We start from the raw sequence: 57,671 nt of genomic DNA on the forward strand, positions 1-57,671 counted from the left end.
GTCCTTCGGGGCGTTGTTCCGCGATCTCACCACGGCCTACACAGCCCGCAGGGAGGGAAGGGCCCCGGCTTGGGAGCCGCTTCCGGTGCAGTACGCGGACTACGCGCTGTGGCAACGGGACCTGCTCGGTGACGAGTCCGACCCGGACAGCCTGTCGGCCAGGCAAGTGGAGTACTGGCGGCGGACCTTGGCCGATCTGTCGCAGCCGCTGGCCTTGCCCACTGATCGCCCGCGCCCGAAGGTCGTGAGCCACCGCGGCGATATGGTCCCGTTCTCCCTCGACCCGGACCTGCTCCGGTCAGTGGAGAAGCTGGCCGTGCAAGCGGACACCACGATCTCGATGGTCATGCATTCCGCGCTGGCGGTCCTCCTGTACCACCTCGGCTGCGGTGACGACGTGCCCATCGGCGCACCGATCGCCGGTCGCACCGATGAGCAGCTTCGGGACCTCGTCGGATTCTTCGTCAACACCTGGGTGCTGCGCGTCGACCTGTCCGGGAACCCCACGTTCCGCCGGCTGCTCCAGCGGGTGCGTGACCGGGCCATTGCCGCGTACGACAACCAGGACGTGCCGTTCGAGCGTCTGGTGGAGCTGCTGAACCCGGACCGGTCCACCGCCTACAACCCCTTCTTCCAGGTGATGCTCTCCTGGCAGCCGCCCGTGCCGGAGGTGGAGCTCCCGCGCCTCGAGACCCTGGCCGAGCGGATCGAGACCGGAACGGCCAAATTCGACCTGTTCTTCGACCTGCTCCCGAACGGATCGGGCGGGGCGAAATGCCGTCTGGAATACGCCACCGACCTGTTCGACCGGGACACGGCTGAACACCTCGCCCAACGGTTCGTCCGCGTGCTGAGCCGGCTCGTGGCCGACTGGGAGCGCGAGATCGACGGCATCGACGTGCTCGACGCGGCCGAGCGGGACCGCATGCTCACCCAGTTCAACGACAGCGCCAGGACCAGCGCCACGACCAGGGGTACGACCAACGCCGCTCTCGTGTCCGGGCCGACGATCCCGGAACTGTTCCAGAGTCAGGTGGCCAGAACGCCGGACGCCCCGGCGATCGTGTGCGATGACCGGACGCTGACCTATCGGGAGCTCGACGACCGGGCCAACAGCGTCGCGTGGGAGCTGATCCGGCGTGGTGCCGGGCCGGAGGACCTGGTGGTGCTGGCGTTGCCGCGTACGGAGGATCTGGTGGCAGGTCTGCTCGGAATCCTCCAGTCCGGTGCCGGGTACGTGCCGATGGACCCGCGGTATCTCAGCGGGCGAGCGGAGAGTGTGCTGTCCGAATCGGCTCCGCGGTTCGTGGTCACCGACACCGAAACGTGGAAGGACTTGCCGCGGAACGACATCTCGACCGTCAACATCGACCACCGAGCGGAATGGGACCCGCCCGACGGGGCGCCGGGCGACGCGGATCGGTCCTTGCCCTTGGGACCGGACAACCTGGCGTACGTGTTGTACACCTCCGGCTCCACGGGCAAGCCGAAGGGCGCGGCGATCACCCAACGCGGCGTCGTCGACGGGGTGCGGGAGCTGGTGCGCGTGCTGGACGCACCGCCGGGATGGCGGATGCTGTCCGGTACCTCCGTGAACTTCGACGTCTCGGTCATCGAGCTGCTGACCACCCTGTCCACCGGCGGCACGGTCGACCTCGTGCCGGACCTGACGGCGCTCGGCGAACGGGACGGCTGGGACGGCCACGTGATCATCGGGGTCCCCTCGGTGCTCGGGGAACTGGCCGGCCCGCTGGCGAGGACGACGAGTGTGCGCACGGTCTTCTTCGGGGGTGACATGCTCCCCGCCCGGCTGGTGCGGCAGGTGCGGAAGTCGCTGCCCGGCGTGCAGGTCGTGAACGGTTACGGCCAGAGCGAGAGTTTCTGCGCCACCGCGTTCTCCCTCGCGGCGTCCGAGGAATGGGTGGACGGCGAGGTCGCACCGATCGGAACCCCACTGGGGAACATGTGCGTCTACGTGCTGGGCCCTGGACTCGCCCCGGTGCCGCAGGGCGTGATCGGTGAGCTGTACGTGGCGGGGACCTGCCTCGGCCGCGGCTATCACGGCCGCCCGGACCTGACCGCCGAGCGGTTCGTGGCGAACCCGTTCGGCTCCCCGGGCGAGAGGATGTACCGCACGGGCGACCTGGGCCGCTGGAACGCGCGTGGCCGGCTGGAGTGCGTCGGCAGGAGCGACGGCCAGGTCAAGGTGCGCGGCTACCGCATCGAAACCGCCGAGGTCGAGGCGGCGTGCGCGCTGCACCCCGGGATCAGCGAGGCGGTGGTGGTCAGCCGAGAGATTCCGCCGGGCGGACGTCGGCTCGTCGCGTACGTGGTGCACACCGGCGAGGGTTCCGTCGGCGCCGATGGAGCCGGCGGTATCGGCGATGTGGACCTGCAGTCCGGTGTCTCGGCCGCCGAACTGCGCAGGTTCGTCGCGGCGCGGTTGCCCGACTACATGGTGCCGTCGGCCTTCGTGGTCCTCGGCCGGGTACCGCTCGGGCCGACCGGAAAGCTGGACCGCTCGGCGCTGCCCGAACCGGATTTCGTGGGCGAGGCCTACCGGGAACCGCGAACCGAGGCCGAGGCGATCATCACCGCGGCCTACGCGGACGTACTCGGTGTGGATCGGGTCGGTGTCGACGACGATTTCTTCGCGGTGGGCGGGGACAGCCTGCGGTCGATCCAGGTGGTGGCGCGAGCCCGGGCCCGGGGCCTCGACCTGACCACACGGGAGATCTTCGAGTGCCGGACCGCGGCCCGGCTGGCCGAGGTGGCCTCCGCCCGCCGGGATCGGGTGCTCACGCTCGCGGAGTACGAGGGCGGTGGCGTCGGCCCGATGCCCTTGCCGCCGGCGGCGCGGCTGGTGCTCGAGCACGGCGGCAGGATGAACAGGTTCGCCATGGCGATGACGCTCGAACTGCCCACGGGTATCGACGCGGACGGGCTTGCCGCGACGCTGGACGCCGTGCTCGACCGCCATGACCTCCTGCGGGCGCGGCTGGTGCACGGCGACGAACTCTCCCTCGTCGCGCGTCCGGTGGGCTCCGTGCGAGCGGCGGACCTGATCCGCCGGGTTCCCTGCGACGGCCGGTGGGACACGCCGTCCTTGCTGGAGACGGCGAAGGCGGAGCTGGACGAAGCGGTCGGGCGACTCGACCCGGCAGCCGGGAGCATGGCCGGCTTCGTCTGGTTCGCCGCGGAGCCGGGTGCGGGCAGGCTGCTCGTGGTGTTGCACCACCTGGTGGTGGACGGTGTCTCCTGGCGGATCCTCATGTCGGACTTCGCCGAGGCGTGGCAGCAGGTCCGGTCCGGCCGGACACCCGAGCTGCCCGCGGTCGGGACGTCGGCGCGGCGCTGGTTGTCGGCGCTGCGGGCCGAGGCCCTCGCCCCGGAGCGGGAGGCGGAACTGGCGTACTGGCGCGACGTGCTCGCCGCTCCGAACCCCCCGTTGGGCACGCGGGCGTTCGACCCCGCCGTGGATCTGATGTCCACGGTCGACAGCGTGCGGGTGCGGTTGCCTGCCGAGGTCACCGAGGCGGTGCTGACCACGCTTCCCGCGGCGTTCAAGGCCACCGGGACCGACGTGCTGCTCGCCGCGCTCGCCCTGGCCGTCAACCGGTGGCGCGATGCGGACCGCTCGATGCTGGTCCGGTTGGAGGGGCACGGCAGGGAAGAAGATGTCGTCCCCGGGGCCGACCTCTCCCGGACCGTCGGGTGGTTCAGCAGCCTGTATCCGGCCCGGGTCGACCTGCGGGGGGTGGACCTGTCCGACGTGCTGGCCGGCGGGCCGGCGGCCGGGAAGGCGATCAAGCTGGTCAAGGAGCAGTTGCGCAGGATTCCGGACAAGGGCATGGGGTACGGACCGCTGCGCTATCTGAACCCGGACACCGCGGCGCGCCTCGCCGAGTTCCCGTTGCGCCAGCTCGGGTTCAACTACCTCGGCCGGATCTCCGACGCCGACCTGCCCGAACACCTACGCGGGGACGGGTGGGGACCGGTCTCCTGGTCCGCCGAGCTGATCCCGGCGCCCGACCCGGACCTGCCGGCGCTGTCGGCGCTGGAGGTCAATGCGGTCGCGACGGACACCGCCGACGGCACCCGGCTGCAGGCGGCCTTCCTGTTCCCCACCGGGGTGCTGTCCCGCGAGCGGACCACCGAGCTGACCGAGCTGTGGGTCGAGGTGCTGCGGGGCATGGCCGCGCACGCCGCACGCCCGGACGTCGGCGGGCTCACGCCCTCGGATGCCCGGCTGGTCCCGGTGCGGCAGGACGAGATCGAGGCATGGGAGGCACGCTACGGCCGGTTGGCCGAGGTGTGGCCGCAGACCCCCGGGCAGGCCGGCATCCAGTTCCAGGCCGCGTTCGCCGACGGCTCGTTCGACGTGTACCACATGCAGTTCGTGCTGCACCTGTCCGGACACGTGGACCCGGCGCGCATGCGGTCGGCAGGCGAGGCGCTGCTCGACCGGTATCCGAACCTGCGCGCCGCGTTCGTCACCGGAGCCGGCGGCGATCCGGTGCAGGTCGTACCGGAAAGCGTGGCCCTGCCATGGCGGTACCTCGATCTGACCGGTCACGGCGAAGCCGAACAGGACGCGGTCCTCGACGAGTTCCTTGCCGAGGACCGGGCCGATCGGCTTGATCCCATCCGGCCGCCGCTGATCCGCCTGGGGCTGCTCACCTGCGGGCCGCAGCAGGCGAAACTCGTCCTCACGGCACATCACACCCTGCTCGACGGCTGGTCGTCGTCCTTTGTGTTCAGGGATCTGATCCGGCTCTACGGGACCAGGGAGCTTCCCCCGGTCCGAAGCTACGGCGACTACCTGGCCTGGCTGTCCACACGGGACCGGGACGCGTCGGCCGCCCGGTGGGCCGCCGAGCTCGCCGGATTCGACCAGCCGACCCTCGTGGCCCCGGACGTTCGCCGCCAGGAGACGGCGTCCGCCATCGGGAAGGTCGAGGTACCGCTGTCGATCGAGAAGGGGCGTGAACTAGCCCGCCGCGCCGCGGAACTCGGGGTCACGCTGAACACGCTTCTGCAGGGCGCGTGGGCGGTAGTGCTGTCGAAGCTGACCGGGCAGCGGGACGTGGTTTTCGGTGCCTCCGTCAACGGCCGCCCGACGGAGTTGCCCGGTTCCGACGAGATGGTCGGCCTGTTCATCAGCACGCTGCCGATCAGGGTGTTCTGCCGGCCGGAGCAAAGCATGGCCGGCGTCATCACCGAACTGCAGGACCGGCAGATCGCGCTGCTCGACCACCACTACTACGGGCTTTCCGACATCCAGCGCGGCACCGGGCTGCCCGCCCTGTTCGACACGTTCGTCGGGTTCGAGAACTACCCGATCGACCGCGCGGGCATCGTCGAAGCGAACGCCTCGGCCGGGCTCACGATCGACGCCATCCGGCCGATCGCGGGCGCGCACTACGCGCTCGCCCTCGGCTCGGTCGACCCCTATCTGCGGCTCTGGCTCGACTATCAGAACAACCTCTACGACCGCGCCGCGGCCGAGGTGATCGCCGCCCGGGTGGTGCGGGTGCTGGAGCAGGTGGCGGCCGATCCGCTCGTGCCGGTCGGCGCGATCGAGGTGCTGTCGGCAGGGGAGCGGGAATGGTTGCTGCGAAAGGTCAATGACACCGCGCGTCCGGTGTCGGAGGGCACGCTGCCGGAGGCGATCGAGGCCCAGGTGGAGCGGGACCCTGATCGTGTCGCGGTGATCGGTGAGCAGGAGACGCTGAGCTACGGGGAGTTGAACCGGCGGGCCAACCGGCTGGCGCACTGGCTGATCGAGCGCGGCGCGGGCGGCGAACAGGTCGTCGCGGTCCGCGTTCCCCGTTCCGTGGAGCTGGTCGTGGCGGCGTGCGCGGTGGTCAAGGCGGGGGCGGTGTACCTGCCGGTGGACACCGACCTGCCCGAGGACCGGGTGCGGCAGGTACTCGAAAGCGCGAAGCCGCTGCTGGTGCTCGACGACGGGCTTCCGGAGGTGTCCGGCTACCCGGAGGTGAACCCGCAGCCTTTGCTATCGCCGGAGAACGCGGCGTACGTCATCTTCACCTCCGGTTCCACCGGCGGTCCCAAGGGTGTGCTGGTGTCGCACCGGTCGGTCATGAACCGGATCGAGTGGGGCCGGCCGTACTTCGGCATCATGGCTGACGACCGGATGCTGTTCAGCACGTCGCCGAGCTTCGACGCGTCGGTGCCGGAGATCTTCGCCCCGTTGCACGCGGGCGCGGCCATCGTGGTGGCGCGCCCGGACGGGCGCCGGGATCCGGCGTACCTGGCCGAGTTGATCGCGCGGGAGCGGGTGACCGGCGCGGCCTTCGTCTCCTCCCAGCTCGGGGCGTTCGTCGCCGAGCCCGCGGCGCGGAACTGCACCAGCCTGCGCTGGGTCGAGGTCGGCGCGGAGCCGTTCCCGGCGCCGCTGGCGAACCGGTTCGCCGAGCTGCTGCCGGGCTGTGTGGCGTACAACCTCTACGGCCCCACGGAAGCGGCGGTGCAGGTCACGGCGTGGCGGCACGTGCCCGGTGCGGACCGGTTGCCGATCGGTACGCCGATCAGCAACACCCAGGTGTACGTGCTGGACGAGGTGTTGCGCCCGGTACCGCCCGGCGTCACCGGCGAGTTGTACCTCGCCGGCACCGCACTGGCCAGGGGCTATGTCGGCCAGCCCTCGTTGACCGCGACCCGGTTCCTCGCTTGTCCCTACGGTGAGCCCGGCGCTCGGATGTACCGCACCGGCGACGAGGTGCGCTGGACCGACCAGGGCGCACTGGAGTACGTCGGCCGGAGCGACTTCCAGGTCAAACTCCGCGGCCTGCGCATCGAACTGGGCGAGATCGAGCACGTCCTGACCGGACACCCCGAGGTCGGCAACGCGGTGGCCGTCGTGCGGGAGGACCGCGCAGGCGACCAGCGGTTGCTCGCGTACGTGACGCCGGCAGGTGAGGCGGATCCGGCAGGCCTGGACACCAGCGCCTTGACGGACCTGCTCCGGAAGCGACTGCCGGAGTACATGGTCCCCTCGGCCATCGTGCCGCTGGCCGAGTTCCCCACGACACAGAGCGGGAAGCTCGACCGGGCCGCGCTCCCCGCCCCCGACCACTCCGGCGCCGCGGCCGGACGGGGGCCGCGCAACCACCGGGAGGAAGTGCTCTGCCGGCTGTTCGCGGAGCTGCTCGACGTGGGCGAGGTCGGCATCGACGCCGGCTTCTTCGACCTCGGCGGGCATTCGCTGCTGGCCACCCGGCTGATCGGCCGGATACGCAACGAGCTCGATGTCGAGGTGAAGGTGACGACCGTCTTCGCCAATCCGACCGTCGCCCAGCTGGTGCTCACGCTCGAGGAATCGGCCACGTCGAAGCGCCCCCAGCTGCGCCGGATGACCATTCAGGAGCCTCGATGATCCCATTGTCCTTCGCCCAGAGCCGGCTGTGGTTCCTCCACCGGCTGGACGGCCCGTCGGCCACCTACAACGGCCCGCTCGTGCTGCGCCTCGAAGGGCACCTGGACACCGGGGCCCTGGCCGCGGCGGTGCGGGACGTCGCCGCCCGGCACGAGAGCCTGCGCACGCTGATCGTGGAGGACGCGGAGGGCACACCGGAGCAGCGGATCCTGCCGCCGGAGGAGGCGTTCCTCCGGTTCCGGGTGGTCGAAGTGGCCGAGGACGCCGTGGACGCCGCGGTGGCGGAGGCCGCGGGTGAGGCCTTCGACCTGGACACGGAGCTTCCCCTGCGGACGACCGTGCTCCGGGTCGCGCCGAGGGAGCACGTGCTGATTTTCGTTTTCCACCACATCGCCGCCGACGGGGCCTCGATGACGCCGTTCCTGCGCGATCTGGTGTCGGCGTACTCGGCTCGCCGCGGGGGGAGCGCGCCGCGGTGGACGCCGCTTCCGGTGCAGTACAAGGACTACACGCTGTGGCAGCGCGAGTTGCTCGGCGACGAGGAGGATCCGGACAGCCTCGCCGGAGCACAACTGGACTTCTGGCGAGCGGAACTGGCCGGGGTGCCGCAGCCGGTGCAGCTGCCGCTGGACCGGCCGCGGCCGACGACGGCGGGCCACCACGGCGGCCACGTCGCGTTCGAGCTGGAGCCCGAGCTGCTCACCGGGCTCGGGAAGCTCGCCACGGACCGCGGTGCCACGGCGCCGATGGTCGCCCAGGCCGCGCTCGCGGTGCTGCTGCACCACCTCGGCGCGGGCAACGACCTGACGATCGGCAGCCCGATCGAGGGGCGCGCCGACGAACAGCTCGACGAGCTGGTCGGGTTCTTCGTCAACACGTGGGTGCTGCGCATCGATCTGTCGGGGAATCCGTCGTTCACCGAGCTGCTCGATCGGGTGCGGGCCAGGGCCCTTGCCGCCTACGACAACCAGGACATGCCGTTCGAGCGCCTGGTGGGGCTGCTCAACCCGGACCGGTCCACGTCGTACTCGCCGCTGTTCCAGGTGATGCTGGCGTGGCAGTTCACCTGGCAGGGGCTCGAGATGCCCGGACTGCGTGTCACGCCCGTCCCGGTCGACACCGACACCTCGGAATTCGATCTGTTCTTCAACATCATCCCGCACACGTCCGGGCGTGCGTACGGACGGCTGGAGTACGCGACGGAGCTGTTCGACCACGCCACCGCCGCGAGCTTCGCCGACCGTTACGTGCGTGTGCTGCGGCAGGTGGTCGCCGATCCCGCGGTGCGGCTCGGTGGCGTGGACGTGCGGAGCGACGCCGAACGGGACTGGCTGGCACGGCTGAACGAGACCGCGGAACCGGTTCGCGGAGCGACGGTGCCGGAACTCGTCGCCGCCCAGGCGGTCCGGACACCGGACGCGACAGCCGTGGTGGCCGGGTCGGCCGCACTGTCCTATCGGGAGCTGGACGCCCGCGCCGGCCGGCTGGCCACCCTGTTGCGGGGGCGTGGGATCGGGCCCGACGTGGTGGTGGCCGTGGCGTTGCCGCGGACGGCCGACCTGGCGGTCGCGCTGCTGGGCGTGCTCAAGGCCGGAGGTGCCTACCTGCCGATCGATCCCGATCATCCGGCCGCGCGGGTCGACCTCCTCCTCGACACCGCCGATCCGGCCCTGGTACTGACCAGTCGTGACACGGCGGCGGCTCTACCGGAGTGTCAGCCGCCGGTACTCGACCTCGACAGCCTGAACCTCGACGACCCAGGCGCCCCCATCGTCGAAGGTCCGGACAGGCTTCTGCGGCCGGACAATCTGGCGTACGTGATGTACACGTCCGGCTCCACGGGAAAGCCCAAGGGCGTCGCCATCACCCACGCCACCGTGGTCAACGCCGTGCGGCAGGTGCGGCGGACGGCACGGATGAGGCCGGGATCGCGCATGCTCGCCGCGACTTCGGCGAGTTTCGACGTCTCCGTGTTCGAGATCTTCGCCGCGCTCGCTTCCGGTGCGAGTGTCGAGATCGTCCGTGACGTACTCGAACTCGCCGAACGCGAAAGGTGGTCGGGTACGACCGTCAACGCGGTGCCGAGGGTGTTCACCGCACTGATCGATACCGTCACCAAGGACCCGGGTGCCCTCGAACTCGACATGCAGACCGTGATCCTTGGCGGCGAAGCACTCTCGGCCGACCTGGTCCACAAGATTCGTCAGGCCTTCCCCGATGTCCGGATCGTCCACGGTTACGGCCAAACCGAAAGCTTCTACTTCTCTACCTTCGCGCTCCCGCCGCGGTCGACGGAGACCGGCGTGATCCCGGTCGGGAGACCGATCCCCAATATGGGCGCCTACGTCCTGGGGCCGGAACTGACACCGGTACCTCCCGGCGTGATCGGCGAACTGTACGCGGCCGGTCTGATCGCGCGCGGTTATCACCGAAGCGCTTGCGCGACCGCCGAGCGGTTCGTCGCCTGCCCCTCCGGAGCCGCCGGTGAACGGATGTACCGCACCGGTGACCTGGCCCTGTGGGACGAGAACGGTCAGTTGAAGATCGTGGGAAGGGCCGACTCCCAGGTCAAGGTGAACGGCATCCGGGTCGAGCCGACCGAGATCGAAACCGTCCTCGCCCAGCATCCCGCGGTCAGGCAGGCGGTGATCACGGCGTACGAGGACCACACCGGTAGCACGCGACTCGTCGGCTACGTGGCGATGGTTGGCGGTGCCGGAGACGACGATTTCGACGTCCTGCAAGCCAATGTTTCCATGTCGGATCTGCGGCGGTTCGTGGCCAAGCGGATGCCCGGATATATGGTGCCCGCCTTGATCATGGTGCTGGACCGGTTGCCGTTGACCGCGACGGGAAAGCTGGACCGGGCCGCCTTGCCCGAGCCGACGTTCGTCGGCGTCGAGTACCGAGCTCCGCGCAGCGAGGCCGAGCGGATCCTGGCCGAGGTGTACGCCGACGTGCTGAACGCCCCGCAGGTGGGCATCGACGACGACTTCTTCGCCAGTGGGGGAGACAGCATTCGTTCCCTCCAGGTCGTCGCGCGAGCCAGGACGCGCGGCATCGCGGTCAGCACCCGGGAAGTCTTCGAGCACCGCACGGTCGCTCAGCTCGCGGAACTGGTCGACGGCCGTGGTGAAGAGGAACACCTGACCCTGGCCGAGCTGCCTGGGGGTGGTGTCGGGTGGGCTCCGCTGCTGCCGACGGCAGCGCACGTTCTCGCGCTCGCCGATGGCATCGGCCGGTTCTGCATGTCCACGATGTTGCTGTTGCCTGAGGACGTCGACCGCGCGGGACTGGTCGCGACCTTGCAGGCCGTCCTGGACCGGCACGACGTACTGCGCTCCCGGCTCGAGAGGGAAGGGCCCGGCTTGTGGATCGAGCCGACCGGCAGCGTGGACGCCGGCGCGCTGATGCGGGAAGTGCCGTACCGCGGCGCCGACGTGGACGCCGAGCTGGACGCGGCCGCGGGTCGGCTGGACCCGGACGCGGGTGTCATGGCGCAGTTCGTGTGGTTCACCTGCGACACGGGCGCGGACCGGTTGCTGATCGTGGTGCACCACCTGGCCATGGACGGCGTGTCGTGGCGGATCCTGGTCCCGGACCTGCTGTCCGCCTGGCAGCAGGCACGGGACGGCCGCATCCCGGCGCTGGAAGGGGTGGGGACCTCGTGGCGGCGATGGGCGCACGCCCTCGCCGAAGAGGCGGCCACCCCGCGGCGGTCGGCGGAACTGCCCGTGTGGCAGGAGATCTCGCGCGGGGACGAGCCCACGCTGGGAGCGCGGGAGCTGGACCGCACGCGCGATGTCGCGGCCACCGTGGAGACGGTGCGCGTCCAGGTGCCGTCAGACGTCACCGCAACCCTGCTGAACACGGTTCCCGCGGTGTTCCGCGGCGGTGTCGATGACGGGCTGCTGGCCGGGTTGGCGCTGGCACTGGCGCGCTGGCGTCAGCTGCGGGGCGTGTCCGGTACCTCGACCCTGGTCCGGCTGGAAGCGCATGGCCGGGAAGAGCACCTGGCGCCCGGCGCGGACCTTTCCGGCACGGTCGGGTGGTTCTCCGCGATGTTCCCGGTGCGCCTCGACCTGCCCGGCATCGACGTGGCGGACGCCTTCGCCGGTGGTCCGGCCGCCGGCCGGGCGATCAAGGCCGTCAAGGACCGGCTGCGGGCGGTGCCGGACAACGGCTTGGGCTACGGCCTGCTGCGACACCTCAACACCGTGACCGCGTCCGCGCTGGCCGGACAGCGGGAGCCGCAGATCGGCTTCAACTACCTCGGCAGGTCCTCCGGTGCGCACGTCCCCGAGGCGGTGCGTGGCCGGGGCTGGGCCCCGGACGGCACACATCGGGACCTGATCGCCGCGCCGGACGGGGACATGCCGGTGCTGTCGGCACTGGAGATCAACGCGGTGGCGGTCGCCGTCCCCGGCGGAGAAGAGCTGATCGCCTACTTCGGATTCCCCACCGGTGTCCTGTCCGGCGACGAGGTGACCCGGCTGGCCGGGTTGTGGGTCGAGGCGCTGACCGCCCTGGCCCGGCACACCACGACACCCGATGCCGGCGGGCTGACGTCGACGGACGCACCCCTGGTCGACGTGAGCCAGGAGGAGATCGACCTCTGGGAGACCCGCATCGGCAAGCTGGCCACGGTGTGGCCGGCGACTCCGGCGCAGTCAGGGATCCTCTTCCACGCGATGATGGCCGCGGCGTCGGTCGACCCCTACCACGGGCAGGTGGTCTTCCGCCTGTCCGGCGAGATCGACCCGGAGCGTCTGCGCCGGGCCGGGCAGGCGCTGCTGGAGCGTTACCTCACCCTCCGCGCCGCGTTCTTCACCCGGACGAACGGCGATGTCGTGCAGGTGGTGCCCGAGGTGGTGACGCTGCCGTGGCAGCACCTCGACCTGACCGCGGCCGGCGAGGCGCAGCGAACCGAGACGTTCGAGCGGTTCCTCGCCCGGGACCGGGCCGCTCGCTTCGACTGGGGCGTTCCACCGCTGTTCCGGCTCGCGCTCGCCGTCCTCGAGCCCGATCGGCCCGCGCTCGTGATGACCGCTCACCACCTGCTGTTCGACGGGTGGTCCGCGACCATTCTGCTGCGCGACTTGCTGCTGCTCTACGCCTCCGACGGTGACCCGGCCGGTCTGCCAGTGATCGGGGACTACGGTGGCTTCCTCTCCTGGCTCGCCCGGCAGGACCGGGACGAGGCGGCTCGGGCGTGGGCGGCCGAACTCGAAGGCATCGAGTGGCCGACCCTGCTCGCCCCCGACTCCGCGGGCGCGGACGACGGCAGCCGCGACCTGGTCGACGTCGCGCTCACGCTCGACGAGGCGCGCGCGGTGAGCAGGCGGGCCGCCGAGCTGGGCATCACCCTCAACAGCTTCATCCAGGGCGCCTGGGCGCTGTTGCTCGGCCAGCTCACCGGCCACCAGGACGTGATGTTCGGCGCCACCGTCTCCGGGCGTCCACCTGCGGTGCCGGACATCGAATCGATGGTCGGGATGTTCATCAACACCGTTCCGGTACGCGTCAGATTCTCGCCCGCCGACACCGTCGCCGAGGTGCTCACCCGGCTGCAGAGCCGCCAGGCCGGCCTCGTGGAGCACCACCACCACGGGCTCACGGAGATCCAGAAGTCCGCCGGCCTGCAGTCCCTCTTCGACACGCTGGTCGTCTTCGAGTCTTTCCCCGTCGACCGGGAGGGCCTGCGCGCCGCCACCGACGCCGCCAACGGCATCGCCTTCACCGGCTTCAGCCCGTCCGCGGGCAACAACTACGCCTTGTGCCTGGCGGCGGCGCCCGACCCGCACCTCCAGCTCCTCATCCAGTACGCGCAAGGTGTCTTCGACCGTGACACGGTGGAGCTGTACGCGGCCCGCCTCGTCCACATCCTGCGTCAGCTGGCGGCCACCCCCGACCTGCGGGTCGCGCAGATCGACACCCTCCTGCCGGGCGAACGCGACCGGTTGCTGGCCGGGTTCGACCACGCGGCCTCGGACGTCACGATCACCGGGCTCGTCGAGGCACAGACGGCGCGGACCCCTGACGCGGTCGCCGTGGTCGCCGAGGGCGAGTCGCTCACCTACGCAGAGCTGGACGCCCGCGCCGAGCGGCTCGCGGCCGGGTTGATCGAGCACGGGGTGGGCCCTGAGACCGTGGTGGGCATCGTCCTGCCGCGCACCACGACCACGGCGGTGGCGCTCCTGGGTGTGCTCAAGGCGGGTGGGGCCTATCTGCCGGTCGACCCCGCCTACGCGAGTAGCCGCCTGCCGCACGTCCTCACCGGCGCCCGGCCCGCGCTGGTGCTGGCCGACAGCGACACCCGCGACCTCGTTCCCGACACGGACATCCCCGTCCTCGTCCTCGACGACCTCGAGGCCACGGACCGGGACGTGGTGGCATTACCCCGCGTCCGCCCCGGCAACCTGGCCTACGTCGTCTACACGTCCGGCTCCACCGGTGTGCCCAAGGGCGTGGGCGTCACCCACGCCACCGTCGTCAACGCCGTGCACACGATGGCCACCCAGGCCGGGATGGCGTCCGGGCGGCGGGTGCTGCTCGCCGCCTCGTTCGGCTTCGACGTCGCCACGTTCGAGCTGTTCTCCGCGCTCACCACGGGTGGCAGTGCCGAGATCGTGCGCGATGTGCTGGAGCTGACCGAACGCGACGCCTGGGACATCGACGTCATCTGCTCGGTGCCGTCGGCCTTCGCCGAGCTCGCCGGCCAGCTCGGCGACCGCGTCCGGCCGACGGCGCTGAACATATCCGGAGAGGTGCTGACCCCGGCTCTGGTCGAGCGGGTGCGCGAGCTCTGGCCGCAGGCCGACGTCATCAACAGCTACGGCCCCAGCGAGACCTTCTACGCCACCGCCCACCTTCTGCGCCCTGACCGGTCGTATGCCACCAGCGTGCCCATCGGCCGCCCTTTCCCCGGCGTGCGTGCCTACGTCCTCGGCCCCGCCCTGAATTTGCTGCCCACCGGCACGCCGGGGGAGCTGTATCTGGCCGGGGCCGGACGCGGCTACCAAGGCCAGCCCGCCCTGACCGCCGACCGCTTCGTCCCCGACCCGTACGGGCCGCCCGGCTCCCGCATGTACCGCACGGGCGACCTCGCCCGCCTCTCCCCGGACGGCGAGCTGCACCATCTGGGCCGCATCGACACCCAGGTCAAGATCCGGGGCTACCGCGTGGAACCCGGCGAGGTCGAGGCCGCGCTGACGGCCCATCCGCACATCGCCCAGGCCGCCGTGGTGGCCCGGCAGGCAGGCGACCTCCGCTATCTGGTCGCTTACCTCGTCCCTGCCGACGGCAAGACCGCTCCGGACGTGGCCGAACTGCGCCACCATCTGGCCGATCGGCTGCCCGACTACATGGTCCCCACCGCCTGCGTACCGCTCGCCCGGCTGCCGCTCTCGCCGAACGGCAAGCTCGATCACCAGGCCCTGCCCGCCCCCGACCTCACCGCCACCACGCCCTTCCGGGCGCCACGCACCGCCCGCGAGAAGGCTCTGGCCGAGCTGTTCGCTGAGGTGCTCGGCGTGGACCGGGTCGGCATCGACGACGGTTTCTTCGCGCTCGGCGGGCACTCCCTGCTCGCCACCCGGCTGGTCAGCCGTGCTCGCGCCGAGCTGGGCACCGAGATCCCGATCCGCAAGATCTTCGACCTGCCGACCGTGTCCGCGCTCGCCGCGTGGTCGGAGGAGTCGGCCGTTCCCCTTCGCCCCAGTCTGTGCAAGTTGACCGTAAAGGAGTGAACCAGTGATTCCGCTGTCGTATGCGCAACGGCGTATGTGGGTGACCCACCAACTGGAGCGTGGGGCGCAGACCTACAACATCTCGCCCACGTTCCGGCTGACCGGGCCACTGGACCTGGACGCACTCGCCGCGGCGATCCGCGACGTGGTCGATCGGCACGAGATCCTGCGGACCACCTACGTGCGGAACGACGATGACGAGCCCTGCCAGCGGATCCTGCCGTCGTCGGCCGCGCAGGTGCCGGTGCCGGTGATCGACGTGGCCCCCGGGGACCTGGGCGGCGCGGTCGACGAGGTCATCGCGCACCGGTTCGACCTGGCGGCCGAGATCCCGTTCCGGCCGGCTCTGTTCCGCTGCTCTGCCGAGGATCACCTGCTGGTCCTGGTCATCCACCACATCGCTTCGGACGGCGTCTCGGCCGCACCGCTGGCACGGGACCTGACCGCCGCCTATGCCGCGCGCCGGGACGGCCGGGCGCCGGGGTGGGAACCGCTTGCCGTGCAGTACAAGGATTACGCGCGGTGGCAGTACGAGCTGCTCGGCGACCCGGGGGAGCCGGGCACCCTGGCCGCGAAGCAGGTCGAGTACTGGCGAGCGGAGCTCGCCGGGGTGCCGCAGCCGCTGAGCCTGCCGCTGGACCGTCCGCGGCCTCCGGAAAGGGATCGTCCGCACGGCGACAAGGTCGACATCGTCGTGGAACCGGGGGTGGCGGCCAGGCTGCGGAAGGTGGCCGACGAGCGTGGGATGACCATGTCGATGGTCCTGCAGACCGCGCTGGCGGTGCTGCTGAACAAGCTCGGCGGCGGGGAGGACGTGACGATCGGCGCCCCCATCGCCGGGCGGACCGACGAAGCGCTGGCCGATCTGGTCGGGTTCTTCGTCAACACCCAGGTGTTGCGGGTGGATCTCTCCGGTGACCCGACCTTCGCCGACCTGCTCGCGCGGGTCCGGGACAAGGCGCTGGCGGCCTACGAGCACCAGGACGTGCCGTTCGACATGCTGGTCGAGCTGATCAACCCCGACCGTTCCGCGGCGTACCAGCCGCTGTTCCAGGTGATGTTCGCCTGGCAGAACTGGGCGAAGCCGGACATGGGACTCCCCGGGCTCGAGGTGGAGTTCGAACAGCACGTCGTGTCGACCGCCATGTTCGACCTGTTCTTCGGCATGGCCCAGCAGGAGTCGGGGGCGCTGTGGGGCGAGCTCATGTACTCGACCCAGCTGTTCGACCGGGGCACCGTCGAGGCCATCGCCGCGCGGCTGGTGCGGGTGCTGGAGCAGGTGGCGGCCGATCCGTTCGTGCCGGTCGGTGCGATCGAGGTGTTGTCGGCGGGGGAGCGGGAGTGGTTGCTGCGAAAGGTCAATGACACGGCGCGCCCGGTGTCGGTGGGCACGTTGCCGGAGGCGGTCGAGGTCCAGGTGGAGCGGGACCCGGACCGGGTTGCGGTGATCGGTGAGCGGGAGACGCTGTCCTATGGGGAGTTGAACCGGCGTGCCAACCGGTTGGCGCACTGGCTGATCGAGCGCGGCGCGGGCCCGGAGCGGGTCGTCGCGGTGCGCCTTCCTCATTCCGTGGAGCTGGTGGTGGCGGCGTGCGCGGTGGTCAAGGCGGGTGCGGTGTACCTGCCGGTGGACGTGGACCTGGGCGGGAAGCGGGTGGGGCAGCTGCAGGAGGGCGCGCAGTCGATGCTGCTGCTCAATGACGGGCTTCCGGAGGTTTCGGGATATCCGGAAGTGAACCCGCGGCGGGTACTGTCGCCGGAGAACGCCGCGTACGTCATCTTCACCTCCGGTTCCACCGGCGGTCCCAAGGGTGTGCTGGTGTCGCACCGGTCGATCATGAACCGGATCGAGTGGGGCCGGCCGTACTTCGGCATCATGGCTGACGACCGGATGCTGTTCAGCACGTCGCCGGGCTTCGACGCGTCGGTGTCGGAGATCTTCGCCCCGTTGCACGCCGGTGCGGCCGTGGTCGTCGCGCACCCGGAGGGTCGCCGGGATCCGGCGTACCTGGCCGAGCTGATCGCGCGGGAACAGGTGACCGGCGCGTTCTTCGTGCCCTCCCTGCTGGAGGCGTTCGTCGCCGAGCCCGCGGCGCATAAGTGCACCAGCCTGCGCTGGGTCGAGGTCGGTGGCGAGCCGTTCCCGGCGCCGCTGGCCAACCGGTTTGTCGAGTTGCTGCCCGGCTGTGTGGCCTACAACCTCTACGGCCCCACCGAAGCGACCGTCGAGATGACGGCGTGGCGGCACGTGCCGGGTGCGGACCGGTTGCCGATCGGCGCGCCGATCTGGAACGCCCAGGTGTATGTGCTGGACGAGTCGCTGCGCCCGGTACCGCCCGGCGTCACCGGGGAGTTGTACCTCGCCGGTGACACATTGGCCAGGGGTTATCTCGGGCAGCCCGCGCTGACCGCGAACCGGTTCGTCGCCTGCCCCTACGGTGAGCCCGGCACCCGGATGTACCGCACCGGCGACCTGGCGCGGTGGACCGGCGACGGAGTGCTGGAGTGCCTCGGCCGGACCGACTTCCAGGTCAAACTCCGCGGCTTCCGCATCGAGCTGGGCGAGATCGAGGAGGTGCTGACCGGCCATCCGGACGTGGTGCGGGCGGCGGTCGTGGTGCGGGAGAACGAGCAGGGCGACCGGCGCCTGGTGGCTTACGTGGTGCCCGGCCCAGACACGACGGCGGCCGAGGCCGATGTCGGGGCGTACCCGCTGGAAGTTGTGCTGACCGAGTACGTGCGCGGGCGGCTGCCGGACTACATGGTCCCGGCCGCGGTGGTGCGGCTCGCGGAACTCCCGCTGACGGCGGGGGGCAAACTCGACCGGCAGGCGCTGCCGCCGGAGCACCCGGCCACCATGACCGGCGGAGCGCCGCGCAACTCCCACGAGGAGAAGCTGTGCACGATGTTCAGGGAATTGCTCGGCAAGGACGAGGTCGGGATCGAGGACGACTTCTTCGCGCTCGGCGGGCACTCGCTCCTGGCCACCCGGCTCAGCGCCCGCATCCGCGAGCAGTTCCGCATCGACATGCCGATCCGGACGATCATCCGGTACCCCTCGGTGGTCGAGCTGGGCGCGCTGGTGCTGGCCGGCGGCATCCCCGACGAACAGGCCGACCCGTTCGCGGTCGTGCTGCCGCTGAACGAGGATCCCGGTACGGGGAAGCCGCCGGTGTGGTTCTTCCACGGCGGGGGCGGGCTGGGCTGGGCGTTCTACACCTTCGCGCCGCACGTGCGGGACCGGCGGGTCTACGCCGTGCAGTCGCGCGGCTTCAACGGCACGGACCCGCTGCCGGGGTCGGTGGCGGAGATGGTCGACGACTACATCGCCCAGATCCTCGAGGTCCAACCGGACGGGCCCTACCACCTGGCCGGCTGGTCCTACGGGGGCCCGGTCGCGCACGCCGTCGCGGACGCACTGGACCGGTGCGGCCACCAGGTCGCCCTGCTGGCGATCCTGGACTCCCAGCCGGCCAGCGGGTTCAAGAACCTGCCCGGCCGGGTGGAGGCGTACTACCGGACCGAGCTCGAGGAGTACTTCGGCCGGTTCGTGAACACCGACTCCATTGAGAGCGTCCTCGACGCCATGGCGAAGGTCGGCTCCAACAACATCGCCAAGATCGAGGATTTCGACTCGCCGGTCTACCGCGGCGACGTGGTGTTCTTCAACGCGAAGTCGGACAAGCCCGACGGGTCGTGGGCCACGTTCTGGCGGCCGCACATCCTCGGGTCCATCGAGGAGTACGCCGTGGACGCCACGCACACCGACCTGCACATGCCCCGGCCCGCGGCCCAGATCATGCAGGTCATCACCGACAAGCTGGCGCGATGAGCCGCACCCCGACCGTTCGACGAGGATGCTACGGAGACGACGATCATGGCTGAACCCATCGTGAGCCTGCTGAACCCCGAGTTCAGCGAAGATCCCATCGCCGCTTACGCCCGCCTGCGGGAGATGTCCCCGCTCGTCCGCGTCGGGTTCCCCGGTGGGCCCCCGGTCTGGCTGATCACGCGGAACGAAGGGATCAAGGCAGCGCTGGGCGACCCGCGGTTCGTCACGGACACCGGCAACATCCCGGGCCACCTCGGACCCAGCATCGCCGAACAGGCGATGGTGTCGCTCGGCCTGCCGGAGGAATTCCGGGAGTACTTCACGTCGAACCTGATGCTGTCGGACGGCGAATACCACGCCCGGCTGCGCCGCCTGGTGCGGCCCGCGTTCACCGCGCGCCGCATCAAGGCACTGCGGCCGCGCATCGAAGCGCTCTCGGCCCGGCTCATGGACGCGTTGGCCCAGAAGGGATCCGGCGATCTCATCCTGGACTACTCGCAGCCGTTGACCGCCGGCGTCATCTGCGAACTCATCGGCATCGACGAGGCCGATCGGCCGCAGGTGCGGGAGTGGATGAACGAATACGCCAGTCCTGACACCGACTTCGCCACAGCCACCCTCGGTCTGTTCGGCTACCTCAAGGAGCTCATCGCGCGACGCCGGGCCGAGCCGAGAGAGGACATGGTCTCCACCATGGTGCAGGCGATGGGCGAGGACAGTGACCGCTTCACCGAAGCGGAGATCATCGCGATGACGGGCTTGATGGTGAACGCCGGGTACCACTCCACCGCCGGCTTCATCGGAAAGGCGGTACTCATCCTCCTCGACAACCCGGACCAGCTGGCCCTGCTGCGCGCCAAGCCGGAAGCCCTGCCGCACGCCATGGAGGAGCTGATGCGGGTGGCGAACCCCGTCCCGGTCGCCGGGCCGCGCTATGCGACCGAGGACCTGGAGTTCGCCGGGACCCCGGTTTGCAAGGGTGATGCCCTGACCGGCTCGATCGAGTCGGCCAATTTCGATCCGCGCGTCTTCCGCGACCCCGAACGGTGCGATGTGGAGCGTGTGCTGAAGCCGGGGGAGGGCCATCTCGCCTTCGGTGCCGGCCCGCACCGCTGCCTCGGTGCGGCGCTCGCCTACCTCGAAGGCGAGACAGCCCTCAACCACCTCATGATCGAGCGCGACAGCCTGGAAGTCGCCGGCCGCTTGCGGTACCGCGAGCCCATCCCCGGCGGCGCCCGGGTGTTCACCGCGTTCCCGGTGCGCTTGTAAGGGTCTGACCGGCCACCGCATCCGGTTCGCCTGGCACACGGGTCGTGCGGGCGCCGATCTCCTGTTCCCGTCCGGACTCCCGCAGCCGGCTCCGGACGTCTGTCCACGCTGGAGGTAACCCGTGGAAATCCAGTCGATCGACCACATCGAGTTGTTCGTCGAGGCCGCCGAGGAGACGGCCCTCGGCCTCCGCGACCAGTTCGGCTTCGTCGTCGCCGGCCGTGGTGGCGCTCGTACGGGCCTGCACGGGTGCGAGTCGGTGTTGTTGCGCCAGAACGACATCACACTGCTGGTAACCTCGGCCACCAGCCCCGATCACCGTGCCGCCGAGTACGTCGGAAGGCACGGCGACGGCGTCGCCGTGATCGCCTTGCGCGTCGACGACGCGCGGACCGCGTTCGCCGACACGGTCGGACGGGGCGCCGTCCCTGTCGCGCCGCCGGTGACCTTCGGCCCGGAAGGCGTCCAGGTCACCTTCGCCTCGGTGACCGCGTTCGGCGACGTCGAGCACCGCTTCGTCTCCCGTGCCCGGTCCGACGGTCCGTTCGCCCCGCGGATCGACGAGTCCGGCGCCGGCCGCTCCGGCGACGGACTCCTGAAGACGGTCGACCACCTCGCGGTGTGCACACCCGCGGGCACGCTGGAGGAGACCGTGCGCCGCTATGAGGACATCTTCGGCCTGCGCCACATCTTCGACGAGCGGATCATCGTCGGGTCCCAGGCCATGAACTCGAAGGTCGTCCAGAGCGATTCCGGGCGGCTGACCCTCACCATCATCGAGCCGGATGTCACCCGGGACCCGGGCCAGATCGACAGGTTCATCGCGGCCCACGATGGCGCCGGGGTCCAGCACATCGCCTTCCTGACCGAGGACATCCTGACCGCCGTGTCCAGGAGTGCCGAGCGGGGCGTGCGTTTCCTGACCACGCCGCCGAGCTACTACGAGGCGTTGACGTCCCGGCTCGGCCCGATCGGCATCCCGGCGGCTGCGCTGCGCGAGCTCAACGTTCTCGCCGACCGCGACGACTCGGGGATCATGCTCCAGATCTTCACCGAGTCACGGCACGAGCGGGGCACCCTCTTCTACGAACTGATCGACCGCAGGGGTGCCCGCACGTTCGGCAGCAACAACATCCACGCCCTCTATGAGGCCGTGCAGCGCCGGCAGGACAACGTCCCGACCGGCCTGGACTGAGCCACCGCCCGCGTCCGGTCATCCGCTCACGTCGTGCGACGAGCCGATCTCCGCCTCGACGAACCGGGCGAACCGCGCCGTCCCTTCCTCGATCTGGGCCGCGGTCAGGTTGCTGGCGGACAGCCGGATGCCGTGTTCCCCGCCGCTTCCGGGGTGGAAGTAGGACATCGGTGTCCACACCACGCCGAAACGCTCCGCGGAGCGGGTCAGCGCCGCGTTGTCGGCTCGGAAGGGGACCGAGACGGTCAGGAAGAAGCCGCCGCCCGGGCGGTTCCAGTCCACGCCGAGATCGCCGCGGCGTTCGGCCGGGAGGTGCTTGTCGAGGTGCTCCAGCACGAGTCGCAGCGACTCGCCGTAGTGGGCGGCCGGGCCGGCGTCGCCAGTGGTGACCCGGCCGCCGGCCGCGAGCAGCGCGCCGGCCACGGCCGCCTGGCTGAGCGTGGCGGTGTTCACCGTCACCATGCTCTTGATCTTGGCCAGCTCGTCGGCGAGTAACCCGGTGCGCCCGGCCACGTCGATCACGGGCTGGTCGGCGATGACGAAACCCAAACGGGCGCCGGGGAACATCGTCTTGGCGAACGATCCTATGTGGACGACCCGGCGCCGGGTGTCGAGGGATTTGAGCGTCGGCACCTGGAGTCCGGGGCTGACCAGCCGATACGGGCTGTCCTCGAGGACGAGGATGTCGTGTCGTGCGGCGACGTCCAGCAGCGTCCGCCGATCCGGCAGGCGCATCGTCCTGCCCGCCGGATTGGAATGGTCGGGTATGACGTAGAGCGCCCTCGGCCGGCGTCCGCGCGCGAGCTGTGCCGAGATCGCCTGGGCGACGTCGCCCGGGTCGAGCCCGTCCGCCCGCTCGGCCACCGGTACCACCTCGATGTCCAGCAACCGGGCCGCACCGCTGATGCCGATGTAGCACGGGCTGGCGACCAGCAACACGTCGGCGGGACCGGACATCAGCGCGCGCAGGACGACGAGCATCGCCTCCTGCGCGCCGACGGTGACCACAAGGGACTCCGGCGGTACGTCGATGCCTTCGTCGAGCCGCAGTGACGTGGCGATCAGCTCGCGGATGTGCCCGGCGGTCGGGCCGTACTGGTACATCAGGCCGCGGATCTGGTCCGGGGTGTGCCCCTCGTCTTCGAGGTGATCGAGGTAGCGCTGGATGTGGTCGAAGATCTGCCCGGTCGAGAAGAACCCGTCGTGCGGGCGTCCCGACGCGAACGAGATCGCCTCGGGATGACGCGTCCCGATTTCGTTCAGGAAGTTCATCGTCTCCATGAGCGGATCGGACAGGCTGCCGTGCAGGTCCGCACGGCGCAGCACGGCGGACCTGAGACGCGGTCCGGCGGCCGTGACGAGGTCGGGGCCTGCCCGGTCGACGGCCGCGACACCGGCGAGCGACATCGCGTCGGCCAGCTCGGCGCGCAGGGTGTCCAGCACCTGCGCGACGCCGTCCTGGCCCCCGATCGCCAGCCCGTGCAGCACCGGGCGTCCCACCAGTACCGCGTCCGCCCCCAGTGCGAGCGCGACCAGGACGTCGGTGCCGCGGCGAATCCCGCCGTCGAGGAGAACCGGGCACCGGCCGGCCACCGCGGTGACGATCTCGGGTAGCACGTCGAGTGTGGGTGGCACGCCGTCGAGCTGCCTGCCGCCGTGGTTGGAGACCACGATGCCGTCCACCCCGGCCTCGACCGCCCTGAGCGCGTCGGCGGCGGTCAGGATCCCCTTCACCAGGACGGCCAGGGAGCTGGTGGACCGCAGCCAGTCGATCACCGACCAGTCGAGGGCCGGGTCGAACCGTGCCCTGGCGTGCTCCGCCGGCGAGATGTCGTCGAGGGAGGGGAGGTTCGCCGGCCTGACGTGCGGCGGCAGCGTGAACCCGTTGCGCGCGTCGCGTGCCCGCCGGCCCAGGTGCGGTGTGTCCACTGTGAGCACCAGCGCCTCGAAGCCGGCGCGCTCGGCCCGCCGCACGAGGTTCTCGGTGATCGCGCGATCAAGGAAGCAATACACCTGCAGCCACACCGGTGCCGTGGCGGCCTCGGCCACCTCCTCGAACGTACGGCCGGCGAAAGTGCTGACGGCGACGGGGATTCCGGCCGCACCGGCCGCCCGCACAGTGGCGAGCTCACCGTCCGGGTGCGCCAGGGTGTGGTAGGCCAGCGGCGCGATCCCGAAGGGCGCCGCCCACGCCCGGCCGAGGACGGTGGTGCCGACGCGCGGCACACCGCTCCCGGTGAGCACCCTGGGGCGCAACCAGATCCGGTCGAACGCGGCGCGGTTGGCCGCGAGCGTGCGCTCGTCGCCCGCACCGCCCTCGATGAAATCCCACACCGCCGGATTCAGGCGTGGCTCGGCCTGACGGGCGATGTCCGCGAGAGTCAGGGCGGTCGCGGCGTCGCCGGTACGCGGGGTCGTCACTGCGTTGCCTCCTACCGGGAGGCCCCGCCGTACTGTCCTGCCGACGGGACGGGGCGGTTTCGTCGACCAGGTGTCACGTCATCGCCGGGGCCCGCTCGCGCCGGGGCGACGTGCACGACGATCGTCCCCCGGAGGCCTTGCGATCGGTAGGACCGTCGCCGCCCGGCAGGCGGAATGCCGCGACCGCCGTTCGCAACGGTCTCTTCCGGTGTGGACACCGCATACTGATCCGGCAGGCCTGACGGCACCGGGAATCACCTGACGACTGCCGCCCTTCGACCGGCACACCCGGACCGACCTGTCTCTCCCGATCCTGGCGAACGCGCTGCTGCGGAGGCCGAGATGATCAACGTGTTCCAGCCGTCGCTGGGAGCCGAGGAACTGGCGGCGGTGGCGGAGGTGTTCGACAGCTCCTGGGTCGGCAAGGGGCCCAAGGTGGCCGAGTTCGAGGCCGCTTTCGCTGCCCGCCTCGGCGTCGCCGGGACCCGGCTGCTGTCCGTGGACACCTGCACCGAGGCGACCTTCCTAGCCGTGCGGTTGGCCGGCCTCGGGGCCGGCTGTGACGTGGTGATGCCCACCATCGCTTTCGTCAGCGCCGCCAACGCCGTCGCCGCTCACGGCGCCCGTCCCGTCTTCTGCGACGTCGACCCGCACACCCTCAACCCGACCGCCGAGCACGTCGAGGCCGCGCTCACCCCGGCCACCAAGGCCGTCCTCGTGCTGCACTACGGCGGACACCCCGGAGAGATCGACCGCATCGCCGACCTGTGCGCCGAGCGCCGCGTGGTGCTGATCGAGGACGCCGCCAACGCCGTCGCCTCCGCTATCGGCGAACGGGCCTGCGGCACCTTCGGCGACTTCGGCGTCTGGAGCTTCGACCACGGCAAGATCGCCGTGGCGGGAGATGGCGGCATGCTCTACGCCCGCGACCCGGATCTGGTCGAGCGGGCCCGCAAGCTGGCCTACCTCGGGCTGGAACAGGCCAGCGGGTTCGCGCAGGCCGCCGGGCAGACGGCCACCCGCTGGTGGGACATCACCGTGTCGTCGTTCTCCCGCCGTTCGGTGATGAACGACATCCTCGCCGCGATCGGCTGCGTGCAGTTGCGCAGGCTCGACGGGTTCCTGCGCAGGCGCGCCGAGATCGTCGCGCACTACGACCGTGCGCTGGCGGGCATTCCCGCGCTGGGCCTGCCACCCGCGCTTCCTCCGGGCCACCGCGGGTCGCACTACTTCTACTGGGTGCAGATGCCGGCCGGGATCCGGGACGAGGTCGCCCGTGACCTCTACGACCGGGGCATCTACACCACGATGCGCTACCCGCTGCTGCACCGGGTCCGGGCCTACGGTTCCGACGCCCGGCTACCCGGTGCCGAGTCCGCCGCCGCCCGCACCCTGAACCTGCCGTTGCACCAGGGCCTGTCCGACGGCGACGTCGAGGCGGTCGTCGCCGGGGTGCGCGCAGCCGTCACCGCCCGAGTGCCAGCCCTGCCGGTGGAAGTGCCATGAGCCGCGTCGCCACCGGAGCCCGGCCGATCGACCTGCGCCTGGCCGAGTCCGCCCTGGTCGGTGCCCGGACCGCCGCCGAACCCGCGTCGTTTTCCGACTGGTTCGCCGAGCAGTCCCGGCGCGCCTGGATGCGTGTCGAGCGGGTGCCGCTGGACGCCCTCGTCGACTGGTCCGCGGACCCCCACAGCGGCGTCATCGGCCATCGCAGCGGCCGCTTCTTCACCATCGAGGGACTGGACGTGCGGGTCGCGGACGCCCCCGTCGACCGGTGGTGCCAGCCCATCATCCACCAGCCCGAGGTCGGCATCCTCGGCATCCTGGCCAAGGAGTTCGACGGCGTTCTGCACTTCCTCATGCAGGCCAAGGCCGAGCCGGGCAACCGCAACGGCCTGCAGCTCTCGCCGACCGTGCAGGCGACGCGCAGCAACTACACCCGGGTCCACGGCGGCAACTCGGTGCCGTACCTGCACTACTTCCAGCGGCCGGGCTCGTATCGGGTGATCGCCAACGTGCGCCAGTCCGAGCAGGGCTCCTGGTTCTGGCGCAAGCGCAACCGCAACGTGGTCGTCGAGGTGACCGAGGACGTCGAACTGCTCGACGGGTTCTGCTGGCTCACGCTGGCCAGCCTGCACCGGCTGCTCGCGTTCGACGACCTGATCAACATGGACTCCCGCACGGTGCTGTCCTGCCTTCCCTTCGCAGGCGAGCACGTGCCCTACTCCGGATCCAGTGACTTCGGCGCCGCGCTGGCCCGCTCGTGCAACCCGGGCGCGGGCAGCGTCCACTCCACGGCCGAGCTGCTCGGCTGGGTGACCGAGATGCGCACTCGTACCGACCTGCGCGCCGCCCGCGTCCCGTTGACCGGTCTGCCTGACTGGCACCACGCCGACGGTGCCATCGTCCACGACAGCGGTCTGTTCTTCGAGGTGATCGGGGTGGAGGTGCAGGCATTCGGCCGCGAAGTGGCCCACTGGCGCCAGCCCATGTTCGCCGTGCGGGAGACCGGCCTGGTGGCGTTCGTGGTGCGGCGCATCGGTGGCGTGCTGCACGTTCTCGTGCAGGCCAGGGCGGAGCCCGGCTTCGTCGACGAGGTGGAGCTCGCCCCGGCGGTGCAGTGCACGCCGGCCAACCACGACTACCTGCCCGCGGCGGCCCGCCCCCGCCACCTCGACGCGGTGCTGGGCGCGCCCGCCGGCCGCGTCCGGTTCGACACGACCCTCTCCGAGGAAGGCGGGCGGTTCTACCACGCCCGCACCCGCTATCTCATAGTCGAGGACGACGGTGACACCGAAATCGAGTACGACCGGCATCGTTGGATGACCCTGCATCAAGGCGCCGAGCTGCTGCGGCACAGCTATTACTTCAACATCCAGGCCCGCAGCCTGCTGGCCTGTCTCCACAGCGTGATCGGGCGGTGAGCCACCGTCCGACCGGCGGGCCCGCCCCGGTCCGCGTCGGCGTGCTCGGCTGCGCCGACATCGCCCGCAGGCGAACCCTGCCCGCGCTGGTGGCCTGTCCCGGCACCGAACCGGTCGCGGTGGCGAGCCGGACCCCGGTCAAGGCGGGCGCGCTGGCCGCCGAGTTCGGGTGCCGGCCGGTGACCGGCTACGAGCGGCTGCTCGCCGACGACGGCATCGACGCCGTCTACATCGCCGTACCCGCCGGCCTGCACGCCGAGTGGTGCGCCAAGGCGCTGTCCGCGGGCAGGCACGTCCTGGTGGAGAAGCCGTTCGCGGTCGACACCGCAGAAGCCGACGCGCTCGTCGACCTCGCCGGCGCGCGCGGGCGGGTGCTGATGGAGAACCGGATGTTCGCCCGGCACCCGCAGCACGCCCTGGTGCGTTCGCTGATCGACGCGGGTCGGATCGGCGAGCCGAAGGTGCTGACCGCCACCATGGCGATGCCCCGGCGTGCCCCGGACGACATCCGCTACCGGGGCGACCTCGCGGGCGGCGCACTGCTTGACGTCGGGTACTACCCGATCGGCGCGGCGGTCCTGCTGTTCGGGCCGGACTGGGACGTCGTGGGGGCGGTGCTCGACCACGACGACCGGCTCGGCGTGGACACCGGCGGCGACATCCTGCTGCGGTCCGCGGGCGGGGTCAGCGCACACCTGACCTTCGGATTCGACCACTACTACCGCGCGGCCTACCAGGTCCGGGGGAGTGCGGGGACGATCACCGCGGAGCGCGCGTTCACCCCGCCGCCGACGCTGTCCCCGACCGTGCGCGTCGAGGGGGCCGGCGGGCACACCGAGATCAGCGTCTCCCCGTTCGACCAGTTCCGGGCGGTGGCGGCGGACTTCGCCGCCGCCGTCCAAGGCACCGGGGAGTGGGCCGGGCACCTGGCCACGTCGCTGCACGGGGTCGCCCTCACGGAGGCCGTCCTGACGTGGACGAGCCTCGCTCCACAGCCGATACGGCGTCGCTCAGGGAGGTAGCAAGATGATCACCGACGTCCGCGACACGGCAGGCATGCGCGAATGCCGGCTCTGCGGTCAGCCCGTTCGGGAGTTCTTCGACTTCGGGCGCCAGCCCGTGTCCGACGCGTTCCGAGATCCGGCCGACCGGTCGGCCGAGTTCCACTACGACCTGGCTGTCGGCGTCTGCGGCGGGTGCGCCATGGTGCAGCAGTCGCACGAGGTCCCCCGCACGCGGATGTTCCACGCCGACTACCCCTACCGGTCGTCCGGATCCGCGTTCATGCGCGACCACTTCGAGGCCTTCGCCCGCCGGCTGCTCGAAACCGAACTGGCGGTCCATGACCCGTTCGTGGTGGAGATCGGCAGCAACGACGGCGTCATGCTGCGCACCATCGCCGGGGCCGGGGTGCGCCACCTCGGCGTCGAACCGTCGGGCGGCGCCGCCGACACCGCCCGCGCCTGTGGCGTGCGGGTGCTGACCGAGTTCTTCCAGGAGGACTCGGCACGCCGCATCCGCGCCGAGGACGGCCCGGCCGACGTCATCTACTCGGCGAACACGGTCAGCCACATCGCGCGGCTCGACTCGGTCTTCCGCGGCGTGGACGCCCTGCTCGCCCCGGACGGCTTGTTCGTCGTAGAGGACCGGTACCTCGGCGACATCGTCGACAGCACCGCCTTCGACCAGATCTACGACGAGCACTTCTACCTGTTCTCCGTGGAGTCCGTGTGCACCGTGTCCCGCCGGTTCGGGTTCGAGCTCGTCGACATCACCCGGCTGCCGGTGCACGGCGGCACGATCCGCTTCACGATCGCGCGCGCGGGTGCCCGCCCCGTCGCCCCGGTCGTCGGCGAGCTGCTGACTGCCGAACACGCCCGCGGCTTGGCCGATCACGGCACACTGGACCGGTTCGCCGTGCGGACCCGGCAGGCCCGCGCCGACCTCGTCGGCCTGCTGCGGTGGCTGCGCGACGAGGGCCGCGTCGTGGTCGGCTACGGGGCCACGGCGAAGAGCGCCACCGTGACCAATTTCTGCGGGATCGGGCCCGACCTCGTGCCCTACATCTGTGACTCCACCCCGGCGAAACACGGCAAGCTCGCCCCCGGCTCCGGCATCCCGGTGCGGCCGCCCGCCGCCTTCGCCGACCCGTACCCGGACTACGCGCTGCTGTTCGCGTGGAACCACGCCGAGGAGATCATGGCGAAGGAACACGGCTTCGCCGCAGCGGGCGGCCGCTGGATCCGCTACGTCCCGCGCGTACACATCGTCTGAGGCAGGGAAGGGACAGCCATGGCCTACAGCCACGCCCACGCCGAGCTCTACGACGACGTGTTCCGCAGCAGGGGAAAGAACTGGGCCGCCGAGTCCGCGCTGATCGCCGAGATGATCCGCGCGCGGCGGCCCGGCGCGCGAACGCTGCTCGACGTCGGCTGCGGCACGGGCGCCCACCTGGCGGCCTTCGCCACGGTGTTCGACCACGTCGAGGGCGTCGAACCGGCGGAGGCGATGCGCGAGATCGCCCGCGAGCGGCTCGGCGGGACCGCGGTGCACCCCGGCGACATGCGCGAGATCCGCCTGCCCCGCACGTTCGACGCGGTCACCTGCCTGGGTTTCGCCGTCGCGTACATGCCCGACAGCACGGCCCTCGACACCGCGATCGCGCGCATGGCGGCGCACCTGGTGCCCGGCGGCGTGCTGGTGGTGGAGCCGTGGTGGACCCCGGAGACGTTCCTCGACGGTTACGTGGGCGGCCACCTGGTGCGCGAGAACGGACGGGTCGTCTCCCGCATCACCCACTCGACCCGCCGCGGGGACGCCACGCACATGCGAATCCACTTCGTCGTCGCCGACGCGGCCGGGATCCGCCAGTTCCACGAGGACGAGGTCAACACCCTGTTCACCACCGAGCAGTACCGGACCGCGTTCGACCGCGCCGGCTGCACGGTCGAGCCGGTCCCCGGCGCCGCACACCTGCCCGGGTATCTCGTGGGCGTCCGGCGGCGATAAGCCGTCAGTCGGTGGATCCGGCCAGCGCGCCCAGGAACTCCTGGAGGCCGGCGAAGGCTTCCCGCGGGGTGGTGTACCGGTCGCCGAAGCGATCCAGCCGCCACGGTGTCCAGTCGGCCAGGTCGCTCGTGCCGTGCACGATGTGGTCGGCGAGCATCTTGGCGAACCCGGGCCCGTGGATCACGCCGAGCTCGTTGTCGCCGCCCATGGCGTAGAGCCCGTCGATGCCGGGAACCGCGCCGACGAGCGCGAGGTTGTCCGGCGTGTAGCAGGGCACGCCGTGCCGGACCCGGATGCTGGATGGCTTGGCCAGCGAAGGCATGAAGCGCGCCGCGGTCGCGACCCGGAGGTTCTCCAGGACACCGTCCAGCGGCATCTCGTCGAGCCGGTCCGGCACCGCGGCGCCGACGAGCAGGTCGCGCGGGAAGGTGTGGTACTGGCCTCCCCACAGCAGCCCGCCGTCATGCCAGCGGACCCACAGCAGCGTGCCGCCGCCCGGCTCGTCCGGCATGAGGCCCTGCAGGAAGACGATCGGCGTCGTGTCCGGCAGGCCGAGGTCCTCGGTGATGATCCGCGAGGTGACCTGTGGAACCCCCGGCAGGTACACGCCGAGCGGTTCGAGAAGGGTGTTGCTCCAGGCGCCGGCGGCGGTGACGACGAGGTCGCAGTCGATGTCGCCGGTGGCGGTGCCGACGCCGGTCACCTTGCCGTCCCGCACGTGGATACCGGTCGCCGGCCGCCGGGTGTCGATGACGCCGCCGCGCCCGCGGATACGCTCAGCGAGCGCGGCACCGGCCTTGCTCGTGGTGACCTGGGAACCACTGGGCATGAAGTACGCGGCGTGCACACCGTCCGCGGTGAGGAGGCCATGGGTCAGCTCGGACAGCTTGCCCCGGTCGACGGCGAAAAGGCTGTCCGGGTCGGCGACGTTCCTGGGCAGCGTCCGGACCAGGTCCCAGTCCCGCACCGGCCCCATGGCGGTCACCCACAGCACGCCGTTGCGCCGGTAGTCCACGTCGTGGCCGTCGGCGTGCAGCTTGGCGTAGAACTCCATGCCGTAGTGCTCGATCGGTTTCATCGGGGAGTCGGCGCCGTGCAGCGGCGAGATCACCGTCCACGGTGCGAGGAACCCGCCGCCGGCACCGGTGGTGCCCTCGCACAGGCCGTCGCGTTCCAGCAGCCGAACGCTCGGCACACCCGCTTCGAGCAGGTGCAGGGCCGCCGACAGGCCCATGATCCCGCCGCCGATCACGACGGCTTCCGACTGGTCCATCACGCCTCCTGCGGGATGTGGCCGGGACGTGGCAGGAAGAACCGCTCGTCAGTGGTCGCGACGCGAGCGATGCTCGGCGGTGATCCGTTCCAGGTCCGGTACGAGCGCGCCGGGGGTGGGGTGGGCCAGCGCCTCCTGCCGAAGCCGCTCGGCCCCCGCGCGGAACGCGTCGTCCTCCAGAAGTCGCGTCAGGTACTCCCTGACCTTCTGTCCGGTGACCTCGTCCGGGGCGATCGACAGGCCGGCCCCGGTCTGCCGCAACACGATCCGCTTGACCGATGCGTCGGCGGCGTAGGTCATGACGAGTTGCGGAATCCCGTGCAGCATCGCGCCGTTGAAGCCTCCTCCTCCACCGTGGTGCACCACGGCGGCGCAGGTGGGCAGGACGACGTCCAACGGGACGAAGTCCTCGATCCGGGTGTTCTCCGGAACGCTGCGGAGCAGTTCGCGCGCCTCGCCTGGCAGCGTGAGAATCACCTCGATGTCGAGGTCTGCCAGCGAGTCCAGGATCTCCTGCACCTGCTCGGCCGAGATGGTCTCCCGGTCGGCCCAATCCCACGACGTGATGCCGAACGTCATCAGGACGCGAGGCGCGCGGGGTTCTCCACAGAGCCAGGACGGTACGACGGAGTGCCCGTTGTACGGCACATAGCGCAGGGAGAGCGTCCGCTCGTGGGGCTCCAGGCGACACCGCTCGGGCATGACGTTGACCGCGAACTGGCCGGTGATCAGCTCTTCGGTGAAGTCACGCCCGTACTTCCTCGCCCATTCCGCGTACCAGTCGCGCATCGTGTCCGGGTACTCGCCCGGCTGCCGCTCCTTCGCGCGCAGGAAGTCGCCGCGCATCCGGAGGTACGGGTCGCTCCCGAACAGCAGCCGCGCGTGCGCGGCCCCGACGGCGTCCGCGGCCACCGCGCCGGCATGGGTCAGCGCGTCGCACAGCACGAGGTCGGGCTGCCAGAAGCGGCCGTACCGCACGAGGTCGTCGACCAGCTCGTCGTTCAGGATCCACATCTGCGGAACCACGAGGGTGTCGAGGACCCAGCTGATGGCTTCCCGGGGGAGACCGTCCCGGCGCCCGTCGTCGATCTCGTACAGGGAGTCGAAGAAGGGGGAGTCGACCTGTCCCGGTGTGGCCTCCCCGCCCAGCATTCGGCGGACGCGCTGTTTCAGCGTCTCGTCCGAGCCGACGCGGACTGCTGTCAGCCCGGCTCCCGTGATGGTTTCGAGGAGTTCCGGTTCGCTGGCCACCCGCACTTCGTGGCCCGCCGACCGCAGTGCCCAGGCGAGCGGCACCAGCTGATTGAAATGCGATTTCCAGGGAATGGTCACGAACAGGACTCGCAAGCTATTCACCTCTGTCTGATGAGCTGAACCCTGCCCCGGCTCGACGGACGGACTACCAATGGAACGCCTCGCCGTAGCTCCGCTTCTCGATGCAGTACGTGCGGAAGGCCTCGGCCTTCGCGACCAGGCGGACGTCCCCGGTACGCCGCGCGGCTTCGATGAACCAGTCGAACGACTCGGCGGCGTGCGCGTGCCGCTCGAAGTGGAACTCGGCGAATCGGCGGAAGTCCGACCGCATGGTCGCGGGGGTCAGGTTCCGGTCGGCGTCGATCAGTTTTTCGAGCTCCGCTTCGGTCGGCTCGGGCAGTTCGATGACGCGGATCGGCTCGGTCGCGGGGATCTCGCCGCGGAACGCGATGGGCTCCTCGGCATCCGCGAAGTCGAGACAGAGGGACAGCCGGGCGGTATCGGCGGTGCTCCGCGCGGCATGCGGGTCTGTCGAGTGAATCTTCCACACCTCGCCGCGGCGGATGTGATAGACGATGTCGTTCTCGGAATGGAGCGACTCCTCGTTGGTACGCAACGGAATCTGCAACCTGGTGCCCCGCTCGTCGAATTCGAGGAAGTCGACGTGGGTGGCGATGATCCCGTCGCGGATGCTGAAGACGCGCACCCACTGCAGCCGGTCCGTGGGGAAGTGCTCGGTCACCAGGGACATGATGTTCGGCAGTTTCCTGCCCAGCTCGGTGAGCGTGAGCCTGTCGTCGTGGGGGCGGAAAGCGGTGTCGGAATCGGCGCCGCTGCCGTTGGCCAGCACATGTGCCGACCATCCCCCGTAGGTGAAGGCACCCCATTCGCCGCCGTAGTCGTGGCGGTCCACGACCGACAATTCCCGATCCAGGTCGTACGAGTCGATGGGCAGCACCGCTAGCCGCTGCGACTTGAGCAAGGGAATCCCTCCAACGCTGGACTTTTATCGAATACCTCGATGCCGGGAGCCTGGCGACGGGAACACCGTGTCACCGGGCGACGGTGCCTTCCTTGAGGCGGGCGATCATCCGGTGCGTCGTCGCCAGCGGTGTCTCCTCGCCTGCCGCACCGGGGGTACCGCGTCGCGCGGCGTCCACGCTGAAGCGCTCGTTCCACTCCTCGTGACCGTCGAAGGGAATGGATTCTCCCGGCTCGTACAGCGGATACGGGCGGTACCTGTTGATACCCTCCTTCGCTTCGCCGCTGACGAGGATCGGGTCGAGGTACAGGTTGTCGCTGCTGATCCTGGTGGCGGTCGAGATATAGCCGATGTCGAGACCACAGCGGCGCTTCGGCGACGTGTTGCCCTCCGAGCAGTGCAGGATGTGAGGGTGATGGATCGACACGTCACCGGGGTTCAGCTCGATGTCGACGATGCCTCGTTTCGCTATCCACTCGTCGACCAGTTCCTGGTCGGCGGTGGAGTAGAGCATGTTCTCCGTGTCGGTGCGTGGCGACGGCTTGTGGAGCGGGATCTCGTGGCTCCCGGGAATGATGCGCAGGCAGCCGTTCTCGGTGGTGCTCTCATCGACCGCCAGCCAGACCGTGAGCGCCTCCATCGGGGTCAGCTTCCAGTAGGCGCCGTCCTGGTGCCACAGCACCGGCTGCCCGTCGTGGGGCGGCTTGCAGATGTAGTGGGCCGTGAAGCAGGCGATGTCCGGGCCGAGGAAGTGCCGCGCGATCGTGGCCAGCCGGGAGTCGGTGATCAGCCGGACCCAGAAGGCGTCGTTGCGGATCAGCGGGTGGTGGAAGTGTTCGGGCCGGAGATCGGGGTACTTTTTCGTGAGCCACGCGAGATGCTCGTCGGCCGCCTGCAGCAGAGCCGGCGGCAGGACGTCGCGGATGATGGCGAATCCTTGTGAGGAGTACTCTTGCGCGGCCTTTTCGAGCGCGTCCACGAAACTTGTCCTCTCGAGCGTCGGCGCCGGGAATATCGGCATCACAAAGGCCGGCGGCAGATGCCGGCCGCCACGGAAATCCGATTCTTTCGCGGGAAGGATACCGGGGCCGTAGTACGCCTTGAACAGCAAAAGCCCGCCGGCGAGGGCGATCGTACCCCCGTGTCCTGTCGGCGAGACAACCACGATGGAGGCCGGACCGCCGACTCCTTGCACTCCGTTTTCCCGCCCTTTTAGCCTGGCGTGGTGACTGCCCGAGGGCGCGATGCCCGGTCGGCGAACATTTCCTTTCGATTCCGAAGGCATCGGTGTGGGGCATCCCCGTTCGGCGGCGGAATGGAGAAACGACGGCGAGCCGTGCGGCCGAAGGGGGCGGACATGAGTAGCGCGATCACCGACATCGCCGTCATCGGGATGTCGTGCCGTCTCCCCGGTGTGCGCAACGTGGACGAGTTCTGGCGCCTGCTGCTCGACGGAAGCACGACCATCGGACGCTTTCCCGGGCACCGGGCGGCCGCCGCGCGTCCCGATGCCCACCCGGACGCCGACACCGTGGCGCTGGGCTCGTTCCTCGACGCCGTCGACGGGTTCGACGCGCGGTTCTTCGGCGTGGGCCCGGCGGAGGCGACCGCGATGGACCCGGTGCAGAGACTGGGGCTGGAGCTCGCCTGGGAGGCCGTCGAGGACGCTCGCCTGCCGGTGGCCGCGCTCGCCGGCCGCGAGATCGACGTCGTGGTCGGCGCCGCGCCTTCCGGGTACGACGCGCTGCGCGAGCGATCCGGCAGCGACCGGGACGACCACTACGCCGCGCTCGGTTCGAGCGGTGCGCTGATCGCGAACCGGATCTCCGGCCTGTTCGACCTCCGCGGCCTGAGTCTCTGTGCGGACTCGGGCCAGTCCTCGTCACTCGTGGCGCTGGCGCTGGCGGGCGAACGGATCCGGAGCGGCGCCGTCGACACGGCGATCGTCGGCGGCGTTCACCTGATCGCCGATCCGGCCGCGGGGCTCGGCCTGGCGAACCTGGGCGCCCTGTCGCCCGACGGCCGCTGCTTCGCCTTCGACGAGCGGGCCAATGGTTTCGTCCGGGGCGAGGGTGGCGGTTTCGTCGTGCTGAAGCGGCGCGACCTGGCGGTCGCCGACGGCGACCGCATCTACGCCGTGGTGCGCGGCTGGGGTGTCGGCAGCGGTGGTGCGTCCTCCCGGATGCCGGATCCCAGTCCGGGGGCGCAGGCGGCGACCGTACTGTCCGCGCTCGAACGCGCGGCGGTTCCGTTCGACAGTGTCGACTACGTCGAGGCCCACGGCACCGGTACCCGCCTCGGCGACCCGGCCGAGCTGACCGGCCTGCGGGAAGTGAGCCGGAGGACCGGCCGCAGCCGCCCGCTGATGATCGGCTCGGTGAAGACGAACGTCGGACACCTGGAGCCTGCCGCGGGGATCGTCGGCTTCGTGAAGGCGGCGCTGTGCGTGGACCGCGGTCTTCTGGTGCCGAGCCTGAACTTCCGGACGCCGAACCCCGAGATCCCGGACTTCCGGCGGGACTTCGAGGTCGTCCAGGCCGTGCGGCCCTGGCGCAGCTCGCCGCGGCGGGCCGGGGTGTCGGCGTTCGGGCTGGGCGGCACGAACGCGCACGTGATCCTCGAACAGGCACCGGAGCAGCGGCCCGGCCCGCACACCGCGGGCCGGGCCCGGATCGCCGGAGTGCTGCCGTGGGTGCTGTCGGCGCGCTCGGAGCCGGCGTTGCGGGAGCAGGCGGCTCGGCTGCGGGACCTGGTGGCCACGGACGCGTCGTCGTCGGCGGCCGACGTGGCGCACTCGCTGGTGTCGACGCGGTCGTTGTTCGAGCATCGTGCGGTGGTGCTGGGCGCGGAGCGGCGGGAGCTGGCTGCGAACCTGGCGGGACTGGCGGCGGGTGAGCCGCGTCCGGGTGTGCTGGCCGGGATGGTGCCTGCCCGTGGTGCGGGACGGGTCGGGTTCGTGTTCGCCGGGCAAGGCGGACAGCGGGCCGGGATGGGGCGGGAGCTGCACGCGGCGAGCCCGGTCTTCGCGGCGGCGTTCGACCACGCTTGTGCGCTGCTGGAGGCGGAGCTGAGGCTGCCGGTGGCGGAGGTGGTGCTCGGTGAGAGCGACGACAGGCGCGCCGATCAGACCGTGTTCGCGCAGGCGGGCCTGTTCGCGGTCGAGGTGGGCCTCGTGGCGCTGCTGGCCGCGGCGGGGATCACACCGGACGCCGTGGCCGGTCACTCGGTGGGTGAGATCGCCGCCGCGCACGCCGCCGGGGTGCTGTCGCTGGCGGAGGCGTGCGCATTGGTGGCGGCGCGTGGCCGGCTGATGCAGGCGCTGCCCGCCGGGGGCGCGATGATCGCGGTGGAGGCCACCGAAGCGGAGATCACCGACGCCGTGGCGGGTGTGGCCGGGGTGTCGGTGGCAGCGGTGAACGGCCCGGCCTCGGTCGTCGTCTCCGGCGATGCGCAGGCGGTGAAGCGGCTGGCGACCGGGTTCGAGGACCAGGGCAGACGGACCCGCGGGCTGCGTGTCTCGCACGCGTTCCACTCCCACAGGATGGACCCGGTGCTGGACGAGCTGGCGAAGGTGGCGGCGCGGCTCGAGCACGCCACGCCGCGGGTGCCCTGGGTGGGGGCGCTGACCGGTACGGAGTCCGCGCCGGGCCCGGAGTACTGGGTCCGGCAGGCACGCGGCACGGTGCGATACGCGGACACGGTCACCACGCTGGCCGCGCGAGGAGTTTCGATATTCGTCGAGATCGGCCCGGACGAAACGCTGTCGGAAATGGGTTCCGGCGTGCTGGACGACCCGGGTGGCACGGTGTTCGTCCCGGTGCTGCGGCCGGGCCGCCCGGCACCCGAGGCCGTGCTGGCCGGGCTGGCCGAGGTCTTCGTGCACGGCGCACCGGTGGACTGGGCCGCGACGCTGACCGGCGGGCGGCCGGTGGATCTGCCCACCTACGCGTTCCAGCGGCAGCGGTACTGGCTGACCGCACCGGACGACACCCCGGACCCGGGCACACCCGCCGCCGGCCGGGCCGCGGAACCGGACTCGGAGCTCTCGGTGCTCGACCTCGTGTGCGCCGAGACGGCGCTGGTGCTGAGCGGGAAGGACGCGGCGCTGACCGGCACCGACCTCGCGGCGAGGCCCGACGTGTCCTTCAAGGACCTGGGGTTCGACTCGGCGATGGCCGTGCGGCTCCGCAACCGGCTCGCCGCCGCGGTCGGTGTGCGGCTCCCCGCCACCGTCGCGTTCTCCTACCCCACGCCACTCATGCTCGGGCGCCGCATCTTCTCCCTGCTCGGGCCGACGACGTCCGAAATCCCCGAAAGCCGCGCAGACAACGAATTGTTCGAGCTGATCGACCGCGGCTACGTGTAGCGCGACCCGTTCGTCCAGCGACCGTTCAGGGAGGCCCGGTGGAGGAGATCACCAAGCTCCGGTTCTACTTGCAGCGCGCCGTCCGCGACGCACAGGCCCTGCGCGAGCGGGTGCGCGAGCTCGAGGAGCCAGGGCGCGAGCCGGTCGCGGTCGTGGGCGTGGGGTGCCGCTTCCCGGGCGGTGCGGGGTCCCCGGAACGACTGTGGGACTTGGTGTCCGGTGGCGTGGACGCGATCGGTGACTTCCCGCCGGACCGGGGCTGGGACGCGGTCCACGACCCGGATCCGGAGGCACGCGGCAGGACGTACACGCGTTCCGGCGGGTTCCTGTCCGGCGTGGCGGAGTTCGACGCGGAGTTCTTCGGGCTCAGCCCGCGCGAGGCGCTGGCCATGGATCCGCAGCAGCGGCTGGTGCTGGAGACGTCGTGGGAAGCGCTGGAACGGGCGGGCATCCGGCCGGACGGGCTGCGGGGTTCGGCGACCGGGGTGTTCACCGGGCTCTACGGGGTCGACTACGGGCCCCGGCTGGGCGGCGCGGAAGCCGCCGAGGTCGAAGGCTTCCGCCTCACGGGGACCTTGACCAGCGTGGCTTCCGGCCGGGTGGCGTACGTGCTGGGGCTGGAGGGTCCGGCGGTGTCGATCGACACCGCGTGCTCGTCATCGCTGGTGGCGGTGCACCAGGCCGTGCGGTCCCTGCGCTCCGGTGAGTGCACGCTGGCGTTGGCAGGCGGGGTGTCGGTGCTGTCGACGCCGGGGTTGTTCGTGGAGAGCGCCCGGCAACGAGGGCTGTCGATGGACGGCCGGTGCAAGGCGTTCGCGGACGCGGCGGACGGCACCGGTTTCGCCGAGGGCGCCGGGGTCCTGGTGCTGGAGCGGTTGTCGGACGCGCGGCGCAACGGGCGCCGGATCTGGGCTGTGATCCGGGGTTCGGCGATCAACCAGGACGGTGCGTCGAACGGGCTGAGCGCGCCGAACGACCTTGCGCAGCAGTGGGTCATCAGAGCGGCCCTGGCCGACGCGGGGCTGCCGGCCCGTGACGTGGATGTGGTGGAGGCACATGGGACCGGCACGGTCCTGGGTGATCCCCTTGAGGCGCAGGCGCTTCTGGCCACTTACGGGCAGGACCGGGATTCCGGTCGGCCGCTGTGGCTGGGGTCGTTGAAGTCGAACATCGGTCACACGCAGGCGGCAGCGGGCGTGGGCGGGATGATCAAGATGATCATGGCGATGCGTCACGGGGTGTTGCCCAAGACGTTGCATGTGGACCGTCCCTCCACGCAGGTGGATTGGTCGGCCGGGGCCGTGGAGTTGCTGACCGAGGCCAGACCATGGGCCGGCAAGGCGGACCGGCCTCGGCGCGCCGGGGTCTCCTCCTTCGGGATCAGCGGCACCAACGCGCACCTCATCCTCGAGCAGGCGCCCGGCGAGGCGGCCCCGGACCCCGCCGCCGGTATCCGGGGCGCGGTGCCGTGGGTGCTGTCGGCACGGTCGGCCGAGGCGGTGCGCGAGCAGGCGCTGCGGCTGAGGGACCACGTCACCGCCGAACACACCACCACCGCTGGCTTCCCGGTCGCGGGAGTGGGGTACTCGCTGGTGGCGACCCGATCGCTGTTCGAGTACCGCCACGTGGTCGTCGGCGCGGACCGGGACGAGTTGCTCGCCGGCCTCACCGCCGTCGCCGAGGGGAACGCGGACCGGCCCGGCGTGGTCTCCGGCGTCGCCGGGCCGGTGGGCAAGACGGTCTTCGTCTTCCCGGGCCAGGGGAGCCAGTGGGTGGGGATGGGACGGGACCTGTTCGAATCGTCCCCTGTCTTCGCCGACCGGCTGCGCGCGTGCGCGGAGGCGCTGGCGCCCTGGGTGTCCTGGTCGTTGATCGACACCGTGTGCGGGGGACCGGCGGCGGCGAGCTTGGACCGGGTCGACGTCGTCCAGCCCGCGCTGTTCGCGGTGATGGTGTCGCTGGCGTCGGTGTGGCGTTCGCTCGGGGTGACACCGGACGCGGTGATCGGTCACTCCCAGGGTGAGATCGCGGCGGCCTGCGTCGCGGGCGCCCTGACGCTGCCGGACGCGGCCAGGATCGTGGCCCTGCGGTCCCGTCTGCTGGCCTCCATCCCCCAGACCGGCGCGATGGCCGGGATCGTGCTGCCCGAGCCCCGGGTGCGGGAGCTGCTGGCACGGACCGGGTCCCGGGTCGGGATCGCCGCCGTCAACGGGCCGTACTCGACGACGGTCTCGGGCGAGGCGCCCGCGGTCCGGGAACTGGTCGCGATCTGCGAAGCCGAGGGCGTGCTGGCGCGGTGGATTCCGGCGAGCGGCCAGGGGCATTCGGCGGTGATGGACCAGTTCGAGGACCGGCTCCTGGACGAACTGGACCGGATCACCCCCGTGTCCTCGCCGGTGGCGTTCTACTCGACGGTGACCGGTGGGCGGATCGACGCCGCGGCGCTGGACGCGGCCTACTGGTTCCGCAACCTGCGGGAACCGGTCCGGTTCGAGGCCACGACGAAACAGCTCCTCGAACACGGGCACCGTGCGTTCATCGAAGTCAGCCCGCACCCGCTGGTCATGGCGAACATCCGGGAGATGCTCGACGCCACCCCGGGCGCCGGCGGGGTGGCGGTGGGGTCGTTGCGCCGCGGCGACGGCACGCAGGCGCGGCTGTATCGGTGGGCGGCGCAGGCCTTCGTGGCGGGCGTCGCGATGTCGTGGGAGGGAGCGTTCCCCGGCTGGGACGGCCGGTGGGTCGAGTTGCCGACGTATGCCTTCCAACGGCAGCGTTTGTGGCTAGGCACCCCGGACGAGAGCACGGCCGGGAGCTCCTCGGACCACCCGCTGCTCGACGCCGTGATCGACCTGTCCGACGACGGCGTGGGCAGCGACGTGGTGGGCCGCGGGCGCCTGTCGACGCGGCGCCACCCGTGGCTCGCCGGCCACGTGGTCCACGGCGTGGTCGTGGTGCCTGCGACGGTGCTGGTGGAGCTGGCGATGTGGGCGGCGCGCGAGGTGGGGTGCGCCGTCGTCGACGAACTCACCCTGGAGACACCGCTCGTGCTGTCCGGAACGGCCGATCGCGAGCTCCGCGTCGTCGTCGACGGCCAACGGGTGATCACCGTCCACTCCCGGGGTGAGGGCGAAACCAGGTGGACACGCAACGCCGTCGGCGTCGCCGGGGCCGGCACCGGAGAAACCCGGCGGGAGGAAGACCTCGTCACGTGGCCGCCCGTGGGCGCGGTCCGGGTGCCCTTCGAACACGAGGTATGGAGCCGCGACGACATCCTGTTCGCGCAGGTGGAGCTCCCCGTGCCGGGCGGCGCGGACCGGTACCGGCTTCACCCTGCCTTGCTGCATGCCGCATTGCGCTCGATCGACCTCGGGCAGCTCGTCGACGACACCGGGTCAGGAGGCTGGCTGCCGTTCCGGTGCACGGAGATCCGCCTGAACCGGTCCGACGGCGAGGCCGGGCCTGTCGTGCTGCGCGTCCGTCTCGCCCCCGCCGGGAAGAACGTGCTGTCCGTGAGCATCGCGGATCAGCACGGCGCACCGGTCGGCGGCATCGGATCGATGAGTCTGCGGCCCGCGGACGCCGGACAGCTGACCGAGCTGAGCGTCGACCACCGGGATTCGCTGTTCCGGGTCGACTGGGCCGACCTCGCGGTCCCATCCGGACCGGTGGCGGGCCGGTACGCCGTGGTGGGAGCGCCTGGCGCGCTCACCACGTCACTGGCCAGGGGCGACGCCGTCTGCGCCGACCTCGCCGAGCTCGCTGCCTCCTGGGAGGCGATACCTCCGGTCGTCCTGGTGTGCGTCGATCGCGCAGCCGCCGACGACCCGCCCGCCGTCGTCGAGCGCGGTGTCCACCAGGTGCTGCGGTGGACCCAGGACTGGCTTGCCGGCGAACGGTTCTCCGGCTCACGCCTCGTTGTCGTGACGAGGGAGGCGGTCCACGACGACCAGGTCCCGCGTGCCGACCCCGCGGCCGCCGCCATCTGGGGATTCGTGCGCACCGCGCAGACCGAGCACCCGGGCCGGTTCACCCTCGTGGACATCGACGATCGACCCGGCTCGTGGGCTCGCGTCCCGGAGGCGGCGGCCACCGGACAACCTCAGCTCAAGCTCCGGGCAGGCGGCGTCACCATCCCGCGACTCGCACCCGAGACCTTCGGCGGCGGGACCGTGCCAGCCCTCGGGGCCGGCACGGTACTGATCACGGGAGGCACCGGCGGCCTGGGTGCGTTGCTGGCCAGGCACCTGGTGACGCGCCACGGGACACGCCGGCTCGTGTTGACCAGCAGGCGCGGACCGGCGGCCGCCGCGGCGGCGGGGCTGCGGGAGGAGCTGACTGCGGCGGGCGCGCGGGTCGAGGTCGTGGCCTGCGACGTCACGGACCGCGCGGCCGTCGCCGGACTGATCGCCGGGATACCGGAGGAGTACCCGCTGACGGCGGTGATCCACTGCGCCGGGGTGCTGGACGACGGGGTCGTCGAGGCGCTGACCGGGGACCAGGTGGACACGGTGCTGGCGCCGAAGGTGCACGGCGCCTGGCACCTGCACGAGCTGACCAAGCACCTGGACCTGTCGGCGTTCGTGTCGTTCTCTTCGGTCGCGGGGGTGTTCGGGACGTCGGGGCAGGCCAACTACGCGGCGGCCAACGCGTTCCTCGACTGGCTGGCCGAAGCCCGCCGGGCGGCGGGGCTGCCCGCCACGTCGTTGTGCTGGGGGCTTTGGGCGGAGAAGACCGAGCAGATCGCCGACCTCGGCGCGGTGGACGTCGTACGCCTGCGACGGCAGGGTGTGCTGGGACTGTCGTCGGCGGAGGGGCTCGCGCTCTTCGACGCGGCGATCGCGCGGGACGAGCCGGTGCTGGTTCCCGCGCGTCTTGAGCTCCCGTCGTCCAGCGCGCCGGATGACGGCTACTCCCCGCTCCTCCGCGGCCTGATCGGGAGGCCCAGCGGCCCGGCGAGCCGTCCGCTCCCCGCCGCCGGGCTCGCACAGCGGGTCAGGTCGCTGCCGACGGCCGACGCGGAGGCGGTGCTGCTCGACGCCGTCCGGGCCCGGACCGCGCTCGTCCTCGGCCATTCCGGCACCGGGAGGATCGGGCCCGCGACGGCGTTCCGGGAGATGGGGATGGATTCGCTCACGGCGCTGGAGCTGCGGAACAAGCTGGCCGGGGACACCGGCCTGAAGCTGCCCGCCACGCTCGCGTTCGACTACCCGAACCCGGGCACTCTCGCGCGGTTCCTGAACGCGAGCATCATCGAGCGACCCGGCGGCGACCCGGCATTTCCCGTCCACCGCTTGACCGAGGAGATCGAGTCGCTGGCCGCCCGGCTCGAGGGCGCGTTCCTCGATCTAGCCGAGGCGGACAGGGCCGCGATCACCTCCCGGCTCGGCGAACTGGCGGCCAGGGCCCGGTCCCTGGCGAGCGATGGATCACCGGCCGAGATGGCCGACCGGATCGGTTCGGCATCAGCTCGAGAGCTTCTTTCGCTGCTGGACAACGAGCTCGGCTAGGGGAGCGATGACGAACGACACCGACGCCGACGTGCTCGGCTACCTCAAGCGGACGTCGATCGAGCTGGTCGAGACACGCAGGCTCCTGCGGGAGCTGACGCGGGCCGCCGCCGAGCCCATCGCGGTCGTGGGCGCGGCCTGCCGTTACCCGGGCGGGGTGGCGTCGCCGGAGGCGTTGTGGGAGCTGGTGCGGGCGGGCGGGGACGCGGTGTCGCACTTCCCGGACGATCGCCACTGGGACCTGGAGGCCCTGTACGACCCGGATCCGGATCGGCTGGGCACCTGCACCACGCGCTCCGGTGCGTTCCTGCCCGGCGCGGCCGACTTCGACGCCGATTTCTTCGAGATCAGCCCGCGTGAGGCGCTCGCCGCCGATCCGCAGCACCGGCTGCTGCTGGAGACCTCGTGGGAGTCCCTGGAACGAGCGTGTATCGACCCGCGGTCCCTGCGCGGCAGCGACACGGGTGTCTTCGCCGGTGTCGTGTATTTCGGCTACGGGAACCACTTCGTCACCCCCGCGGTCATCTCGGGCTACGGGCAGACCGGTTCCCTGCTGAGCGTGGCGTCCGGACGGGTGGCGTACGCGCTGGGCCTGGAGGGTCCGGCGGTGTCGATCGACACCGCGTGCTCGTCGTCGCTGGTGGCGGTGCACCAGGCGGTCCAGTCGCTGCGGCAGGGCGAATGCGCGCTGGCGCTCGCCGGTGGCGTCACCGTCATGGCGACGACACAGGTCTTTCGGGAGATGTCGCGGCAGCGGGGCCTGTCGCCGGACGGCCGGTGCAAGGCGTTCGCGGACGCTGCGGACGGCACGGGTTTCGGTGAGGGTGCCGGGGTTCTGGTGCTGGAGCGGTTGTCGGACGCGCGGCGGCACGGGCGCCGGATCTGGGCTGTGATCCGGGGTTCGGCCGTCAACCAGGACGGGGCGTCGAACGGGCTGACCGCACCGAACGGGCCGGCACAGCAGCGGGTGATCCGGGCCGCGCTGGCGAACGCCCGGGTGCGGGCGAGCGAGGTGGACGTCGTGGAAGGGCACGGGACCGGGACGGTCCTGGGTGATCCCATCGAGGCGCAGGCGCTTCTGGCCACTTACGGGCAGGACCGGGATTTCGGTAGTCCGCTGTGGCTGGGGTCGTTGAAGTCGAACATCGGTCACACGCAGGCAGCGGCGGGTGTGGGCGGGATGATCAAGATGATCATGGCGATGCGTCACGGGGTGTTGCCCAAGACGTTGCATGTGGACCGTCCCTCCACGCAGGTGGATTGGTCGGCCGGGGCCGTGGAGTTGCTGACCGAGGCCAGACCATGGCCCGGCGGACCGGATCGGCCGAGGCGGGCCGGGGTGTCGTCGTTCGGGGTCAGTGGCACCAACGCGCATCTGATTCTCGAGCAGGCACCCGACGAGGAGGCGGCCGGCACCACCGATCGCGGTGCCGCCGGGTCGGTGCCGTGGGTCGTGTCGGCGCGGTCGGCGGCGGCGCTGCGGGCGCAGGCCCGGAACCTGCGCGAGTTCGCCGCCGCCCGACCAGACGTGGATATCGGCGATGTCGGCTGGTCGCTGGTGTCGAGCCGGTCGCGGTTCGAGCACCGTGCGGTGGTGCTGGGGCGTGACCGGCAGGAGTTCCTCGACGGCTTGGCGTCGGTGAGCGACGGCGCGGAGTCCGCCTCAGTGGTGCGTGGCGTCGCCGAAGAGCCCGGTGGCGTGGTCTTCATGTTCCCCGGGCAGGGGGCGCGGTGGGCCGGCGTGGTCCGGCAGCTGTGCGACGTCTTCCCCGTCTTCGCCCGGAGCCTCGACGAGATCTGCGAACGCTTCGATGCGTACCTCCCGTATGCGCTCAAACCCCTGCTCCTCGCCGACGCCCCGGAGGAACAGCTGGTCGGGCGAACCGACATCGCGCAGCCGGCGTTGTTCGCCATCCAGGTCAGCCTGTGCCGGCTCATGCAGCGGTACTGCCCGCAGCCGAATTACCTGATCGGTCACTCCGTCGGTGAGATCGCCGCGGCTCACGTCTCAGGAGCCATCGATCTGGACGCCGCGGCCAGGCTCGTGGCCGCGCGCGGACAGGCCATGCAGACGGTCGGCGAACGCGGCGCCATGCTGGCGGTGCGCGCACGCGAGGACGACGTCGACGCTCTGCTCCGCGAGTACGAGGGCGTCGGCATCGCCGCGGTCAACGGCCCGGACTCGGTGGTGGTCTCGGGCCGCCGCGACGCGGTCCTCGACCTCAGGGAGCGGTTCGTCGCCGATGGCACGTCGGCGAAGCTGCTCGGCGTTGATCAGGCGTTTCACTCTCCCCTCATGGACCCGGTCCTGGACGACTTCGCGGCATCGATCGACGAGCTGCCCGCGGGCCGGTTGTCGATCCCCGTCGTCTCGACCTCGCTGGGGCGCGAGGCCACGCTCGAAGAACTGACGTCCGTCGCGCACTGGGTGCACCACGTCCGCGCCTCCGTTCGCTTCTTCGACGCGGTGCGGCATGTACGTGCGGCCGGTGCGAACGTCTTCCTCGAAGTGGGGCCCGGCGCGACGCTCGCGAGCATCACCAAGGAAACCCTGGCAGACGATGGCGTGCCCGAGGCGCTGGTCCTGTCCTCGTCGCGGCGCGACCGCGGGGCGGTGGACGCCGTGGTCGGCGCGCTGGCCCAGGTGCACGTCCGGGGTGTCGCGGTCGACTGGGGCGCCCTGTTCGGAACACGCCGGCAGGTGGACCTGCCGACGTACGCGTTCCAGCGGCAGCGGTACTGGCTGGACTTCCAGGCCGTGACGGCTGGTGCGGACCTGGGTTCCGCCGGGCTGTCGGCCACGGAACACCCGCTGGTGAGTGCCATGGTGGACCACCCCGGCACCGAAGAGATCGTCTTCACCGGTGTGTGGTCCCTGCGGACCCACGGCTGGCTGGCCGATCACGCCGTGTCGGGCGCGGTCGTCGTCCCGGCGACGGTCTACCTGGACCTGGCGCTGTGGGCGGGCGAGTTCGCGGACTGCGCGGTGATCGAGGAGCTCACCCTGGAGGTCCCCCTGGTTCTTCCCGGTGACGGCGGCGTGCAGGTGCGGATCGTCGTCGGCACGGCGGACGAGGCAGGGCGCAGCCGCCTGACCCTGTACTCGCGCCCCTGTGGTGACGGCCGGACCCAGGACAGGTGGACGAGGGGCGGTTGGACCCGCCACGCGACCGGGAGCCTGTCGTCGAACGCGCCGCGGCGCACCGGCGACGCGCGTTCGCTCGCCGTCTGGCCACCGGCCGGGGCGGCACGACTCGACCTCGACGGTCTCCACGACGCTTTCGCGGCGGCGGGCTACGACTACGGTCCGGCCTTCCGCGGGCTGCGGGAAGTGTGGCGGCACGGCGATGATCTCTACGCGTCGGCCACGCTGCCGGTGACCGCCGACGGTCCGGCCGGCGATGGGTTCGTCCTCCACCCGGCGCTGTTCGACGCCGCCCTGCACGCGATGGTGGCGGGCGGTGTCCTCAAGGTGGGCGACGGCCAGGTGTGGCTGCCGTTCTCCTGGTCCGGGGTGACCCTGACCGGCGCGTGCGGGCCGGGCTTGCGGGTCCGGATCTCACCGGCAGGCGACGGCGTCGTGGCGGTGACGGTCGCCGACGAGCAAGGCCGCGAGATCGCTCACGTCGGGGCGTTGACGTCGAGGCAGGCGAGTGCCGAGCTGCCTGGCGGGCAGGAGCGATCGCTGTTCGCACTGGAATGGCGACCGGTCAAGCCGGGCGAGCGAGAAACCCACTGCGGGCGGTGGTGCGTTCTCGGTGCGAAGAACGGTCTGGCCGGGCGAGTGTCGGCGGCAAGCGACAAGAGCGTCGTGCTCATCGAGTCCATGGACGAGGTCGTCGCGGGGATTCGCCCGGGGGAGGGACCCCGGCACATCGTCCTCTGCCTGGACGATCTCTACCTTGCCGACACAGAGCCGATCGCCGCGGTCGGCGACGCCACCATCCGTGTGCTTGCCTGCGTCCAGAGGTTCCTCGCCGAGGAGCGGTTGGCCGGAGCCACGCTGGTGGTGCTCACCCGCCTTGCCCTCGACACCGGCGGCGGGGAGAGGGTCGAAAGCCTCCCCGGCGCGTCCGTGTGGGGCTTGGTCCGATCCGCCCGGACAGAGCACCCCGGCCGGTTCCGGCTGGTGGACATCGACGACGACGAAGCGTCCTTGACGCGCCTCCCGGACGCGCTCGCCCTCGACGAGGACCAGCTGGCGGTGCGGGGCGGCGCGTACCTCGTCCCCCGCATGACGCCGGCCGCACCCCCGAGCGGGCACCGCCGGCCACCGGCGGCCGGCGCGCACCGACTGGGCCTCCGACGGCAGGGGACGCTGGAGAACCTGGCCTGGATTCCCTGCCCCGAGGTGGAGGCGCCGCTGAGCGAGGGGCAGGTGCGCATCGCCGTGCACGCCGCCGGGCTGAACTTCCGGGACGTGACGATCGCCCTCGGGCTGGTGGAGCGGACAGCCCTCGGTGCCGGACTCGGCGGTGAGGGTGCCGGAACGGTGATGGAGGTCGCCGACGACGTCAAGAGCCTGTCGCCGGGTGACCGGGTGATGGGCATCTTCCCGGGCGCCTTCGGCAGCGTGGCCGTGGCCGATCACCGAATGATCATGCCCATTCCCGGCGCATGGAGCTACGCCGAGGCGGCGTCCGTGCCGGCCGCCTTCCTCACCGCCTACTACGCGCTCCGCCACGTGCGGAACCTCGCGAAGGGGCAACGGATTCTCATCCACGCCGCTGCGGGCGGTGTCGGCATGGCCGCCGTCGCGCTGGCGAAACACGCCGGTGCCGAGATCTACGCGACCGCAAGCCCGGCCAAGTGGCAAACCCTGCGCGACATGGGGCTGGACGACGAACACCTGGCTTCGTCGCGGGATCTGGACTTCGCGGACAAGTTCATGAAGACCTCCGGTGGTCGCGGTGTGGATGTCGTTCTGAACTCCCTCGCGCACGCCTTCGTCGACGCCTCGCTGACGCTGCTCCCCGAAGGCGGGAGCTTCATCGAGATGGGGAAGACCGACATCCGCGATCCCCGCCGGGTCGCGGCCGAGCACCCCGGCGTCGATTACCGGGCCTTCGACCTCTACGAGGCGGGCCCGGACCTGATCAGCGAGATGTTCCGGGCCGTCGTGGCGTTGTTCGCAGCCGGGCGGGTGCACCTGAACCCCGTGTCCGTCCGGCACGTCCGCGACGCGCGCCACGCTTTCCGCGAGATGAGCCGAGGCCGCCACACCGGAAAGCTGGTCCTCGAGGTGAGTGGTGGCTTCGGCGGTGGGACCGTGCTGGTCACGGGCGGGACCGGTGGAGTGGGTTCGCAGGTGGCGCGGCACCTGGTCGCCGCACACGGGGTACGGAGCCTGGTGTTGGCGAGCCGCCGAGGCCTGGCCGCCGACGGCGCCGCCGAGCTGGTCTCGGACTTGGAGCGGGCGGGCGCGGAGGTCAAGGTCGCGGTGTGCGATGTCGCGGACCGGGCCGCCGTGGCGGCCGTGCTCGCCGACATGCCCTGGGGATACCCGCTGACGGCGATCGTGCACGCGGCGGGTGTGCTCGCGGACGGCACGGTGGCGTCGCTGACACCGGAGAGCGTCGAACGTGTGCTGCGACCCAAGGTCGGGGGCGCGATCAACCTGCACGAGCTGACCAGGGACCGCACCCTGTCGGCCTTCATCCAGTTCTCCGCCTTCGCGGGCACGCTCGGCACACCGGGACAGGCGAACTACGCCGCGGCGAACGGGTTCCTGGACGGTCTGGCGGCACAACGCCGGGCGTCCGGACTGGCAGGCACCTCGCTGTGCTGGGGCTGGTGGCAACAGGACGGCGGTATGACCGGGGACCTGACCCAGGCCGGCCTCTCGCGGATCCGGCGGCTGGGCATCGCGCCGATGCCGACGCCCGAGGCACTGGCCCTGTTCGACGCGGCGTGCGCGATCGGCGCGCCGGTCCTCATCCCGGCCCGGCTGGACGTCGGCGCACTGCGGAACTCGACCGGCGGCGAACTGCCGCACCTGCTGCGCGATCTCGTCGGCAGCGGCGGCCCACGCCGGAACGGAGCGAGCAAGCCCAGGGACGGCGGCCTGCCCGCCAGGCTCGCCGCTCTGCCGGCGGAGGAGGCCGGGGCGGCCGTGGCGGACTGGGTCCGCGATCACGTCGCCACGGTTCTCGGGCACCCCGCCGGTGCCGTCGTCGACGCCGATCTGTCGTTCACCCACCTCGGGCTCGACTCGCTGACCTCGGTCGAACTGTGCAACCGCCTGGGCTCCTCGACCGGACTGCGCCTGCCGTCGACCATCGTCTTCAACTACCCGACCCCACGCGAGCTGGGTGAGCACATCCTCGGCCTGCTGCGCCCGGCCCCGGTTTCCAAGGACGCCGAGCCCCTGGAGGCGCTGCGGGCGCACACGGGCGAACTGGCGGACCTGGACCTGGACGCACTCGTCGACCTGGCTCTGAACGAGAGGGGCAGCTGACATGACCGACTCCGCGGATCGCCCGGTGGCGAACGGGGACCGAGTCGAACGGGCGCTCCGCGCGCTGCTGGCGGAGCGCGACCGGCTGCGGCAGGAGAACGACGCGCTGAGAGCAGGCCGCGCCGAGCCGATCGCCGTGATCGCGATGGCGTGCCGCTACCCGGGCGGAGTGTCCTCTCCCGAGGAGCTGTGGGAGGTGGTCCGCGGTGGCCGGGATGTCGTGGCCGGGTTCCCGGACGACCGGGGGTGGCGGGACGTGTACGACCCGGACCCCGATGCCACCGGCAGCTCGTACGTGCGCCACGGCGGTTTCCTGACGGACGTGGGCGGCTTCGACGCGGACTTCTTCGGCATCAGCCCGCGTGAGGCGCTGGCGGTCGATCCGCAGCACCGCCTGCTGCTGGAGACGTCGTGGGAGGTCTTCGAGCGGGCGGGCATCGTTCCCGCCGAGGTGCGAGGGACCGAGATCGGCGTCTTCACCGGGGTGAGCTCGTCGGAGTACGGGGTGCGGTTTCTGGCGGCGGGCAACGACGAGCTGGAGGGCTACCTGCTGTACGGCAGCGCGCAGAGCGTCGCGGCCGGCCGGGTGGCGTACGAGCTGGGGCTGACCGGGCCGGCGGTCTCCGTGGACACGGCATGTTCGTCCTCGCTGGTGGCGACGCACCTGGCGGCGCAGTCACTGCGTCTGCGGGAGTGTTCGCTCGCGCTGGCCGGCGGAGTGTCGGTGATACCCACGCCCGCGCTCTTCGTGGAGTTCTCCCGGCAGCGCGCGGTGTCGGCCGACGGCCGGTGCAAGTCCTTCGCGGACGGCGCGGACGGCACCGGCTGGGCGGAGGGGGCAGGGGTGCTGCTGTTGGAGCGGTTGTCCGACGCCCGCCGCAACGGTCACCCGGTGCTGGCCGTCGTCCGGGGCTCCGCCGTGAACCAGGACGGCGCCAGCAACGGGCTGACCGCGCCCAGCGGCCTCGCCCAGGAGAAGGTGATCCGTCAGGCCCTGGCGAACGCCGGGGTCACCCGCACCGAGGTGGACGCGGTCGAGGCCCACGGCACCGGAACCAAGCTCGGCGACCCCGTCGAGGCGCACGCCCTGCTGGCGGCCTACGGACAGGACCGCGCGCCGGACCGGCCGCTTTGGCTGGGGTCCCTGAAGTCGAACCTCGGTCACACCCAGGCCGCCGCCGGCGTGGCCGGGGTCATCAAGCTGGTGCTGGCCATGCACCACGGTGTGCTGCCGAAGACCTTGCACGTGGCGGCGCCGTCCCGGCACGTGGACTGGTCCCGCGGCGCGGTCGAACTGCTGACGCGGGAGCGGGAATGGACCCGGGGGGCCGGTCCGCGGCGGGCCGGGGTGTCGTCGTTCGGGGTCAGCGGCACCAACGCGCACTTGATCCTCGAAGAGCCCGCGCGGGACCAGGCCGAGGAGCCGACGGCCCAGCACGGTCCGGTGCTCGGCGGGCTGGTGCCGTGGGCGGTCTCCGGCAAGGACGCGGTGGCCTTGGCAGGGCAGGCGGAGAAGCTGCGCGCGTTCGCCGTCGCCGCGCCGGACAGGGAAATCGCCGACATCGGCTGGTCCCTGGTGTCGAGCCGGACGCACTTCAAGTATCGCGCGGTCGTGCTGGGCCGCGACCGGGACGAGCTGCTGAGTGGGCTGACGTCGTTGCGTGACGGCGCCGAGTCCGCCGGGGTGGTGCACGGTGTCGCCGGGAACCCGGGTGGGGTGGTCTTCGTCTTCCCCGGGCAGGGGTCGCAGTGGGCCGGCATGGGCCGGGAGCTCTACGACACCTTCCCGGTTTTCGCGCAGGCGCTGGACGAGTGCGCCGCGGCCTTGGCCGAATGGGTCGACTGGCCGCTGCTCGACGTGCTGCGCGGCGTGCCGGGAGCGCCGGGACTGGACCGGGTGGACGTGGTTCAGCCGGTGTTGTTCTCGGTGATGGTCGCCATGGCCGCCCTGTGGCGCTCCTGGGGGGTGGAGCCGGCGGCGGTGGTAGGGCACAGCCAGGGCGAGATAGCCGCCGCCCGCGTCAGCGGTGCGCTGTCGCTGCGGGACGCCACCAAGGTCGTGGCGTTGCGCAGCAAGGCACTGGTCGCCTTGACCGGTCGCGGCGGCATGGCCTCGGTCGCGCTGGCCGAGGACCTCGTGGCGGCGCGGCTCACGCCGTGGCAGGACCGGGTGGGCATCGCCGTGGTCAACGGACCCGGCTCGGTGGTGGTGTCCGGGGAACCGGGCGCCATCGACGAGTTCGTCGAGAAGATGAAGGCCGAAGGCGTGCAGGCGCGGCGGATAGCGGTGGATTACGCCTCCCACTCACACCAGGTGGCCCAGGTCCGCGACCAGGTGACCGGACCTCTCTCCGACGTGCGCCCGGCGACGTCGGCGCTGCCGTTCTACTCGACCTTGCTCGGCCATCGGATCGACACAGCGGAGCTGACCGGCGACTATTGGTACCGCAACCTGCGGGAAAGGGTCCACTTCGAATCCGCCGTCCGGCGGCTGGTCGCGGACGGCCTCCGGGTGTTCGTCGAGATGAGCCCGCACCCCGTGCTGGCCGCGCCGGTGCAGGAGATCACCGAGGACGTCGACGGCGCGGTGGTCCTGTCGTCGTCGCGACGAGGCGGGGGAGAGGTGGCGGCCGTCGCCGGCTCGCTGGCGCGACTGCACGTCCACGGCGGATCCGTCGACTGGTCCGCGGTCTTCGGGGCGCGGCGGCGGGTGGATCTGCCGACGTACGCGTTCCAGCGGAAGCGGTACTGGCTGACTTCCTCGCCCGAGGCGGCCGCGGTGGCGGTGTCCCCGCCCGACGAGGATCACCCCGTCTCCCTGGCGGACCGGATCGCCACCCTCCCGCACGGTGACGGGACGGCAGTCGTGCTGGACCACGTCCTGCGGAAGGTCGCCGTCGTACTCGGCCATCCCGCGGGCGAGACCTTGGACCCCGACCAGGAGTTCAAGCTGATCGGATTCGACTCGCTGCTGTCCGTGGAGTTGAGCAAGCGCCTGGCCGCGTCGACCGGGCTCAAGCTGAAGGCGACGCTGGTGCTGCGGTACCCGTCGCCGAGACTGATCGCCGGGCACCTCATGTCGTTGATGGCCGACCGCGATCGGCCGTGGTCTCCCGTGCCCTGAACGCTTTCCGTCCGGTTGGACCGTCCTGTCGACAGGACACCGCGAGTTCTCCGAGGAGATGGTCTGTGTGCGTTCGCTCAGTGCGTCGTCCGCGCAGCGAGGCTTGTGGCTGGCGCAGAGGATGTCTCCGGACACGCTGAACCACCCGCTGTTCCTGTGGGACGTGGACGGCGAGTTGGACACGGCCGTCATGGCGGCCGCGTTCCGGCACGTGCTCGCCGAGGCGGAGGTGCTGCGGGCCGGCTTCGTCGACGACGGCGGCGAGCTGCGGCTGGTGTCCCGGGAGCCGGCGGACTGGCAGCCGTTCCTCCTGGACCTGCGCGACGCGGCCGATCCCGAGCAGGCGGCCCGCGAGGCGCTGGCCGACCTGGTGAGGCAGCCGTTCGACCTGGAGCGCGACGTGCTGCTGCGGCTGGGTGTGGTCAGGCTCGCGGCGGCCCGCTCTCTCGTGGTGATCACCTACCACCATCTCGTGTCGGACGGGTACGGCGCGGGAGGCCTGCTGTCGCGGCGCCTCGCGGACGTCTATACGGCGATGGTGCGGGGCACGCGGGTACCGGACCTGCCACAGCCGTGGACCGCCGAGCCGTTCGCGGCCGAGGCGGCGGCGTACCGCGCCTCCCCGGCGTTCGCCGAGGACACGGAGTTCTGGCGCACCTACCTGGCCGGCGCGCCCGCACCCGCGCGGATCCCGCCGCCCGCCCTGTCCGAAGCGGCGCGGTCGGCACTGTCCGAACCGGTGAGCGGCGCCGACCGCTGGTCGGAGCCGGCAGGCGCCATCGGCATGACGAGCCGGACGCTGACCGTCGCGCGTGCCGAGGCGGACGCGTGGACCGAGGCGGCGAAGTCCATGGGCGTGTGGATGTCCTCGCTGCTGGCCGCGGCGTTGGCGGTGTACCTGCGGCATCGCTGCGATCGTCCCGAGCTCCTCTTTTCGCTGGCCGTGGGCAACCGGGCCGGAGTGGCGAGCGGGATCCCCGGCCTGGCGGTGAACGTGGTGCCGGTCCGGGTGCGAGTGCCGCTCGGCGCGACCTTCGCCGAGATCGTCGAGGCGGTCATCGACGAGACGTACGCGATCGCCGGGCACACCGCCCACCACTACTCCGACATCCAGCGCGTGAGCGGAGCCGTCCTGAGCGGCCGCAGCTGTTTCGGTGCCGTCCTCAACGTCGTCGAACTCGGGGAGCAGCTCCACTTCGACGGCAGTCCGGCGCGCCACGTCAGCGCGACGATCGGGGCTTTCGACGAACTGTCGGTCACCACCTACACCGACGGCAGTGCCGACAGCGACCTGTTCATCCGGCTCGACGCCCCCGCGGGCCTGTACTCCCGCGCGGAGCTGCGTTTCCTCGGCGAGGAGCTGATCGCGTACCTCCATGGCCTGACGGCCGCCCCCGCGCGGCCGGTCGGTGCCGTGGACGTGCCGAGCACCGCCGAACGGGACCGGGTGCCGACCGCGCCGGTCCTCGCGGAGGCGTCGGTTCCGGGGGTGACGGTTCCGGAGCTGTTCGCCCGGCAGGTGTCGCGGTCTCCCGACGCCGTCGCGGTGGTGGACGGGAACTTGGCGGTCTCGTACCGGGTGCTGGACGAGCGGTCGAGCCTGCTGGCCGCGGCGCTGCGACGCAGGCAGGTCCGAGCCGAGACGGTCGTGGCGGTGGCGATGCCTCGATCGGTGGACCTGGCCGTCGCCCTGCTCGCGGTGACGAAAGCGGGCGCTGCTTACCTGCTGATCGACCCCGTGTTGCCCGCGGCCCGGATCAGGTCGATGGTCGCCGGATCCTCGGCGCGCGTGCTGCTAACCGGCGCGACGGCGGCAGGGGCGTCGCTCGCCGCGCCGGACGTGCCGGTGATCCCGTTCGACGACCTCTGCCAGGACTCCGATGGCGTACCTGAGGTCCCGGCCCCGCCGCACGTGGACAACCTGGTGGCCGTGAAGCCCGGCTCCGGTGCGGCCACCGGCGTCGAGGTGACGCACCGGAACCTGCGGCGGCTGGTCACCGACCGCGGCCCGCGCACCGTGCTTTGGCACTCCCCGCACAGCAGCGACGGGTTCGCCCTCGAGTGGTGGGGAGCCGTGCTGAACGGCGGACGGGTGGTGGTGGCTCCGCCCGGAGAGCCGGACACCGGCACGCTGAACAGGATTTGCACGGCGAACGACATCTCCGCGATGTGGCTGCCTGCCGGCCTGTTCTCGGCGATCGCGGCGGAACGCCCCGCGTGGCTCGCCGGGCTGCGCGAGGTGTGGACCGGTGGTGACCGGGTGCCCGCGGCCGCCATGCGGCGGGTGCGGGACGCCTGCCCCGATCTCACGATCGTCGTCGATCACGGTTCGGCGGAGACGGCCGTCCTCGGCTGGCCGGGCGAGGACGAACCGGCACCCGGCACGGGCGAAACGGCTCTCTACGTCCTGGGGCCGGGTTTGACGCCGGTCCCGGCAGGCGTGGCCGGTGAGCTGTACGTGGCCGGGTCCGGCGTGGCGCGGGGCTACCGCGGGCGGCCGGGGCTGACCGCGGAGCGGTTCGTACCGTGCCCGTTCGGTGCGCCCGGCGGGCTCATGTACCGGACCGGCGACCGGGTCCGGTGGGGTACCGGCGGCCGCCTGGAACACGTCGGCCGGACCGGCGGCGAGGCAGAGATCCGAGGCGAACTGGTCGAGCCCGCCCGGATCGAGGAGGTGTTGTCCGAGCACCCCGGGCCGGCCCGGTCGGTGGTGGTCGCGAGGGAGGACGCCGCCGGGCAGCGGCGGCTGGTGGCCTACGTGGTCCCGGTGCGCGACCGCAGCCTCTCCGAAGCCGAGCTCCGCCGGTTCGCCACGGACCGGCTGCCGGAAACCATGGTGCCCTCGGTGTTCGAGGTGGTGGAGAGCCTGCCGGAGACACCCGGCGGGAGGGTCGACCCGGCGCGGCTGCCGGACCCCACGTTCGACGACCGGCGGCACCGGGCACCGCGCGACCATTCCGAGCAGGTGCTGGCCGAGGCGTTCGCCGAGGTGCTCGAGCTGAACCGGGTGGTGGGCATCGACGACGACTTCTTCGATCTCGGCGGCAACTCGCTGCGCGCGATCAGGCTGGTCGGTCTGATCCGGACGACGTTGAACGTCGAGTTGTCCATCCGGACGTTGTTCGCGGCACGCACCATCGCCGGTCTGTCGGATCGGTGGAAGGACCTCGCCGCGTCGAGCAGGCCTGCGTTGCGACGCAGGACGAGGGACGGCGAAATGCTCTGAGCGTTCGTCTGTCGCCCAGTGCCGGTCAGGACTGCCCGGAGAAGCGATCCTGAGATATCGTCATTTCCAACCTCGGCCGTCCCGAAATCGAAGAATGACGGGCAAGTGCCGATCCCATCGATTGTCTGTCTTTCTTGGAGAGCGCGACCACTGGTCGAAGACGCGAACTCCGTCCACCGTGCAGCCATGCCAGCGGGGGAATTCTCTATGAGTGATCGTGGACATGAGATCTACGACGTGGTCGGCATCGGGTTCGGCCCGTCCAACCTGTCGCTGGCCATCGCCATCGAGGAGTACGGGGCGGGCGGGCCGGGAAATGGGATCAGCAGCCTGTTCTTCGAACGTCAGGCTTCTTTCGGCTGGCATCGCAATATGTTGCTGCCGTCGGCGACGATGCAGATATCCTTTCTCAAGGATCTGGTCACCATTCGAAATCCGACGTCTAGTTTCAGCTTCGTCGCGTACCTGCAGGCGTCGGGCCGGCTCCCGCAGTTCGTCAACAAGCAGGATTTCTTCCCCACCCGCCGCGAATTCCACTCCTATCTCGAGTGGGCGCAGGCTCGGGTGTCCGACCGCGTCGCCTACGGCTCGGAGGTCACGTCGATCCGGCTGCCGGCGGGCGAGGCCCCGGACCACCTGCTGCTGGAGATCGCGGACGACACCGGCCGCCGCATGGTCGGGGCACGGAACGTGGTGATCTCGACGGGGTTGGTACCGAGCCTGCCCGAGGGGATCGATCGTGACGAACGCGTGTGGCACAGCTGCGATTTCCTGGAGCAGTACCGGCGGATGAACCCCAGGATCCTGCGCCGGGTCGCGGTGGCCGGTGCCGGTCAGAGCGCAGCCGAGATCACCCGGTTCCTGTACGACGAACTGCCTCACGCCGAGGTCTACGCGGTCATCCCGTCCTACGGCTACTCCGTCGCGGACGACACGCCCTTCGCGAACCAGGTCTTCGACCGAGCGGCCGTCGACGACTTCTACTTCGGCACCGAGCAGACGCGCGAGGCGTTCTGGCGGTACCACCGCAACACCAACTACTCGGTCGTCGACGACGAGGTGATCAGGGAGCTGTACCGCAGGTCCTACGACGACGACGTGCTGGGAGTCAGGCGCCTGCGGTTCCTCAACCTGACGAGGGTCACCGGTGCCAAACGTGCGGGCGAGGAGACCCGGATCTCGCTGCAGGCGGGGGAGGACGGCGAGGTGCGTGAACTCGACGTCGACGCGCTCGTGTGCGCGACCGGCTACCGCGCGATGGAGCCGGCGGGTCTGCTCGGCGATCTCGACCGGCACTGCCTGCGCGACGAAGCGGGCCGGTACCAGGTCGACCGGGACTATCGCCTCGTCACAGTGCCCGAGGTGCGGTGCGGCATCTACCTCCAGGGCGGTACCGAGCACACGCACGGCCTGATCTCCTCGCTGCTGTCGGCCATCGCGGTGCGAAGCGGCGAGATCGTCGAATCGATCGTCTCCCGGCGGGTCGGCGACAACGTCGATGGCGCCGTTCCCGCCGAGGCAGGGAGCGACCTCCGGTGAAAAAACTGACGATTCTTCCGATCCCGGATAGGAGGACTCTGTTGCGGAGTCCGGTGGAAGAGCGGTGGATACGCCGCTTCCGTGATGACGCCGGGTGCGAGACGAGGCTCGTCTGCTTCCCGCACGCCGGCGCGGGCGCGAGT

The 57,671-nt window shown here is 71.2% G+C and carries 21 protein-coding genes and 1 pseudogene (2 of these 22 running past the window's edge); 17 read left to right on the forward strand and 5 right to left on the reverse strand.

Features of this window, described 5'->3' with window-relative positions:
* From IE302_RS00555 to hppD, 5 genes are all read left to right on the forward strand, one after another.
* On the forward strand, positions 1–7,399 hold the 3' portion of the coding sequence (locus tag IE302_RS00555; RefSeq protein ID WP_191250632.1) for a non-ribosomal peptide synthetase. The gene continues 410 nt to the left of window position 1, outside the view; 7,399 of the gene's 7,809 nt are visible here — the last part of the coding sequence; its start codon lies beyond the left edge, outside the window; it ends in the stop codon at positions 7,397–7,399.
* Positions 7,396–15,147, forward strand: coding sequence for a non-ribosomal peptide synthetase (locus tag IE302_RS00560; protein WP_191250635.1), 7,752 nt, complete (start codon positions 7,396–7,398; stop codon positions 15,145–15,147). Before IE302_RS00555 ends, IE302_RS00560 begins: the two co-directional genes overlap by 4 nt.
* 4 nt (positions 15,148–15,151) lie before the next feature.
* Positions 15,152–18,979 (forward strand): non-ribosomal peptide synthetase, encoded by a 3,828-nt coding sequence (locus IE302_RS00565; RefSeq protein ID WP_191250637.1) that lies wholly within the window; start codon positions 15,152–15,154, stop codon positions 18,977–18,979.
* A 45-nt stretch (positions 18,980–19,024) separates the two neighbouring features.
* Positions 19,025–20,248, forward strand: a complete 1,224-nt coding sequence (locus IE302_RS00570; RefSeq protein ID WP_191250639.1) for a cytochrome P450 family protein — start codon at positions 19,025–19,027, stop codon at positions 20,246–20,248.
* 121 nt (positions 20,249–20,369) lie between these two features.
* On the forward strand, positions 20,370–21,443 hold the full coding sequence (gene hppD / locus IE302_RS00575; protein WP_191250641.1) for a 4-hydroxyphenylpyruvate dioxygenase: 1,074 nt from the start codon (positions 20,370–20,372) through the stop codon (positions 21,441–21,443).
* 18 nt (positions 21,444–21,461) lie between these two features.
* Here the strand turns inward: hppD and IE302_RS00580 are convergent, their stop codons facing one another.
* Entirely contained in the window at positions 21,462–23,864 is a 2,403-nt protein-coding gene (locus IE302_RS00580; protein WP_191250643.1) for an aminotransferase class I/II-fold pyridoxal phosphate-dependent enzyme, read from the reverse strand.
* A 342-nt stretch (positions 23,865–24,206) separates the two neighbouring features.
* On the opposite strand from IE302_RS00580, the gene IE302_RS00585 reads away from it, so the two are divergent.
* The 5 genes from IE302_RS00585 to IE302_RS00605 are packed head-to-tail and all read left to right on the forward strand — an operon-like array spanning position 24,207 to position 29,797.
* A complete protein-coding gene (locus IE302_RS00585; RefSeq protein ID WP_191250645.1) occupies positions 24,207–25,370 on the forward strand; it encodes a DegT/DnrJ/EryC1/StrS family aminotransferase in 1,164 nt (387 codons plus the stop codon).
* Positions 25,367–26,788 (forward strand): NDP-hexose 2,3-dehydratase family protein, encoded by a 1,422-nt coding sequence (locus IE302_RS00590; protein WP_191250647.1) that lies wholly within the window; start codon positions 25,367–25,369, stop codon positions 26,786–26,788. The genes IE302_RS00585 and IE302_RS00590 overlap by 4 nt, the downstream gene beginning before the upstream one ends.
* Positions 26,785–27,810, forward strand: a complete 1,026-nt coding sequence (locus IE302_RS00595; RefSeq protein WP_191250649.1) for a Gfo/Idh/MocA family protein — start codon at positions 26,785–26,787, stop codon at positions 27,808–27,810. Before IE302_RS00590 ends, IE302_RS00595 begins: the two co-directional genes overlap by 4 nt.
* 4 nt (positions 27,811–27,814) lie before the next feature.
* Positions 27,815–29,062, forward strand: a complete 1,248-nt coding sequence (locus tag IE302_RS00600; RefSeq protein ID WP_229907524.1) for a class I SAM-dependent methyltransferase — start codon at positions 27,815–27,817, stop codon at positions 29,060–29,062.
* A gap of 18 nt (positions 29,063–29,080) precedes the next feature.
* Complete coding sequence (locus IE302_RS00605) at positions 29,081–29,797, forward strand: class I SAM-dependent methyltransferase (RefSeq protein ID WP_191250651.1); 717 nt, start codon at positions 29,081–29,083, stop codon at positions 29,795–29,797.
* Positions 29,798–29,801: 4 nt separating this feature from the next.
* Here IE302_RS00605 and IE302_RS00610 read toward each other — a convergent pair whose 3' ends face one another.
* From IE302_RS00610 to IE302_RS00625, 4 genes are all read right to left on the reverse strand, one after another.
* Positions 29,802–31,070, reverse strand: a complete 1,269-nt coding sequence (locus IE302_RS00610) for an NAD(P)/FAD-dependent oxidoreductase (protein WP_191250653.1) — start codon at positions 31,068–31,070, stop codon at positions 29,802–29,804.
* A 48-nt stretch (positions 31,071–31,118) separates the two neighbouring features.
* Entirely contained in the window at positions 31,119–32,417 is a 1,299-nt protein-coding gene (locus tag IE302_RS00615; protein WP_191250655.1) for an activator-dependent family glycosyltransferase, read from the reverse strand.
* Positions 32,418–32,469: 52 nt separating this feature from the next.
* Positions 32,470–33,306, reverse strand: a complete 837-nt coding sequence (locus IE302_RS00620; RefSeq protein WP_191250657.1) for a putative nonproteinogenic amino acid hydroxylase — start codon at positions 33,304–33,306, stop codon at positions 32,470–32,472.
* A gap of 70 nt (positions 33,307–33,376) precedes the next feature.
* Complete coding sequence (locus IE302_RS00625; protein ID WP_229907525.1) at positions 33,377–34,285, reverse strand: phytanoyl-CoA dioxygenase family protein; 909 nt, start codon at positions 34,283–34,285, stop codon at positions 33,377–33,379.
* Between the two features lie 378 nt (positions 34,286–34,663).
* On the opposite strand from IE302_RS00625, the gene IE302_RS00630 reads away from it, so the two are divergent.
* From IE302_RS00630 to IE302_RS00660, 7 genes and pseudogenes are all read left to right on the forward strand, one after another.
* A complete protein-coding gene (locus IE302_RS00630) occupies positions 34,664–37,672 on the forward strand; it encodes a type I polyketide synthase (protein WP_191250661.1) in 3,009 nt (1,002 codons plus the stop codon).
* Positions 37,673–37,719: 47 nt separating this feature from the next.
* The gene (locus tag IE302_RS00635; RefSeq protein WP_444541936.1) at positions 37,720–43,182 is read left to right on the forward strand and encodes a type I polyketide synthase; all 5,463 of its coding nucleotides are present in this window, start codon (positions 37,720–37,722) and stop codon (positions 43,180–43,182) included.
* Between the two features lie 19 nt (positions 43,183–43,201).
* Positions 43,202–49,639, forward strand: a pseudogene (locus tag IE302_RS00640) (type I polyketide synthase); the annotation flags it as partial.
* Position 49,640: 1 nt separating this feature from the next.
* Entirely contained in the window at positions 49,641–52,763 is a 3,123-nt protein-coding gene (locus IE302_RS00645; protein ID WP_191250667.1) for a type I polyketide synthase, read from the forward strand.
* Positions 52,764–52,830: 67 nt separating this feature from the next.
* Positions 52,831–55,989, forward strand: a complete 3,159-nt coding sequence (locus IE302_RS00650; RefSeq protein ID WP_229907526.1) for an AMP-binding protein — start codon at positions 52,831–52,833, stop codon at positions 55,987–55,989.
* A gap of 207 nt (positions 55,990–56,196) precedes the next feature.
* A complete protein-coding gene (locus IE302_RS00655) occupies positions 56,197–57,528 on the forward strand; it encodes a lysine N(6)-hydroxylase/L-ornithine N(5)-oxygenase family protein (protein ID WP_191250671.1) in 1,332 nt (443 codons plus the stop codon).
* A gap of 41 nt (positions 57,529–57,569) precedes the next feature.
* Positions 57,570–57,671, forward strand: the start of a protein-coding gene (locus tag IE302_RS00660) for a thioesterase II family protein (protein ID WP_191250673.1). It continues 693 nt past the right edge of the window; the window shows 102 of its 795 coding nt (coding positions 1–102); the start codon lies at positions 57,570–57,572; its stop codon lies beyond the right edge, outside the window.

This window comes from Amycolatopsis oliviviridis, assembly GCF_014654365.1.
Taxonomy (GTDB): Bacteria; Actinomycetota; Actinomycetes; order Mycobacteriales; family Pseudonocardiaceae; genus Amycolatopsis; species Amycolatopsis oliviviridis.

Excerpts from the sequence above, each read along its gene's own strand:
- IE302_RS00560 (WP_191250635.1), top strand. The coding sequence starts at position 7,396 with ATGATCCCATTGTCCTTCGCCCAGAGCCGGCTGTGGTTCCTCCACCGG.
- IE302_RS00570 (WP_191250639.1), top strand. The coding sequence starts at position 19,025 with ATGGCTGAACCCATCGTGAGCCTGCTGAACCCCGAGTTCAGCGAAGAT.
- IE302_RS00585 (WP_191250645.1), top strand. The coding sequence starts at position 24,207 with ATGATCAACGTGTTCCAGCCGTCGCTGGGAGCCGAGGAACTGGCGGCG.
- IE302_RS00590 (WP_191250647.1), top strand. The coding sequence starts at position 25,367 with ATGAGCCGCGTCGCCACCGGAGCCCGGCCGATCGACCTGCGCCTGGCC.
- IE302_RS00600 (WP_229907524.1), top strand. The coding sequence starts at position 27,815 with ATGATCACCGACGTCCGCGACACGGCAGGCATGCGCGAATGCCGGCTC.
- IE302_RS00605 (WP_191250651.1), top strand. The coding sequence starts at position 29,081 with ATGGCCTACAGCCACGCCCACGCCGAGCTCTACGACGACGTGTTCCGC.
- IE302_RS00610 (WP_191250653.1), bottom strand. The coding sequence starts at position 31,070 with ATGGACCAGTCGGAAGCCGTCGTGATCGGCGGCGGGATCATGGGCCTG.
- IE302_RS00630 (WP_191250661.1), top strand. The coding sequence starts at position 34,664 with ATGAGTAGCGCGATCACCGACATCGCCGTCATCGGGATGTCGTGCCGT.
- IE302_RS00645 (WP_191250667.1), top strand. The coding sequence starts at position 49,641 with ATGACCGACTCCGCGGATCGCCCGGTGGCGAACGGGGACCGAGTCGAA.
- IE302_RS00655 (WP_191250671.1), top strand. The coding sequence starts at position 56,197 with ATGAGTGATCGTGGACATGAGATCTACGACGTGGTCGGCATCGGGTTC.